This is a genomic window from Variovorax sp. GW458-11-26-14-LB1 (assembly GCF_059423965.1).
This window is the reverse complement of the sequence record NZ_JBWKYW010000058.1, coordinates 1-43,083: the sequence shown is the minus strand read 5'-3', so window position 1 is coordinate 43,083 and position 43,083 is coordinate 1. Positions and strand designations below refer to the sequence as shown.

The window sequence follows — 43,083 nt, the reverse complement described above, 5'->3', positions numbered from 1 at the left end:
GGAGGGGTGGGTACCCTTCACGGACAATTGTTGCAGCGCGGCGCACTCCAACGCCGCAGGAGTTTTCAGTGTGATCAATCGTCTGGCTGCGCCCTTGCTTGCTTTGCCGCGCCCCATGAAGCGCATGCTGGCTCTAGGGGTGGATGCAATGCTCTGCGTCCTGTGTGTCTGGTTGGCATTCAGCTTTCGTTTCGAGCAGTGGATGACGCCGCGGGGCGTTCAGTGGTCGGCTGTCGCGGTCGCTGTCGCCCTTGCGCTTCCCCTCTTTGTGGTGTTCGGGCTCTACCGAGCCATCTTTCGCTATGCAGGCACGGCTGCAGTCATGGCCATCGTGCGCGCGTGCGTGTTGTTTGGCCTCGGCTATGCGTTGATCTTTTCGGTGGTCGGTGTGCGAGGGGTACCGCGCACGGTCGGATTGCTGGTGCCGTTGCTCTTGTTCCTGGCCATCGCCGGCTCGCGCATGTTTGCGCGCTACTGGCTGGGCGGCCTCTACATGAGTGCGCTGCAGCGCAAGCAGCTGCCCCAGGTGGTGATCTACGGTGCGGGTAGCGCGGGTTTGCAACTGGCTGCGGCATTGGCCCAAAGTCGCGATATGGTCGTCCGCGCTTTCGTTGACGATGACTCGCACCTCCAAGGCAACACGATCAACGGTCTGCGCATTCAGTCCTCGGATTGGCTCAGCAACAACGCCGCCAGTTTGGGGATCACGGACGTGCTCTTGGCGATGCCCTCGGCCAGCCGCGGGCGTCGTGTTGAAATTCTGAACCAGTTGTTGCCATTGCATCTGCATGTACGGATGCTCCCGGGGTTGCTTGATCTGGCCAACGGCAAGGTGCAGGTCAATGATCTGGTTGAAGTCGACATCGAAGACTTGCTGGGGCGGGATCCGGTCGAGCCGGTGGCCGACTTGTTGCACAAGCACATCCGCGGCCAGGTGGTATTGGTTACCGGGGCCGGTGGCTCCATTGGCAGTGAGCTGTGTCGGCAGATCATTCAACTGGCGCCTTCAACGCTGCTGCTTGTGGAGCTGAGCGAGTACGCGCTCTATGGCGTCCACCAAGAACTGGAACAGTTGGCGCCGAACGTACGTGTCATCCCACTGCTCGCTTCGGTCTGTGATGCGGCGCGGCTGCGCGAAGTGATGCGCGCTTGGCGCCCTGACACGGTCTATCACGCGGCGGCATACAAGCATGTGCCTCTGGTCGAGCATAACCCGGCAGAGGGTGTGCGAAACAACGCGATGGGCACGCTCACGACGGCGCGGATTGCCATGGAGTGCAAGGTCCCCAACTTTGTCCTCATCAGTACCGACAAAGCGGTGCGGCCGACGAACATCATGGGGGCCAGCAAGCGCGTCGCCGAAATGGCGTTGCAGGGGCTGGCACAGCAGAGTTCGGACACCTGCTTCTCGATGGTCCGTTTCGGCAACGTGCTCGGCTCCAGTGGCTCAGTGGTTCCGTTGTTTCGCAAGCAGATCGAGGCAGGTGGCCCGATCACGCTGACGCATGCGGACATCACGCGCTATTTCATGACCATTCCCGAGGCCGCCCAGCTGGTGATTCAGGCGGGTGCGATGGCGCAGGGTGGCGATGTCTTTGTGCTCGATATGGGCGAGCCGGTACGGATCATTGATCTCGCTCGTCGGCTGGTGGAGCTTTCGGGGCGCACGGTCCGTGACGAACATTCGCCGGATGGCGATATTGAGCTACAGGTGACTGGGCTGCGGCCCGGCGAGAAGCTCTATGAAGAGCTCCTGATTGGTGACAGCGCGATGCCTACGACGCATCCTCGTGTGATGAAGGCACACGATCCCTGTCTGCCTTGGAACGAACTCTGGCGCCAGTTCGAGACGCTGAATGCGGCACTCGAAAGCAGCGATGTGCCGATGCTGAAGCAGACGCTGACGCAGATGCTACCCGGCTATCGGCCTCATGCGGAGGTGGTGGATTGGGTGCATATGGAGCGTCACCGTGTGCGTGACCGTGCTCTGCCCATCGCAGCGGCAGTCGGCGCTGCGCAGGTGGGCGAGGCCAACCAGCCATCCGCGCCGAATCAGATTGTCGTGGCAATCTGATTCGATAGAACTGCTTCGTTCTTTTCTCGCCCTGGTTCGCTGGGGCGATGCTGTAACCAAGAGCCCCGGAGCGGGGCTCTTTTGTTTCCAGCCGGCGGGTGCCTATTGCGCCCGCTTGAAGTCGAGGATGTTGTCCCCTGCCTTCGGTGCCTTGTCGTCGGGTGGCGAGAAGCTGAAAGCCTTCGGATCCCGTATCGACGTCATCTCGAACAGCGGGTTGATCCGCCCGAGCTTGGCGCCGCCATCCCGTACCAGCGGCGCCCAGGCAAAGTTCGCAGTGAACTTGCTCGAGCGCGGCAGCAATGCATCGAAGGGAATGGAAACGTAGATGCCCTTGTCGAAGCTGCCTTCGCCGAACTGTGCGGCGGACACGTTGGTCTTGGTGGCCCACGCGCCGATCGTCACGCCGTTGTCGAAGCGGCGGCTGATGTCGAGGGTGACGCCACGATCGCCCGCCAAGTACTGGCCCGCGCTGATTCTGGCCTGCACCCCGTTCCAGCCGGTGTCCCAATAGAGCGTAGCGTGGCCGGTGTTGACCTTGTAGTCGCGCAGGCCGAGATCCTGCGCGAAGTCGCGCTGGCGTACGTGGTTGACGTCGATGCCGAACGCGAACCTGCTGCGCCACGGGCGGTAGAGCCATTCGGCGCCCACGCCGGCGAACATCGATTCGAGCGCACCGCCGTAGACGCTGTAGTACTGGTCTTCGTTCAGTCGGCCCACGTGGGTCAGCTGAAACACCGGCATCGTCAACCGCTTGGTCGTTGCGTACTCGCGTTGGTAGGTTCGCACGCGGGGAAGGTTGCTGGGCGCCGTGTAGGTGAACTTGTCGAAGTTGTCGAGCAAGCGCCAGTTCAGCGCGGCGTTCACCCAGGTGCTGGGTGTGAAGCGGTACTCCGCAGTGGCCGAGACGCCGAGTTGGTAGAGCAGGAAGGCATCGGGGCCGCCGAGGATCTGCGAGAAGCTCGGGGTCAGGCCGAACGTGAGTCTTTCCGTGCGCCGTTCCCACGGCGCCATGGCCGGCGTCTCGCCGGGCGATGCGATGGCGGCGGTTGTTGCCTCGGTGGGTGTGCGCTGTGGCGAGGCCGGCACGTAGAGCCCGTCTTCGGTTCGGCCGCGCGGCGGGGCATAGTCGCGCTGGTCCGTGGCGCGCAGTTCTGCGGGCGTCTGTGCCTGGTAGTGCGCCGTCACCCACTCGCTGCGATCGACGACCTGCGTGTGCAGTGCCAGTCCGCGCTCGTTGTAATGAAGGATGAAGTGCTTGATCGACGCAGGTGCATCCCGATGCATGACGGCAATGACCTGCTGCACACGAGCCTCGCGGTACACCGTGTGGCTCTCGGTGATCCAGACGTGCGCGCTGTCGCCTTGCGGCGCGATGCGCTGCACGGTCCATTCGGTGCGTGCCTGGATCTCTGCTGCGGTGGTGGCCCATCCTGGCGGATTGGCCGGCGCTTCCGGTGTGAAGCGAGGCGGCGGCGGGTCTGCGGGCTTGCTGGCTCGCATGCTCGCCATGTTGGTGGACAGGGTCAGGCCCACCATCACTTTGTTGCCGCGCTCCAGGCCGGCGGTGAACGCGACCCCGGGTGAGTAGCGATATTCCAGGCCGATGTTGAAAGGTGAGCGCTGAACCTGGTTGTTCTGCTGAGGCTCGTTCTTGTAGTTGTTGCCTTCGTATTCGAGCTTGACCGTCAGGGGATCCCAGGGGGTGCGCCATTCGACGCCGCCGAACAAGGAGGCTGGACCTCGGAAGAAGGCCTTGAAGTTCGCCTCGCCGCCCGTTGCGGAACTCACCGTGCGCGTTCTGAAACGATTGCTCAGGGCCAGCAAGGGGTTGCGGATGTTTCCGCTGTTGCCCAGATACCCCCAGCCGATGCCGAGGCTGAAGTCGAGATCGCCGTAGCGTTTGTTGGCGACCAGGTATTCGGCCGAAAAGAGGCCGGTACCGCCAAGGTCGCGAAAGCCCAGCGCAACCTGAGGCACATACGCGGATTCGCGCAGCAGCCGCAGCTTCACGTCGATGCTCTTGTCCTTGTTGCTTTGACCCGTGGTGCTGGCGGCGTATGCGCGGTTGCTGATGGAGGTGTAGCGAAAGCCGGCCTCCATCCAGTCCAGCGGCTGGAACATCACGTTCAGTCGCGTATAGGGCGACACGTGGCTGATCGACGTACGGAAATCACCGGCCTCGCCCATGCGTGCTGTCGGCGTCTGAAGCAGGCCGGTTTCGCCCCAGTCGTTGCTGCTTGTGCGAGGCGCCTTGTATTGCGGGGCCGAGGCGTCGGGGCGCACCGAGATGACGCTTTCCGGCGGAACTGACGGCGGAATGGCCGTATTGAGTGTTGCGGCCGGCTTGGCAGCCGCAAGCGCGGCAGTGGTGGTGCCCAGCGCTGCTGTCTGAGGCGAAGGGCCCTGTGTCGCCAGGAACTTGATGATGCCTTCCGATGCGTCGACCAGTTCGGCCATGCCGCGCGGCGCTGCCCAGATCCATGCACCGGGTGCCGGCTCATCGGAGGGGTGGCCGTTCCAGGGGGCGATGCCCACGCGGGACGTTCGGCCGTCGGGCTGCGCCACCCATGCCCAATCGTGAGTCGTGTTGGGGGCGCAGGCGATGACGTAGTCCCAAGCGGTCCGGCCGGCCTCGTGCGCCACGTGGCACAACTCGCCATTGGGGCGGACAACCGCGATGGTTTTCAATTGCGGGGAGGGCGCAATGAGCTGCTGGCCGGCCGACAGCACGGGGTCTTGATCCGGGTGCGCCTGCAGCCAGCGGGGGTCCACGATGCCCAGCGCCACGCGGCCGGTGATCGGCAGGTTCTGCAGCCATGTGATGAGTTTCAGCCGATCGAGTTGCTCGGGGCGCGGTGCGCGCCTGCTGGCCGCCTCGAGGCGCACGAGCAGGGTGTTCTTCAGGAACTGCTGGGCCAGTCGTTCCTGCGGTACGCGCCATGCGAGCCCGGGCGCGGCCGAGCCCTCGGGTTGGCGCAGCAGCCAAGTGCTCAGTCGTTCGCCGGGTCGCACTTCGGCATCGCTTGCAGGTTCAACGGTCGCCGCGTTCTGCGACGGCTCCGCTGCGGCGCCAAGACTTGCCATCAACGCGCAGGCAAGGGCCGTTCGACGGGGCCAATGCGGGGGGCTGATGGCTCGCAGGAAGAGGGGGCTCATGTACCAGCGCGCGCCGCGGTGCCGGCTGCTGGTGCGGGGGGTGTCCACTGTTCGAAGCTCATGCAGAGGTCGCGGGAAATACATTGCTCCGAATACACGACCTGAGGGGCGCCAGAAGCAAATGAAACGCCGAAGCGGGCGGGAGGAACGGAGGCCGTCGCAGGGCGGGACACGCTGCGTTCTTCATACCAGCGCAGGCCGCTTGCGGGCATGCCGGCGAGAGCGCTGTCGGTGGGCGGCGCGATCGACGCGCGCGCGATATCGTCGCGAATGCCGAAGCGATAGCCGGGCATCAGGTCGCGTTCGCGCGCGTAGGTCTGCGTGGTGTTGGCAGTGTGAGCTTGCCAGGCGGGTGGGTTGGCAAGTCGAACGTCGCGCCAGTCGATGGACAGCCCGGTCGTGCCGACCAGTTGACCATTCAGAAGTCGGACGACTTCGCCCGTGCCGCTGTACCAAACCTCGACGGGCCCTTCGGCGCGCTGATCGATATAGCCGAGCACCATGTACAGGACGCGCCCATCGACGGTGGCCCGCAGGTACCGATAGCTGGGATTGAAATTGGGCTGGGTTGCTGCAGACTCGCCGCGATACAGCAGTCGAGCTGAATCCAGCATGGCTGAAGTTCCGGAGGAGCAACCGCCAACGCCCAAGAAAAACGTTGCCAAAAGGCAACGTTCTAAGAGTCGCGTGGCGGAAGCAACGCGCGGACTTTTCAGCGAATGCCCTCCTTTCAGGAGGGCAACCAGCATTAACGCGTGCCGGTGGTGCCCGTGCCGGTGGTGCCCGTGCCAGGGACGAAGAAGCCGCCGCCGCCGTTGCCGTTGTTGCTGCTGCCGAGGGTCAGCATCAGTGCGCCGGTGCCTGCAACAGCGCCCCATTGAACGGGGGTCAGGCCGCCAAGGCCAGCAGCGGTTGCACTCGGAGCGCCAGCGGGGCCCGGCGTAAATGCGCGATTGTTGCTTGCGGGCGCAGGGGTAACCTGCGTTTGGGCAAAAGCCGACGAGATTGCCAGGGTGGCAAGGGCGACGGTAGCAACCAGTTTGTTCGTCTTCACAGTGATCCTCTCAAAGGGTTTTTATGCTCTTGACTTGAGGTTAGCAGCATCAGAAGTGTGCCGCAACTAATTTGGCCTGGAGGATGAGGCGTTTGCCACGGCCTCCTTGTAACCGCGTATTGCCTCGATTGTTGTGGATGAGTGTGACGGGTGCATGTGTATCTCAATGCTACGTAACGTTCCGCCCAGGATGACCGTAACGACGGCGACTGGCGCGCAGCTCCATCGGCGGGGTCCCGGGCGTTACCGTCGCATTTCTTCAATGAAATCAACGCACTCATCGAGCCATCGTTGCAATGGGCCGCATGGCCGACTCCCAGGCATTGTTCCTGCAGTACCCCGAAACGAAAGTTGACATTCAAGGTAGGCCGCGGGGCACAACAAGGGGATATGCGTGGTTCGATTGTCTGAAGGTGGGGTGGCGAAGGGTGTGCGAGTGTGCGGGCGCGCGGCCGATGGCGTGATCGGAGGCGTCTGCTCATGATGAATCACCTGTCCGCCAGCAGCGCACAGTCGGCGCCGGCACTCGCTGGCCGGTACGCCGCCTTGGGTTGCGCCTTCTTCGGTGCGCTGATCGTCGAGGGCGACCTGGCCCTGGCCGATCGCATGCGACGCCTTCTTTGCGATCTGGCCCCGGGCCGCCGCGTCGTGATCGCCTCCACGCACGCGGAAGCGATCCGTCTGCTGGCCGCGTTGCCCTACGACCTGGTGCTGGTCGACATGCACTTGACTGATGACGGCGGCGTCGTGCTCCTGTCGCACCTGCGGCGTGCCTACCCGCAGATCGACGCCATCGCCATGTCGAAGGATGACGACCGCCTGCTGGTCGAGGCCGCGATCTCGTCAGGAGCCTCCGGCTATCTGCTGACGAGCACCGACGATGCTGAACTCTCTTTCTTGCTGCGTTCGATCGAGCGCGGTGGTTCGCCGATGGACGCACGCGTCGCGCGTCGCGTCCTCGGCCTGATTGCGGCGTCCGCGAAACCGGAGGGTGTTGAGTCCGCGCTGCGCGACGGCGACACGGTTTCGCCCCCGATGCCTGCTCCCGGGCTGCTGTCACCTCGGGAGCTCAATGTGCTGCGCCTGATCGCGCAAGGCTGGAGCAATCGGCAGATTGCCGAAGCGATCTGCCTCTCGATCAACACGGTCGAGTTCCACGCCAAGCGGATCTACCGCAAGCTGGCCGTCAAGTCGCGCACCCAAGCCGTTCGGCAGGCGACCCAGTACGGGCTGCTGAGCTGAGCGCCGAGGGCCGTCGCGTGCTGTCGCGCACGTGCTGCGGCGCCGTGCGCACGCGCGGCAATCATTGAAAAACCCTTTTGCGCCCCGCTACAATCTCGGGTTGACCTTGCTGTGGCAAAGGTCAGCCCCTGCTCCAGCGAAGAAGACTTAGAGGATCCCCATGAGTGACATGACCTCCGGCTCGCCCCGGATCGACACAAGCAAGCGGACGTGGTTGATCGCATCCAGCTGTGCCGGCGTAGCGGGCGGCGTGGCCACCGCAATCCCTTTTGTGAGCACATTCCAGCCGTCTGAAAAGGCCAAGGCCGCGGGCGCCGCGGTCGAAGTGGACATCTCGGCCCTGAAGGTCGGCGAAAAGATCACCGTCGAATGGCGCGGCAAGCCGGTCTGGATCCTCAAGCGCAGCCCCGACCAGGTCGCCGAACTCGCCAAGCTCGATGGCCAGCTCGCCGATCCGCTCTCCAAGCGTCACCCCGACGAATTCACGCCCAAGTACGCGCAGAACGGCCACCGTTCGATCAAGCCCGATGTGCTGGTCGTGGTCGGCATCTGCACCCACCTCGGCTGCTCGCCGGTCGACCGCCTGCAGGCCGGCCCGCAACCCTCGCTGCCGAACGACTGGGAAGGCGGCTTCCTCTGCCCTTGCCACGGTTCCACGTTCGACCTCGCCGGCCGCGTCTTCAAGAACAAGCCCGCTCCTGACAACCTCCCTGTGCCTCCGCACATGTACCTGTCCGACACGCGCCTGCTCATCGGCGACGACAGCAAGAAGGCCTGAGGGAGACCACGAACATGGCTGAATTTCACGAAGTTTCCCCCAACGCTCCCGCCGGCGAGAAGCTGCTCAACTGGGTCGACAACCGCTTCCCGCTGACCAAGCTCTGGAACGACCAGTGGGGCAAGTACTACGCACCGAAGAATTTCAACTTCTGGTACATCTTCGGCTCGCTCGCGATGCTGGTCCTCGTGATCCAGATCGTGACCGGCATCTTCCTCGTCATGCACTACAAGCCCGACGCGAACCAGGCGTTCGCATCGGTCGAGTACATCATGCGCGACGTGCCCTGGGGCTGGCTGATCCGCTACATCCACTCGACGGGCGCCTCGGCGTTCTTCATCGTGGTGTACCTGCACATGTTCCGCGGCCTCATGTACGGCAGCTACCGCAAGCCGCGCGAGCTGATCTGGGTGTTCGGCTGCGCGATCTTCCTGTGCCTGATGGCCGAAGCCTTCATGGGCTACCTGCTGCCTTGGGGCCAGATGTCCTACTGGGGCGCCCAGGTGATCGTGAACCTGTTCGCCGCCATCCCGTTCATCGGTCCTGACCTGGCCCTGCTGATCCGAGGTGACTACGTCGTGAGCGACGCCACGCTGAACCGCTTCTTCAGCTTCCACGTCATCGCCGTGCCGCTGGTGCTGCTCGGCCTCGTGGTGGCCCACCTGATCGCGCTGCACGAAGTGGGGTCGAACAACCCCGACGGCATCGAGATCAAGGCCAAGCGCGGTCCCGACGGCCATCCGCTCGACGGCATCCCGTCGCACCCGTACTACACGGTGCACGACATCTTCGGCGTGGTGGTGTTCCTCACGATCTTCTCGGCAGTGATCTTCTTCGCGCCCGAAGCCGGTGGGTACTTTCTGGAGTACAACAACTTCATCCCGGCCGACTCGCTGAAGACGCCGAACCACATCGCTCCGGTCTGGTACTTCACGCCGTTCTATTCGATGCTGCGCGCGACCACCGACGACATGGTCAACGTGTTCGCGCTGATCATCGCGGCCGCCGCCGTCTGGAACTTCATCAAGGGCAAGTCGGGCATGGGTCTGAAGGTTGCCGCGGTGGTCGTGGCCGCCGTCGTGATCTTCCTGCTCAAGACCTTCGACGCCAAGTTCTGGGGCGTGGTCATCATGGGCGGCTCGGTCATCATCCTGTTCTTCCTGCCGTGGCTCGACCACAGCGAAGTCAAGTCGATCCGCTACCGTCCGAGCTGGCACAAGTATGTCTACGGCGTGTTCGTGTTCCTGTTCCTGATCCTGGGTTACCTGGGCATCCAGGCACCCGGCGTCTGGGGCAACCTGGTCATCGGCTCGTTCGCCCTGGACATCGCCCAGACCATCTCGCAGATCGGCACGCTCTTCTACTTCGGCTTCTTCCTGCTGATGCCGTGGTGGAGCCGCAAGGGCGAATTCAAGACCGTGCCCGAGCGCGTGGTCTTCGCCGCCCATTGATGCGCGCGCAAGTGCAAGAGAGCTTGAGAGAAACACGATGAAGAAAAGAATTTCCGGCTGGCTCGCTGTCATGGGTCTGGCACTGGGCCTGACCTTCTCCGCGGCCGCATCCGCCGAATCGGGCGGTCTGGCGTGGGACAAGTCGCCCAACAAGACCACCGACGTGGCGGCCCTGCAGAACGGCGCCAAGCTGTTCGTCAACTACTGCCTGAACTGCCACTCGGCCGCCTTCATGCGCTACAACCGCCTGCAGGACATCGGCATCAGCGAGCAGCAGATCAAGGACAACCTTCTGTTCACGACCGACAAGGTCGGCGAAACCATGAAGGCCAACATCGACGCGCGCCAGGCCAAGGAATGGTTCGGCACCACGCCGCCCGACCTGACGCTGGTCGCACGTTCGCGCGCCGGCCACGGCGGCACGGGCCCCGACTACCTGTACACCTTCCTGCGCAGCTTCTACCGCGACGACACCAAGGCCACCGGCTGGAACAACCTGCTGTTCCCGAGCGTCGCCATGCCGAACCCGCTGTGGGAACTGCAGGGCGAGCGCCTGCCGGTGCACGCCAAGGTCGAGCAGCATGGTCATGCCACCGACGTGTTCACGGGCAAGTGGGAGCAAGTGACCCCCGGCACGCTGACCCCGGTGCAGTTCGACAGCGCAGTGGGCGACCTCGTCGGCTACCTGCAGTGGATGGCCGAGCCGGCACAGAACACCCGCGTGCGCATCGGCGTCTGGGTGCTGCTGTTCCTGGCCATGTCGGTGGTTTTCGTATGGCGACTGAACGCCTCGTACTGGAAAGACGTCAAGTAATTCCGTTCACGCCGACCGGGCGCCTCGTGCGTCCGGTCCCACAGAGTGGGTTGCCCAGGCGACCCACTCTTTTTGATTTTTAGGAGTCTCTCGCCATGATGGTCTTGTATTCAGGAACGACCTGCCCCTTCTCCCACCGCTGCCGCTTCGTGTTGTTCGAAAAGGGCATGGACTTCGAGATCCGCGACGTCGATCTCTACAACAAGCCCGAAGACATCAGCGTGATGAATCCGTACGGCCAGGTGCCGATCCTGGTCGAGCGCGACCTGATCCTGTACGAGTCGAACATCATCAACGAGTACATCGACGAGCGCTTTCCGCATCCGCAGCTGATGCCCGGCGACCCGGTCGACCGCGCCCGCGTGCGCCTGTTCCTGCTCAACTTCGAGAAGGAACTGTTCGTGCACGTCGCCACGCTCGAGAACCGCACCGCCAAGGGCAACGAGAAGGCGCTCGAAAAGGCCCGCTCGCACATCCGCGACCGCCTCACGCAGCTCGCACCCGTGTTCCTCAAGAACAAGTACATGCTGGGCGACAACTTCTCGATGCTCGACGTGGCCATCGCGCCGCTGCTCTGGCGTCTCGACTACTACGGCATCGACCTCAGCAAGAACGCGGCGCCGCTGCTGAAGTACGCCGAGCGCATCTTCTCGCGCCCGGCCTACATCGAAGCACTGACGCCGTCCGAAAAGGTCATGCGAAAGTAAGTAAGCTGCGTGCTTGCTTCCTTCGTTTTTCGCCGCCTTTCATGATCAACGCGCTCGAGTCCTCTTCCACCCGCCCGTACCTCATCCGGGCGCTGTACGAGTGGTGCACCGACAACGGGTTCACGCCCTATGTCGCGGTGCTGGTCGACGACACCGTCCAGGTGCCGCGCGAGTACGTGAAGAACGGCGAGATCGTGCTGAACATCAGCTTCGACGCGACCAGCTCGCTGAAGCTGGGCAACGACTTCATCGAGTTCAAGGCCCGCTTCGCCGGCACGGCGCGCGAGATCAGCGTGCCGGTCGGCCGCGTGATCGCGATCTACGCCCGTGAGAACGGCCAAGGCATGGCGTTCCCGGCACCCGTGCCGGCCGCCACCACGTCCGACGATGGCGATGACGCCGCCTTGGCTGCGGCTTCGCCGAACAGCGCGCCGCGCATGCCGCTGCGCGATGCCTCGCGTGGCACCGAAGGCGACGCCAGCAAGGTGTTCCATCTGGTGACGGGCGAAGAGGGCGACGAGACGGTCGACGCCGGCTCGGCGCCTTCCGACCCGACCGACGAGCCGCCGCGCCCACCGGCCGGTGGCGGCACCCGGCCGTCGCTCAAGCGCGTCAAGTGACGACGCGGTCGGCCCCAAAGCCGGCCGCTTAGAATCGTCGCCAGCACTGCTTTCTTTCAGCCGCTTTAGCTCAATTGGTAGAGCACCCGCCTTGTAAGCGGAAGGTCGTCAGTTCGATTCCGACAAGCGGCACCAATCAAAAAAGCCCGACAACGTCCTGCGTTGCCGGGCTTTTTCTTTGTCTCCCTCGACCTGTCCGGCGGTCCGGACCGGCCGCAGAAGCCGACGGAACGCCGCGGATCAGCCCACGTCCACCGTCACCCGCAGGAACGTCGCGGCGATCAGGCAGGTGTTGGGGTACTGGCTCTGGTTCTGGCTCTGGAACAGCGTCACCAGTTCCGCACGCAGGTCGTCGGTGCGCCCCGCCTGGGCTGCCGCGTCGAATGCGTTCATGGTCGGCCCGTAGAACTGCCGGAAGGTGTCGACGAATTCCGCCGCCGAGCCTTTGAAGTCGAAGATGTAGCTGTCGCGTTCCCAGCTGATGGCCTCCGAGGCAACGCCCGCCGCGCCGAAGCGCTCGATGATGTTCGGGGTCGAGCCCCAGCCCATCGGGCTCACGAAACCCTCGGGCGGCGGGGGCGCATACGACGAGCTGATCTTCAGGATCTGCGCCACCAGCGTCGGGTCGTTCGGGATCCAGTTGCCCATGAGGATGCGGCCGCCCGGGCGCGTGACACGCACCATCTCCCGTGCCACGTCGAAGGGCTTGGGCGCGAACATGGCGCCGAACATGCTGATGACGAGGTCGAAGGACTTGTTCTCCAGCCGCAGCTCGCTGGCGTCCCCTTCCTCGAACCGGCAGCTGGCCGACAGCCCGGCCTGGGCCGCCCGCCGGTTGCCCGCAGCGACCAGATTGGCCGCGATGTCCACGCCCAGCACCTGCGCGCCGAGCTTGGCGGCCGGGATGGCGGTGTTGCCGTCGCCGCAGCCGAGGTCCAGCACCTTCATGCCGGGCGTGATGTGCGCGTGCCGCACGACGTCTTCACCGCTCTCGCGCATGCTCTCGGCGATGCGGGTGAAGTCGCCTTTTTCCCAGAGGGCCTTGTTCGGGTTCATGACTTCACCTTCTCGATCATGTGGTCGATCACGTGCGTGTGCTCGTGTTGCGGGCTGAACATCACGATCTCCGCGTCGGCGTCGACCTTGACGTTGTGGCCGGGCGGCCAATAGAACAGGTCGTTGGTCTGAACGGTCTCCTGCTCCCCGGCGTCGTCGGTGGTGGTGATCTGGCCCTTGAGCACGAACCCCCAGTGCGGGCACTGGCAGGAGTTGTGGTTGTTCAGGCCCTGGAAGAGCGGCGTCGTGTCGACGCCCGCCGACAGCGTGAAGTACTCGCCGCTGATCTTGCTGTAGCCGGTCGCGTCGCCGAAATTCAGACGCTGCCGGATCAGGGTACCGGGAATTTCCATCTTCACGTCGACGGCGTCTTTTGCGATATGCATGAGGTACTCCTTGAGGGTCCGCGGGCGCGAGGGTGATGCGTCTATTCGTTGCACCCGCCAGATTCGATAGACGGCATACTGATGCTCCACGCTTGGCGTTCCTGAAACGTTCCCGGCCCGTGCCGGGGGAAAGGAATCGCGATGTCGCCCCCACCGACTCCGCCGTCCGAAGCCGTGTCCATCCGGCTGTTGGGCCCGTTCCACCTGAGCGTGGCCGGCGATGACCCGCAGATTCCACCAGTGCCGCTGACCCGGCGCGCCGCCGAGCTGCTGCAGCTGCTGGCATTGCAGCCCGGACGCAGCCTGGCGAACGAGCAGGTGGTGGAAGCCCTGTGGCCGCACCTGGACCCCGACGCGGGCAGCGCCAACCTGCGCAAGGCCGCACACCACGCGCGCCAGTTCATCGGCCAGCCCGACGCCCTGGTGCTGCGAGGCGGCCGCGTTTTCCTGCTGCCCGACCATGCGGTGGCGTGCGACGCCGAGCAGTTCGAGCGCGCAGCGGACGAGGCCCTGCGCAGCGGCGATCCGCAGGCCTGCAAGGCGGCCGCACAGCTCTACGGTGGCGACCTCCTGCCGGACGCCCGCTACGAAGCCTGGACCGAGGCGCCGCGCCAGCGGCTGCGCGACAAGTTCCTGCGGCTGCTGCGCCAGACCGGCGACCTGGAACGGCTGGTGCGCGAAGACCCCACCGACGAGGCGGCGCATGTGCAGCTGATGCGCGAGGAACTGGCGGCCGGGCGACGCTCTTCGGCGCTGCGCTGGTACGGCCACCTGCGCGACCATCTGCAGCAGACCCTGGACCTGCGCCCCGGTCCGCCGGCCGAGGCGCTGTACCGCGAATGCGTGGCGGGCCTGGAGGGCGCCGCGCCGCGTTTCGTCGGCCGTGCCATGGAGCTGGTGCGTGTCCTGGGGTGGCTGCGCGCCAGCCTCGCGGGCCGGCCGGGGGGCGCGGTGGTGCGCGCGCCGGCGGGAATGGGCAAGACCGCGTTCTGCCGCCGCGTCGCCGAAGAAGCGCGGGGCCTGGGCTGGCAGGTGCGCTCGTTGCAGGCCGGCGACTGGACCCGGCCCTACGGCATCGCGGCCGACCTGGTGGAGCCCTTGCTCGGCGAACTGCCCGACGCGGCACAGGCCATCGGTGCGCACGCCCAGGCCGTGCTGGCGCAGATGACCGCCTCGGGCGACGTGAAACCGCTGGCCCTGCCGCTCGGGCGTCACCAGATGGTGGGCGCCGTGCGCCGGCTGCTGCTGGCCACCGCTGCGCAAAAGCCGGTGCTGCTCATCGTCGACGATGCGCACGCGGCGGACGACGCGAGCGCCCAGGCGCTGACGCAACTGGCGGCAAGCGGCCCCCCGGTGTTCGTGCTGCTTGCTTGCCGGCACGCGCTGCCGCCCCTGCTGGACCGGAACACTTCCCGCCTGCAGCGCGCCGGCCAGCTGGAGGCCCTTGAACTGGGTCCGCTGTCCGAGGAAGAAGCGGCGCTGCTCGCGGCCCGCTCGGCCGATGCACCGATGACGGGCGAGGCCGCCACCGCCATCGCGCGTCGTGCCGAAGGCCTGCCGTTTGCCGTGGTCGAGCTCGCGCGCGGTACCGCCACGTTGGACGGCGCCACGGCGGTGATGTCCCGCAGCCTGTCGTCGGCCCTGGCCGAACGCCTGTGCGACCTGGACCCCGGCACGACGGAGGCCCTGCGCCGGTTGGCCTTGTCGGCCGAAGATTTCGACGTGGCCACGGCCGTGGCGCTGGCCGCCGACGAAGGCCACGACGCATTGGCGCGCCTCGACCAGGCGCTGGCCGCGGGCGTGCTGGTGGTCGCCGATGGCCGCTACCGCTTCCGCCACGCCCTCGTGCGGGACGCGCTGGCCGAAGGCATCCCACCGCACCGGCGTGTGCTGTTGCATCGCGACGTGGCGGAGCGGCTCGCGCAGGGCGGTGCGGCACCGGGCCTGGTGGGCCATCACTGGCTCGCCGCGGGCGATGCCGAGCAGGCCATGCCGTGTGCGCTGGCGGCTGCGCGCCAGGCCTTTCGCCTCGGCGCCTACGAGGACGTGTTGCGCCATGTCGAGCCGCTGCTCGCGCACCGGGCGACGCAGCCGGAAGCCCTGGCGCTGCGTGCCGAGTCCCTGGACGCCCTGGGCCGGCCAGGCACGTTGGCCGCCTACGATGCGGCCGCCGCCGTCGCGCCAGACGCGCTGTCCCACGAACTGCGCGCCAAGCGGGCCTTGGCCCAAGTGAAGATGAGCGACCCGCCCGGTGCCCTGCAGTACCTGAAGGACGTGCATCCCACGACGGTGGCGGGGCGTCTCGCCGAAGCGCTGGCGTACAGCGGCGCGGCGGCCCTGGGCTTCGGGGACCCCGCCGAAGGCACGCGCCGGTCGGCCGAAGTGCGCCGGATCGCCCTGGAGACCGGCGACGAAGGCACGCTCGTGATCGCCTCCTGGTCGCAGGCCGCGGCGGCGCACGCACGCGGCGACCTGCACGGCAGCGTGTGGGCCGACCTCAAGGAGACGAGCCACCTGCCGCAGCTGGCGGTGCGCGTGTTCGACGGCCATCTGTGCATCACGCAGCGCTTCCTGTACGGCTCGCGGCCGTACGCCGAGGTCATCGCATTCGCCGATGCGCTGGCCACGGAAGCGCAGCGGCTGGGCGCGGCGCGCGGGCATGCGTTCGCGGTCACGCTGCGCGGCGAGGCCTGGCTGCTCAGCGGCCAGCTCGACGCCGCCGAGCAGGACCTGGTGGCCGGCGGGCGCATGCACCGCGCGATCGGCGGTGCGACGGGCGAGGCGCTGTCGCTGCAGCGCCGCTCCGAGCTGGCGATCTACCGCGGGCAGATGGACCGGGCGCGCGGCCTGCTCGACGAAGCGCTCGACGTCGCGCGCCAGTCCGACGTCGGCTTCCACCTGCTGGACCGCATCTACGGCACCCGCATCGCGATGGCCACGCAGCCCGACGCCGCGCTGGGCGTGCTGGAGGAGGCCGAGGCCAACGTGCGCGGCCCGCTGGAAAGCTGCCCCGGCTGCCGCATCACCTTCGCCATCCCGGCCACCATCGCGGCCGCGAGGGCGCACGAACTGGACCTGGCGGCCAGCCACCAGCAGCAGTCCGAATACCTGGCCAACGTGGTGATGAAGCTGCCGGCCTGGTACGCGTCGCTGCACGAGGCGCAGGCCCACATCGAACGGGCCACTGGCCGTGTCGCTGCCGCGCGCGAAGGCTTCGCCGCGGCGGCGCGGGAGTTCCATGCCTGCGGCCATGCGCTGGACGCCGCGCGCTGCCGGGAGTTGGCCAGCTAGGAAGTCCGCGCGGCACCGGCGTGACGAACGGACAGCGAGACGCTGCGCCGCATGAGCCAGGCCGGTCTCACGCCTTGCGCACGAATTCCGACTTCAGCTTCATCGCGCCAATGCCGTCGATCTTGCAATCGATGTCGTGATCGCCGTCGATCAGGCGGATGTTCTTCGCCTTGGTGCCGACCTTCACGACCAGCGACGAGCCCTTGACCTTGAGGTCCTTGATGACGGTGACGGTGTCGCCGTCGTTCAGCACGTTGCCGACCGAATCCTTGATGACCCGCGCCTCATCGACCGCGCTTTCGGCGGCAGCGCCCGAGGCGGACCATTCGTGAGCGCATTCGGGGCAGACAAGGTTGAGGCCGTCTTCGTAGGTGAATTCCGAATGGCATTGGGGGCAAGGGGGCAGGGTGCTCACGGCGGTAGGTGGGGTCCGTATCGGTTGAAGGACGTGGATACTAGCCTGCCCTCATGGACGCAGGTCCTGTTCCTGTTGGCCGCAGCGGCTCAATCCAAGGTGTCGAAGAGCCGGAAGATCCACGACAGCTGGTACGCCAGCGTGCCCGCGACGAAGGCCGTGTGAAAGCGCGGGTTGGCCGATCGGGCCGCCGCGATGCACAGGCCCACGAGGATGGGCGTGCGGATGAGGTACTCCATCGCAAAGCGGGCGAAATGCGCCTCGCCCTTGATCAGCGTGTCGACCACGTCGAGCAGGTAGGTCGCGGCCAGCAGGCCGAAGAACCACGCGCGGCGGGCGTAGAAGTAGTCGCGGTAGCTCGCGTAGTCCTGCATGCTGTCCGGAAAGAGCAGCGCGCACAGCAAGAAGAGCAGGATCGCGTAGCTGACGATGAAGGCGTAGGTGCCGAAGGTCCAGCTGTCGATCTGGTACAGGCCGAACTCCCACCACCAGAAATGCACCAGCGCCAGCAACACCGAGGCGACCCAGGCCAGGTGCACGGCATAGAGTCGGTACTGCGTCGGGTGCTGCACGATGCGTGCGACGCCCGACAGCAACCGGGTCACGCCCAGGCCGATGACCATGCCCATCACGACGCGGATGTGCGGAAAGATGTCGTGGGCCGAGATGGCTTCTTGCTGCATGCGAGAGTGCCCGGTCGAATGGATGGGCCTCCAGTCTAGGCCGCCCGCGTCACACCTCCGCGCCTTCGACCAGAAAGCGCAACCGGCGCACCCCTTGCCACTCGTCCGCATCGAGCCTGAAGGCCAGCTTCACGCGCGGCGGCAGCGGCTCGGTGTGGCTGAACCAGATCGCGTCGATGGGCTGGCCCTGGTGCTTGAGCTTGAGCGCCAGGTGCTTCTCGCCCACCAGCCGCTGCGACACCACCTCGACCTCTTCGCTGAAGGTGGGCGGCGCAAAGCCCTGGCCCCAGACCTCGCGGTGCAGCGTGTCGACGAGGTCGATGCGCATGTACTCGCGCGCGATGGGCCCATCGGTCTCGATCTGGCGCGTCAGCGCGGCCTCGGCCAGCCATTCGCCGGCCACCTGGGCCAGCGCGCGCTCGAAGACAGGAAAGTGCTCGCGCGCCACGGTGCAGCCCGCGGCCATCGCGTGGCCGCCGAAGCGCAGCAGCACGCCGGGGTGGCGCTTGGCCACGAGGTCGAGCGCATCGCGCAGGTGAAAGCCCGGAATCGAGCGGCCCGAGCCCTTCAGCTCCTGCTCCTTGCCCGGCGCCGCGCTGGCCGCGAACACGAAGGTCGGGCGATGGAAGCGGTCCTTGATGCGCGAGGCCACGATGCCCACCACGCCTTCGTGAAAGTCCGCGCCGAACACGCTGATGGCCGGCGGCGGCGCTTCCACGCCTTCGCCATCGGCCGCGAACAGCGACTCGGCCAGCAGCAGCGCCTGGTCGCGCATGCCGCCCTCGATGTCGCGCCGCTCGCGGTTGATGCCGTCGAGCATGCGCGCGAGTTCGTCGGCACGACCCGCGTCGTCGGTCAGCAGGCACTCGATGCCCAGCGTCATGTCGGCCAGCCGGCCGGCCGCGTTGATGCGCGGGCCGAGCGCAAAGCCGAAATCGAAGGTGGTCGCGGCCGAGGCGGTGCGCCCCGCGGCCTTGAACAGCGCCGCCACGCCGGCCGGCATCGCGCCCGCGCGGATGCGGCGCAGGCCCTGGGCCACGAGGCGGCGGTTGTTGGCATCGAGCTTCACCACGTCGGCCACGGTGCCCAGCGCCACCAGCGGCAGCAGCGCATCGAGCTTGGGCTGCGTGGCGGTGTCGAACACGCCGCGTGAGCGCAGCTCGGAGCGCAGCGCGAGCAGCACATAGAACATCACGCCGACGCCGGCGATGCTCTTGCTTTCGAATTCGCAGCCGGGCTGGTTGGGGTTGACCATCACGTCGGCCAGGGGCAGCTCGGGGCCGGGCAGGTGGTGGTCGGTCACCAGCACCTGCAGGCCGCGCGCCTTGGCGGCGGCCACGCCCTCGACGCTGGCGATGCCGTTGTCGACGGTGATCAGCATGTCGGCGCCGGCCGCAGCCACGCGCTCGGCGATGGGCGGCGTCAGGCCGTAGCCGTCCACCACGCGGTCGGGCACGAGGTAGCTCACGTTCTTGCCGCCCAGCAGGCGCAGGCCGCGCACGCCGACCGCGCAGGCGGTGGCGCCGTCGCAGTCGTAGTCGGCCACGATGCACAGGCGCTTGTCCTGTGCGATGGCGTCGGCCAGCAGCACGGCGGCTTCGCGCGTGCCGCGCAGCGTGTCGGGCGGCAGCAGGCGCGCGAGCCCGTCGTCGAGCTCGTCCTTGCCGCGCACGCCGCGTGCCGCAAAGAGGCGCGCCAGCAGCGGGTGCACGCCGGCCTGCTCCAGCGCCCAGACGGTGCGCGGCGGGATGTCCCGGGCAATGATCTTCATAGGGACTCCAGCACCTGCGTGGCGCGGTTGCGGTCGAACAGGCCCTTGGCCCAGCGGGCGAGGCCGCGCGGCTGCACGGTGAAAAGCTGTGCGCCGCGGTCGCCGCACAGCGAGAGCGCCACGTCGGCGCCGCGCGTCAGCTCCGCGAGCAGGCCGGCGACGGCGTCGGCATCCAAGGCCTGCCAGGCGGTGGCCCAGGCCAGGCCGTCGTCGTGCAGTGCGGCGTCGCGCAGCGCGAGGTCGACGACCGGCGTGCGCGTGGCGGGTGGCGAGGGCAGGTCGCCGTCCTTCAGGACGCCGGTGCCGCTGAGCCAGAACGAATTGATCGGCGGCACGCCGCGCGCGGTGCGCTCGTCGTTCACGCGCTGCGTGTACAGCAGCATCTGCATCTCGTTCTGCAGCCGGCGCAGCGGCCGCGAGGCATCGCCCAGCGGCGACCACTGCGAAATGGGGTACCCCACTGCGCGGTCGATGGAGGCCGTGGCCAGCCCGTCGAAGATGGGCGCACGGGCGAGCCATCGGCCCGGTGTATCAGAGGGGTATAGCGCGATGCCGTCTTCCTCGAAGAACGGCTGCGCCACGGTCAGCAGGGCCATCGACTCGGCGGCGTCGATCTCGATGGCGCTCGGGTCGCCCAGCGCCACGTCGTCGATGCCGACCTGCCAGTTGCACAGCGTCACCAGGCCCCAGGCCTCGGGGTCGCCGGGCGCGGCCAGGCCGGTCTTGCGGGCTTCGAGCGCGGCCCAGGGAATGCAGCCGTCGTCGGCGGGGGGCAGGCCGAGCGCGCGGGCCAGCGCGCGTTCGTGCGGCGGGGAGCGGGTGCTGTCGTCCTGCGTGTCGGTGTCGGCGAGCGTCAGGCGCAGCAGCAGGGTTTCGAGGTTCGGCAGCCGCAGGGTCGCGAGCGCCGCGCGGCAAGCCGGGGAACCGCGGCCGGCAAAGGGAATCAACAGATGACGTGGGAGAGGTTCGGCCATTTCCCTATTGTCCGGGATGCCACAATTCCACCGTATGACCTACCCCCTTGCTCCTCACCCCGAGTATTTGCCGCCCCCCGCGGGTGCGCCCATGCCCCTTGAGGCCACGGGGCGAGGCCGCTGATGCGATTCCCCTACGAACTGCAGCTCGGCTGGCGCTACACGCGCGCGGGCCGGGCCACGCGACGCAACGGCTTCATTTCCTTCATCTCCGGCGTGTCGATGCTCGGCATTGCCCTGGGCGTGGCGGCGCTGATCATCGTGCTCAGCGTGATGAACGGCTTCCAGAAGGAAGTGCGCGACCGCATGCTCAGCGTGGTGTCGCACATCGAGATCTTCTCGCGCGACGGCCAGGCCCTGCAGGACATCGACGCCATCATGGCCGACGCCCGCAAGAACCCCGAGGTGATCGGCGCGGCGCCGTTCATCAACACGCAGGCGCTGATCGCGCGCGGCGAAGACATGAAGGGCGCCATCGTGCGCGGCATCGACCCCGCGCTCGAGCCCGAGGTCACCGACACCGGCGGCATCGCCAAGGGCGGCACCTTCGACAAGCTGGTGCCGGGCGAGTTCGGCATCGTGCTGGGCATCGAACTGGCGCGCTCCATGTTCGTGCAGCCCGGCGACCAGGTCACGCTGGTGGCGCCGGGCGGACAGGTCACGCCGGCCGGCGTGGTGCCGCGCCTGAAGCAGTTCACCGTGGTCGGCGTGTTCGACTCGGGCCACTACGAGTACGACTCGGCGCTGGCGATGGTGCACGAGAAAGACGCGGCCAAGGTGTTCCGCCTCGAAGGCCCGACCGGCATCCGCCTCAAGCTGAAAGACCTGCACGAAGCGCGCGAAGTGGCCGACCAGCTCGCCGTCACGCTGCCGGGCCAGTTCCTGATCCGCGACTGGACGCGCCAGAACAAGACCTGGTTCGCGGCCGTGCAGGTCGAGAAACGCATGATGTTCATCATCCTCACGCTGATCGTCGCCGTGGCGGCCTTCAACCTCGTCTCGACGCTGGTGATGACCGTGACCGACAAGCGCGCCGACATCGCCATCCTGCGCACGCTGGGCAGCTCGCCGCGCAGCATCATGGCCATCTTCGTGGTGCAGGGCGCCATGGTGGGCGTGATCGGCACCGTCGGCGGCCTGCTACTGGGCCTGGGCATCGCCTACAACATCGACGTGATCGTGCCCTTCCTGGAGCAGCTCTTCCACGCCAGCTTCCTGCCCAAGGACATCTACCTGATCAGCAAGATGCCGAGCGATCCGCAGCAAAGCGACATCATGCCGATCGCGATCATTTCCCTCATCCTGGCCTTCCTGGCCACGCTGTATCCGAGCTGGCGCGCCAGCCGCGTCAATCCTGCCGAGGCCCTGCGCTATGAGTGATGTCGTCCTGAAGGCCCGCGGCCTCACCAAGCGTTTTCACGAAGGCCGTATCGACCTCACCGTGCTGCACGGTGTCGACCTCGACGTGCATGCCGGCGAAACGCTGGCCATCGTCGGCGCGTCCGGTTCCGGCAAGAGCACGCTGCTGCACCTCATGGGCGGGCTCGACGCACCCACCGCGGGCAAGGTCGAACTGCTCGGCAAGGACATCGCGCATGCCGACGCTGCCGAGCAGGGCCGGCTGCGCAACCAGCACCTGGGCTTCGTCTACCAGTTCCATCACCTGCTGCCCGAGTTCAGTGCGCTCGACAACGTCGCGATGCCGCTGAAGATCCGCCGCGTCGAGGCCGGCGAAGCGTCGCAGGCCGCGGCCAAGATCCTCGCCAGCGTGGGCCTGGGCGAACGCCTGCACCACCGGCCGGCCGAGCTGTCGGGCGGCGAGCGCCAGCGCGTGGCCATTGCGCGTGCGCTGGTCACGCAGCCGGCCTGCGTGCTGGCCGACGAGCCCACCGGCAACCTCGACCGCAGCACGGCCGACGCCGTGTTCGCACTGATGCTCGACCTCGCGCACCGGCACCGCACGGCCTTCGTGATGGTCACGCACGACCAGGACCTGGCCAAGCGCTGCGACCGTGTGCTGCAGCTGGTGGCGGGGCGGCTGGCGGGCTGAGCGCCGGTCAACCGCTCGAGGGGCGTCCTCGGGCTTCCCGCGGCACACGGGATGCGCGCCACGCGCCGGGGCGCAGGAAGGTCTGACGTTGCAACGAGACCGTCACACGCCGGTGACAGCATGCAAGTTTCCCGACTGGCGTGCGCTCCTTGCCGACTCGACTTTTTTCCCTGCCATGGCTTTCGCATCCTCACGGCGGGCGTGACGATGCGCGCGGCATCGTTGCGCCGCGAGGGTGAGCGAGGTGCACCCTGGGTTCGCGGGCTCGGCAGGCCGCAGCGTCGCACTCTGCGCGCTCGCGCTGTCGTCGCTGGCCGGCACGGCCTGGGCGAGCGACGGATCTGCATCACCGCTGCGTGAGGGCGAGGCCCCGGCCGGCGCGGTTCCAGGCACGGGTGACGCCGCACTGGCGTTCGACATTCCCTCGCTTCCCTTGGCCGATGCGCTCAAGCGCTATGCCGCCGTCACGCGGCAGCCTGCACTCTTTCGTAGCGAAATCCTGGCCGGGCTGACGTCCTCCGCGGTGCGCGGGCTTTACGCCCCCGACACCGCGCTTGAACTGTTGCTGGAAGGCACGGGCCTGGTGGCCGAAAAGGTCCGCACGGGTTCGGCCGTCACGCTCGCGCTGAGGCCGGCGCAGGCCCGGGCGGAGGCCCCGCGCGCGGCCAGCCTTGGAAGCCTGGCGGGCTACCCCAGCCTGCTGCAGGCGCGGGTCTGGGAAGCGTTGTGCGGCAATGTGCGCACGCGGCCGGGAACATACCGGTCCTTGCTGCGCTTCGAGGTGGACGAGGGGGGCCAGCTTCGCCGGCCGCGCCTGCTCGGCCTGACCGGCGACGCGGCCCGCGACGCCGAGATGCTGGAGGTTCTGCGGGGCGTGCGCCTCGCGCATGCGCCGCCGCCGGACCTGCCGCAGCCTTTGACGCTGCTCATCCTGCCCACCGATGCGCGCGGCGGAACGCGCTGCCGCGAGGCGGCCGGCCGCTCGCCGTCCTGACCTGTCCATGGCCGAAGACGTCCGCCCCGTGCTCATGGACTACCTGTCCAGGCACTACGACGCCCTCAAGCGCCAGCTGGGCCGCGCGTTGCGCAATGCAGACCTGGCCGAGGACGCGCTGCACGACACCTGGCTGCGCGTGAACGACCAGGGCGGAAGCGAAGCAGGGCCGATCCAGCGGCCGGGCGGCTATCTCGTGCGCATGGCGTTCAACATTGCGCTGGACATCCAGCGTCGCCAGAGCCGCAACCTGCCTTTCGAAGAAATCGATGCGCTGATGGAACTGGCCGATACGGCGCCGGGACCCGCGCGGATCGCCGAGGCGCGTTCGCAGCTGGACGCCGTGATCAAGTTGCTGGACCGCATGCCGGCGCGGCGGCGCGAGGTCGTCGTGCTCGTGCACATGGAGGGACTGACGCAGCCCGAAGTGGCCCGGCGCCTGGACATTTCCCTGCGCACCGTCGAATACGAACTCAAGCATGCGCACGACTACCTGAGTGCCCGGATGGCCCATGACAAAAAATAGTTGCGGGATCGGCGCGGCCCGTTCGTCGTACGGAGTGAAGAATCGAATCACCCTGGCGCTCGCAACGGGCCGAGGCCCAGAAGAAGGGTCGCGGCCGTGATGCACGACCCCCTGACGGCACCGGTCGACGATCCCGCCCTCGCGGTCGACACGACGCGGCACGAGGCCTGGGAGTGGCTGCGGCTGCTTCATTCGGGTGCCGTCAAGCCGCAGGACGCCCAGCGCTTCAAGCACTGGCTGGCGCGCAGCCCGGCGCACGCGGCGGTCTTCAAGGAGGCCAGGGCGCAATGGGCCGTGCTCGGTCAGGCCTCTGCCGGCGTGCTTCGCACCAATGCCGATGCGGCGGCGTTTCATGCGCGCCACCAGCCCCGGCCGGTGCTCGCGCGCCGCGCCTTCCTCGGTGCGGCAGCGGGCGCGGCGGCCATGGCCGGTGTCGCGGGCGTGGCGGTGTTCCATCCGTCCGCGGGCTTGTGGCCCGCGCCGGCGGGATCGGGTGCCGACTACCGCACTGCCACCGGCGAGCAGCTGGAGGTGGGCCTCACCGAGCGGGTGCAGGTCACCCTGAACACCCAGACCCGCATCCGGCGCCGCACGGTGGACGGCCGGACGACCGGCGTCGACCTGCTCGAGGGCGAGGCCGCGTTCGATCTGTCGTCGGCCAGTGGCGCGCGGCCCTTCGGCGTCGTGGCCGGGGCGGGCCGCAGCCTGGCCGAGTCGGGGCGTTTCGAGGTCCGCTACCTGGACGCCAAGGTGTGCGTGACCTGCATCGAAGGCGCGGTGCGCGTGGAGCATCCCGCGGGCGCGCGTGAGCTGCGCGCGCGCCAGCAGACGGTGTACGACGGCACGTCGGTGAGCAGCGTGGCGCTGGTCGGCGCCGCCAACCTGTCGGCCTGGCGCAAGGGCGAGCTGGTGTTCACGCAGGCCCGGTTGTCCGACGTGCTCGACGAGATCAACCGCTACCGGCGCGGTCGTGTGGTGCTGATGAACACGGCCGCGCGCAGCCGCCTGGTCACCGGGAGCTTCTACATCGCATCGCTCGACCTGGCGCTGGTGCAGCTGCAGCATGCCTTCGATCTCGACGCCCGTTCGTTGCCGGGCGGATTGACGGTTCTCAGCTGAATCGGACGGCCGTGGTGCGCGGCCTGAAAAATAAGTTGCGGGGTCGTGGGGCGCCCGTTCGTCGTAGTGCATCGACTCAACTTTCCGGCGGAAACGACTCATGAGCACACGCGGGCCCCTCACACCGATCCACGCAACGAAGGCGCACAACCGGCGGCAGGCGCGGCGCTTTCGCATGGCGCCGATCGCGCGCGCCATTGCCATGACGCTGGCGGCCAACGGCGCTCTGGTGCTCGATGCCCAGGCCCAGCAGGCCTTCAGCGGCGCCTGGTTCGCCAACAAGAGCGCGGTGCAGAACACCGCCTCGGCGACGGGCCGCCTGCCCAACGGCATGCCGGCATCGATGCTGACCAACCCGCTGGAGCAACGCAAGGCCGGCGAACAGTTGCAGCGCTCCATGGGCAACCTGAACATGGCGGCGCGTTCCATTGCCGCGCAACAGGCGGCGCAGGCGGCCGCACGCGAGGCCGCATCGAACGGGGGCTCGGACATCCCCGACGGCCTGGCCGACGGCGGGCTCAAGGTCGATACGAACAGCCTCACCGCAGGCTGGCTCAATGCCAGGGCGCCGGTGCAGACCGCCGCGGGCGGCCGCACCGTGGTCGGCATCGAGCAGACCGACGACAAGGCGATCCTGAACTGGGAGAGCTTCAACGTCGGGAAGCACACCACGGTGCAGTTCGACCAGAAGGGCGGCGCCAAGCCCGACGGCACCAACGCATGGATCGCGCTGAACCGCATCAACGATCCGAGCGGCCGCCCCAGCCAGATCGCGGGGCAGATCAAGGCCGACGGCTCGGTGTACCTGGTCAACCGCAACGGCATCGTCTTCACCGGCTCCAGCCAGGTGGACACGCGCTCGCTGGTCGCGTCCAGCCTTGCGCTGTCGGACAAGCAGTTCAAGCTGGGCATCAACAACCCGCAGGTGCTCACCAACCAGGGCAACGATTTCCCGATTCCCCAGTTCGGCGAGTTCACCTCCGAGCGTCCCCTGATCTACGGCGACGCGGGTTTCAAGCCCGGCGTCGGCGGCGCGCCCGACAAGATGGGCGACGTGGACCGCTTCGTTCCCGGCGCGGCGCCCGGCGAAGTGCGTGTCGACGCAGGCGCGCAGCTGGCGGCGAACAGCGGCGGCAAGGTCATGCTGTTCGCGCCCAAGGTGCGCAACGCGGGCCGCATCTCGGCGCCCGACGGCCAGGTCATCCTCGCGGCCGGCGAGAACATCTACCTGAAGACGCCATCGACGCAGGACCCGAACGCGCCCCGCGGCCTCGACGTGGCCGCTTCGGCAGTGCCCGGTTGGGCTTTCACCGGCGGGCAGGTGTGGGGCGCGCTCAAGCTCTCGCCGGTCTATGCCGACGCCAACTTCGTCGCCGGCCTGCGCGATGTCGTCATGCCCGAGATGGCGGCGCGCGCCAAGGCGGTTGGCTACGAGGTGGTCAACACCGGCACCGTGCAGGCCGACCGCGGCAACATCACCCTGCAGGCGCAGGACGTGCGGCAGTCGGGCGTGCTCAGCGCAACCACCGCGTTGAACAACCGCAACGGCTCGATCCTGCTGCGCGCCTGGGGCCTGGGCTCGCACATGTACGCCGATGGCGTGAACGACCTGATCAACTGGTCGGCCGGCACGCTCACGCTGGGCGAAGGCAGCATTTCGCAGGTATTGCCCGACACCTCGGACACGAGCGAGATCGAGGCGTCGGCGCTTGCCACGCGCTACCAGCCGGGCCGCGTGAGCCTGTACGGGCAACTGATCGACATCCGCTCGAAGGCCGGCGTGCTGGTGCCGGCGGGAACCATCAAGCTCGAATCGGCCGTCAACCCGATGTTCACGCTGTTCCCGTACTTCAAGCCGGGCAGCCTGCGCGATGCGAGCCGCATCTACGTGGACAACGATGCCTTCCTCAGCGTGGCCGGCCTGCAGGGCATGCAGGTGGCCATGTCGCGTAACTTCATCGAGGCCGAACTGCGCATCAACGAACTGCGCGACTCGCCCATGCAGCTCGACGCGTGGGTGCGCGGCAAGAAGGTAGTCGTCGACCGGCGCGTGAGCGGCGTGTTCAAGGACGGCCCGATGGCGGGCGTGCAATGGGTGCTGGGCCCTGATGGCGCCACCTACATTCCCGGTGCCTGGGTGGGCACGCCGCTGGGCGACGTGAGCGGCTGGGTGGGCGTGGGCAAGACCGACCTGGGCGAGCTTTCGGCCAACGCGGGCAGCATCGAGATGCGCTCGGGCGGCTCGGTGATCACGCGCACGGGATCCATGCTGGACGTGTCCGGTGGCTCGGTGCGCTACACCGACGGCATGAACACCGCGACCAAGCTCATGGGCGCGGACGGCCGCGTGCACACCATGGACCGGGCCATGTCCGACACCGACTACACCGGCATCGCGGGCGAGTTCACCAACCAGCATGCGCGCTGGGGCGTGAAGACCACCTGGCGCACGCCGCTCATCGGCGCCGACTACAAGGAAGCCGGCTACACCGAAGGGCGCAAGGCCGGCGCCGTGCAGATCTACGCGGGCGACACCATGGTGCTCGAGGGCGACATGCTGGGCGGCGTGGTGGTGGGCGAGCGCCAGTCGAAGAACCCGGGCGGCAACAAGGGCGGCCGGCTGCAGCTGGGCGAGAACTCGCCGGACGGCCGGCCCTGGTCGCCGGGCACCATCATCGTCAGCCACGACCCGAAGCGGCTCGCGCAGGACTTCGATGCGAACACGAAGCTCGGCGACGACTTCTATGTGCAGTTGAAGCCGGGCGAGCAGAAGTCGCGCAAGCTCACCTTCCTGTCGGACGACATGCTCAGCAATTCGGGCATGGGCACCATCGTGCTGAACCACATCAACGGCGACTTCGAACTTTCGAGCGGCGCGGCGCTGAACCTGTCGCCGGGCGCGTCGCTCTCGGTGGCCGGCACCGAAGGCTCGACCAACGACATCCGCATCAACGGACTGATCCGCGTGCCGGGCGGGCAGATCGGGCTGTCGTCGGCCTACGGAAAAGTGGAGTTCGGCGAGCAGGGCCGGCTGGACGCCAGCGGCCAGTGGATCAACACCTGGCGCGACGGCGCACTGCGCGGCGCCTGGGCGCTGGACGGCGGCGCGATCACGGTGATTGCCGGGAAGATCGTGGCCCACAAGGATGCCGTGCTCGATGTGTCGGGCGGTGGCCGCGTGGACCCCGGCAAGCAGGGCCTGCCGACGCTGCGCGTGGGCAATGCGGGGTCCATCTCGCTGGCCGGCGTGACGCCCGACCTCGACCTGGACGCACTGAACATGCGCGCCCATGCGGCGGGCTCGGCGGGCAGCCTGTCGATCCAGACCGCCTCGGCGGTGCAGATCGGTGGCGTGCCGCCCGTTTCGCCGCCGGACGAAGCCGGGGCCACTTCGGCCTCCTCGGTGGTGATGCTGCCGCCCACGCTCTTCGGCGAGCGCGGATTCGGCAACGTCACGGTCTCGGTGCGCGGCGAAGGCAAGGGCATCGTGGTGCCCGAAGGCGTGGTGGTGTCGCAGCAGGCCACGAGCATCGACCTGAACAACTTCGCTTGGCGCGACCTGCCGAGCGGCCGCAACCTGGCCGAGGCGGCGCCCCTGGGCGTGCTGCGGCCCGACGAGCGCGCGGCGCGAAACCCCGCGGCGCTGTCGCTCGGCACCGAGAACGGTCCGGTCCGCATTGCGCGGGGCGCCAGTGTGCGCACCGACACCGGCGGCAGCCTGTCGCTGAACGCCGGCAGCGAACTGGGCGTGCTGACGGTCGGCGGGCGCCTTGACGCACCGGCGGGCCGCATTGCACTGAGCGGCGGCACGGTCGTCCTCGAAGCCGGCGCTGAACTGCTGGCGCGCGGCGTGCCGCTGATCCGCATCGACAGCAGCAGCGGCCGCCGCGTGGGCGAGGTGCGAGACGGCGGCACGGTGAGCATCCAGGCCGGCGACATGCGGCTGGAGAAAGATGCGCTCATCGACGTGTCCGGCGCCACCGGCACGATCGACGGCGTGCCCGATGCCGGCCCCTCGGGCACGCGCGTGCCCCGGCCCGCACCGGAGATCCGGCTGGACAGCAACGGCGGCCTGATCGAAATCACGGGCAAGGGCCTGATCGAAAGCACGATGGTGGGCAAGGCGGGCGGGCCCAACGGCATCGGCGGGCGCATCCGCCTGAACATGACCGCGACATCGGGCCCGACAGGCTCGCCGCTGGAGCAACTGCAACGCGTGCTGCAAGACCCGGACTGCGTGGGCCTGGCGGTGGACGGCGTGTGCAGCGACTGGCGGCAGGGCGTGGACTACGACTGGGCGCCCGGCCTGCGCAGCTACGGCTACGAGATCGACGGGCCGATGATCCTGTCGTCGGCCCTGCTCGCGAAGCTGGCGGACGTGAAGGAGCTGGTGGTGTCCGACCGGCTGGGCCTGCCCGGCGCAAACGGTGCGCTCGATGCGGCGCAGTTCGGCCTGACGCCGCAGGCGCTGGACCTGTTCCGCGACGCGCTCTTTTCGAGCGACCTGCTGCGCGACCTGCTGAACAAGCCCGGCCAGGTGTCCACGCTGACGGTGCGTCCGCAGGCCTTCAAGGACGGCGGCTTTGCCGACCTCTCGCTGGTGAATGCGACGCAGGGTGCGATTCGCCTGGACAACGCGAACCTCGCGCTGGGCCGCTCGATCTGGCTGCAGGGGCCGATCGTCGGGCACGCGGGCTCGTCGTCGTCGCTGCGCGCGCCACGCATCGTGCTGTCGGCCGTGCCCGGCGCCTCGCCTGAAGCGCCGGCATCGTCGGCCGCGTCGGCAGGGGCGGGGCAGCTCACCGTGGCCGGCTCGCTGATCGACATCTCGGCATCGGAAGACCCGACCCAGTTCCAGGCCGGCGCCGTGCGCATCGGCGGCTTCGGCCGCACGGTGCTCGAAGCCACAGAGATCCGCATGGGCGGCGCGCTGCCTTCGCCGATCAACGAAGAAACCCGGTTGCAAGTCAACCTCGACGTGGACGGGCAGCTGGTGCTGAACGCCGGCCAGGTGTATCCGACCACCGCGATGACCGGCGTGATCCGCGCCGGCGATTCCATCACCGTCGAGCGCCTGGGCGATGCCGGCAGCGCACCGCTGTCGGCCGGCGGCAGCCTGCGCCTGGAAGCACCGGTGATCGCGCAGAACGGTGTGCTGCGCGCGCCCTTCGGCCAGATCGAGCTGAACGCCGGCGAGCGCCTGTCGCTGGGCGCGGGCAGCCTCACCTCGGTGTCGGGCGCCGGAATGACCGTGCCCTTTGGCACGCTGTCCAACAACGAGCACTGGCACGACCCGTCGAAGGCGGTCGATCCCACCAATCCGTCGACTGGCTCGCTGGTCGCGCCGCCTGAAAAACGCATCACCATGAAGTCGCCCGACGTGGCGCTGGCGCGTGGCGCGGTGGTGGACATCGCGGGCGGCGGCGACCTGCATGCCTCCGAATTCGTGCCGGGCCCGGGCGGCTCGCACGACATGCTGAACATGCCCGGCATGTACGCGATCCTGCCGGGGCAGGCCGGCGCGGCGCCCGCTGGCGGTGCCGCGGCGGGCCAGCGCGTCTGGCTCGCCGGCGGCCCCGGTCTGGCGGCCGGCTGGTACACGCTGCTGCCCGCGCGCTATGCGCTGCTGCCCGGTGCCTTCGCGGTGCAGGCAACGGGCAAGGCCTGGGGCGGCGCACTCGCGCCCGCCACCCGCGCACCGGACGGCAGCCTCGTCATGCAGGGCAAGGCCGGCAATGCCTATGGCGGCAACCAGGACGCGCAGGCGTCGGCCTGGCGCGTGATGTCCGGCGCCGTGCTGCGGCGCTACTCCGAATACAACGAGGCCACGGCCAACGACTTCTTCTCGTCCGAGGCCTTCAAGCTCACGCAGTACCGCCTGACCGGCCAGAACGTCGTCACGCCGCGCCTGCCGCGCGACGGCGGCGCGGTGGTGTTCGACGCCGGCCGCCGGCTGGTGCTGGACGGCACGCTGCGCTCGGCACCCGACGAGGGCGGGCGCGGCGGGCTGGTGGACATTGCCGGCAAGAAGATCGCCATCGTCGGCAGCGGGCAGGACAGCGCCAGCCTGCAGGCCGACGGCTACCTCGTCATCGATGCGGCGAGCCTGTCGAACTTCGGCGCGGGCAGCCTGCTGGTGGGCGGCAAGCGCAAAGGCAACGCGCTCGGCCTGGAACTGGACGTGACCGCGACCGACATCGTGGTGCGCAACAACGAGGGCTCCGAGCTGTCCGGCCCCGAGATCATCCTGGCGGCCAGCGACAAGGTGGCCATCGAAGGCGGAAGCCGCGTCAGCGCGAAGGGCGCGGGCGGGCGCGGCGCGGGCAACCTGGTCATGAAGCCGCGGGTGGCGGCGGTCTACGCCGACCCGGACGGGCAACTGGACGACAACTTCGACGGCGTGATCGACGCCAAGGACGCGGTGGACGACGTGCTCGTCTCGGCCGCCAGGGACTGGGGCGCGCTGGTGCGCGTGGCCACCGGCGATGCGGTCAAGGTCATCCGCCAGGGCGTGGACACCTCGCGCGGCGGGCTGGTTTCCATCGGTGCGGGCGCCATCGTCAACGGCGACGCGGCCTTGCTGATCGACGCCACGCGCACGACGGAACTGGCGGCCTCGGCACAGATCGCGGGCACCGACCTGTCGGTGGCGGCCGGCCGCATCGGCTTCGGCGGCGGCACCGAAGGCATGGTACTGGACAGCGGCGCGCTTGCGCAGCTGGGCCGTTCGACGCGCCTGACGCTGCGCAGCTACACCGACTTCGACTTCTACAGCTCGCTCGACCTGGGCGCGGCCGGCCTGAAGTCGCTGACCTTCGACGGCGGCGCATTCGTCGGCCGCGGCGCGGGCGACGTGACGATCAAGGGCGACAGCATCGCGCTCATCAACAGCGGCGGGGGCGGCACCGGCGTGCCCGCCGCCGGCGGTGCGGGCGGCTTCACGCTGGACGCGGCCACGCTGGTGCTGGGCGCGGGCCAGAAGACGTTCTCGGGCTTCGGCGCGGTGACGCTGGCGGGCCGCAACGCGATCATCGGCGAGGGCGCGGGCGGCATCGACACGGGCGCGTCGCCGCTCACGCTGAACACGCCGCTGCTGACCGGCCGTGGCGGCGCGGCGCAGTCGATTGCCACGGGCGGCGCCTTGCAGGTCGTCGCGTCGGCACAAGGCGAGCCCTCGTCGTTCGACCCTCAGGAAAGCCTGGGCCTGCGCCTGGCCCTCAGCGGGCGCAGCATTGCCTTCGACGGCCGGGCGGTGGCGCGGGGCGGCAGCATCGACATGACGGCGACCGGCGGCAGCCTGGTCGTGGCGCGCGGCGCCACCATCGACGTGAGCGGCTCCGCCAAGCAGTTCTTCGACGTGGCCGAATACGCGGACGCGGGCCGCATCGGCCTGTCGGCGGTGGGCGGCGACGTGCGGCTGGAGGCCGGCAGCCGGCTCGACCTGGCCGCCCACCCGAGGGGCGGCGACGCCGGCACGCTGAGCCTGGCGGCATCGCAGGGCGGCACGGTGGTGCTCGACGGCCTGATCGCGGCGCAGGCGGGAGGCAATGGCGGCAAGGCCGGCAGCTTCGCGCTCGACATCGAGGCGCTGCCCGATTTCGCCGGCGTGAGCCAGCGGCTGAACGACGCCGGCTTCAACCGCTCGCGCCAGTTCCGCATCCGCCAGGGCAACGTGGCACTGGGCGGCTTCACGCAGGTGGAAGACTTCGGCCTCACGGCGGACCGGGGCAGCATCGACATCTCGGGCACGGTGGATGCGCGCTCGGCCTACGGCGGCGCCATTCGCATCACCGCCGGCAACGGCGTGGCAATGCAGGCCGGCGCGCAGTTGCTCGCCGGTGCCACCGGCAGCCTGGGCAACGGCCGCGTCACGCTCGAAGCGGCGGGCGGGCAGCTCAACCTGCAAGGCGGCCTGATCGACGTGGCCGGCAACGAAGGCGGCAAGGTGCGCCTGCGCGCGCAGCAGAACGCCACGCACGACGACATTGCGGTCAGCGCGCTGAACGTTGCCGTGAACGGCGCGCGCTCGGCGGTGCTCGAAGGCGTGAGCGTCTACGACGTGAAGGACTACGACGGCGCCACGGTCGATTCGGTCAAGCCCGACGCCATTGCCGATGCCGCGCGTTTCAGGGCCGCATCGGGCGGGGTGGCGGCACGGCTGGGCACCGGGCTGGCCGTGATGCCCGGCATCGAGGTCCGCAGCGCGGGCGACCTCGCGTTGAACAGCGACTGGAATCTTTTCAGCGATTTCTCCGGCGCGCGCGAAGGCACGCTGACCTTGCGCGCGGGCGGCAACCTCGCCATCAACGGCCACCTGAGCGATGGCTTCGACGCGGCCGACCGCAGCGGCCGGCTGCAGGCGGGCCCGTCGTGGAACCTGCGGCTGGTGGCCGGCGGCGAACTGGCCTCGGCCGATGCGATGGCGCTCAAGCCGCTCGCGGCGCAAGCCGCGGGCAAGGGGTCGATCACCGTGGGCACGGCCAACACCGCCGTGCCCACCGACATCGACCCGAAGCCTGACAACGGCGCGGGCAAGCTCGTGCGCACCGGCACCGGCGACCTCGAAGTGCGCGCGGGCCGCGACCTCACGCTGGCGCACAAGGAATCGGTGATCTACACCGCCGGGCGCAAGGACACGACGGTGTGGAGCGACTTCTCCACCGCCAACCCGAACGCCAGCTACGGCGTGGAAGGCGGCAACCTTGCCATCGGCGCGCAGGGCAGCATCGAGGCCGCGCCGTCGGGCCAGCACTTCACCGAATGGCTCAACCGGCAGGGCACGCTCAATGCCAAGCGCTTCTTCGGCGAATACACCAACGGCGAAAACGGCTGGAACCCCGACGGCGTCTACGGCCCCGTCATTCACGCGCCCGAGCAGTCGAGCTGGTGGATCGACTACGGGCGCTTCCAGCAGGGCGTGGGCGCGCTGGGCGGTGGCAACGTCAGCGTGGAAGCCGGCGGCGACCTGCGCAACCTGCTGGTCGCCTTGCCGACCCACATGCGCATGCGCGGCGGCCGCTCCGCCAGCGAGGCCATGGCCATGGAAATGCGCAACGGCGGCGCCATGTCGGTGCAGGCCGGCGGTGCGATCCGCGGCGGCCAGTACTACGTGGCGCGCGGCGCGGGCGACATCCGCGCCGGCGAAACGGCGGTCGGCCACACGGTGACGATAACCCGCGACGACAGCGGCGGCGGCTTGACGAAGAGCAGCTACACCGTGGCGCCGATCCTCGCGCTGGGCGACGCCACGCTGAGCCTGCGCACGGCCGGTGACCTGCGCCTGCAGACGGTGGTCGATCCGCTGCTGGTGACCTACGGCGAGGGCCTGCGAGGCGACGGCCAGGTGCTGAACTACGGCGCCTACATGAGCGGCTACACCGACCGCAGCGCGCTGCGGCTGGTGTCGACCGGCGGCAACATCACCTTCGTGAACCGGACCGAGTTCATCTTCCGCGACCTGCTGCTGCGCTGGGTCGAGAAGGACACGCTGGTGGGCTTCGGCGGCAACCGGTATCCGGCGCGCTTTTCAGCGGCCGCCCTGAACGGCGGCATTGCCATCGACGGGCCGCTGTACGTGCTGCCGGGAACCACCAACGACGTGCGAGTGGTCGCGAAGAACGACATCCGCTTCGACGCGCCGCTCGTCATGGCCTACGCCACGCCCGCGATGATGCCCACGGGCTACATGCCGGCCGGCGCGGGCTCGCCGTTCAGCCAGATGAACATGGAGGACATGCTCGACAACCTGATCGAGCGGGCACTGGCCTCGCCGGTCAACAACACGTACCTGCGCACCGTGAACAACCCCGAGGTGCTGCCGCTGGCCAACGACTTCGAGCCCAGTCGCATCTATGCATCGCAGGGCTCCATCGTGGGGCTCGACGTGAAGGCCAACGAGCAGACCTGGGTGCGCGCGGGCACCGACATCCGCGGCCTGCGGCTGGCGGGCCGCAACCTGCGTGGGTCCGACGTCACGCTGCTGGAGGCGGGCAACGACATCCTGGCGATGCAGAGCACGGCGCGGCTGGACACGAACAACGATCTCTCGGTGGGCCTGACCGGCAACATCGAGATCCAGGGCCCCGGCACGCTGGTGCTGGCCGCCGGCCGCGACCTGTACGCCGACAACCTGCAGGTGCAGACGCTGGGCAACCAGCGCTACGACAGGAACAACCGCGCGCTGCCCGAGACGCAGGTCAAGGGCCTGCCGGAACACGGCGCCGCCATCACCGCCATGGCCGGGCTGAACCACGCCGTGGGCTACGACGCGTTCACGGCCGCCTACCTCGATCCGTCGAAGGTCGCGTCCATGCCCGACTACCTGAAGACCCGGGGCGCGGACGGCAGCGTGCTGCCCATCTACCTGGTGGACCAGGTCGAAACGCGCGCAGGCGGGCAGGAAAAAACCGTGCGCCGCGGCCTCGTCTCGTTCATGTCGGACATGACCGGCGAAAAGCTGGAGCCGCTCGAAGCCTGGGCGCGCTTCCAGAAATTGCCCCAGCTTGCGCAGCAGCAGTTCCTGCGGCAGGTGTACCTGCTCGAACTGCGCGAAGCCGGGCGCGACCAGAACGAGCCGGGCACCGGCGGCCTGCCGCGCAACGGCGGCTACAACCGCGGCTACACGGCCATCGAGACGCTGTTCCCGGGCGACACATGGAAGGGCGACGTGGCGGCCAACAAGCTGATGCTGCGCACCATGGCCGGCGGCGACATCGACGTGCTCACGCCCGGCGGCGGCCTGCAGGTGGCGGCGCTGGGCGCCGCAGTGCCGGCCGGCTACGGTCTGGTGACGCTGGCGTCGGGGCACATCGGCATTGCGGCCAGGAACGACGTCACCGTGAACCAGTCGCGCATCCTGTCGTTCGTGCCCGAGGTCACGAAGCAGGGCAGCGACCAGATCATCTGGTCCACCGTCGGCGACATCGACGCCGGGCGCGGCGCCAAGACCTTGCGCGTGCCCTCGGCGCCCGAGGTGTCCACCGACCTGGACGGCGTGACGGTGATCCGCGAGAAGTCGGACATGAGCGGCAGCGGCATCGGCACCGTGGGCGACGGCGACGTCGACCTGGTCGCGCCGCGCGGCACCGTCAACGCCGGCGATGCGGGCTTGCGCGTGGCGGGCAACCTGAACATCGCGGCGCTGCAGGTGCTCAACGCGGACAACATCCAGGTCAAGGGCGAGACCAAGGGCCTGCCGGTGATCGCGTCGGTGAACATCGGCGCGCTCACCAATGCGAGCGCTGCCGCTGCGCAGGCGACGGCCGCGGCGCAGGACGCGGTGCAGCGCGAGCGCGCGGCCGCGCGGCAGGCGCTGGCGTCGGTCTTCACGGTGCGCGTGCTCGGCTTCGGCAACGAGCCCGCACCAGAGGGGCGCGACGCGCCGGCGCCGCGGTCGGGACTGCAATCCGGGGCGCAGGTCGACTACGACCCGCAGAACCCCGTGCAGGTGGTGGGCATGGGCCGCAAGATCGACCCCAGGCACTGGGCCGCCCTGAGCAGCGACGAGCGTCGTCGCCTGCAGCAGGACCGCTAGGCGGGCAGGAGCGGCATGTCATGGCACCCAGTGTCCTTTGCGAACAGGAAGCACCGGCGCGCGACGAGGCGGCCGATGCGCTGCGGGACGAAGCGCAGCGTCGCCTGGCGCTGCAGGTTTTTCTCTGCGCCAACTACGAAGGGTTGCGGCGCAAGCTGACCCGCCATCTCGGGTGCGCCGAGATGGCCAGCGAATGCCTGCACGACGCCTGGCTGCGGCTGGGCCACCTGCGGGTGGGCGCACCCGTGGAGAACCCCAGCGCCTACGTCTATCGCGTGGCCTGCAACCTGGCCATGGACCGGTTGCGCAGCGAGGGGGCATGGCGCTATGTGGACGACCCGCACACCGCCGTCGAGTCGGCCATCGACCACGCGCCCGGGCCCGAGGACATGGCCGAAGTGCGCGCCGAAGTCGGTTCGGTCGACCGCGCGATGCAGGGCCTGCCGCGGCGTCACCGGGCGGTGCTCGAGGCCTTGCGCATCGAGGAGAAGACGCGCCAGGAGGTGGCCTCCCATTACGGGCTGTCGCTGCGCAACGTGGATACCGTCCTGCGCCAGGCGCTCGACCATTGCGGCGCGATGACGGGCCGGCCGGTGCTGGCCGGCGTCGGTACACCCCGAAGGGCCGTGGTGTCGCCCCGGATGGCCGCCTGAGCGGCACGTGGCACCGTGGCACCACGGTGCTGCTTGCCACAGCAGGCGCAATGTCACGAAACTGTGGGCTTGTTCGTCAAGACAGTTCAACCACAGGAGCTTTCTTCATGCAGCCCATGTTTTCAACACTGGAAACCGACGACGACACCCCACCCGCGGCCACGGCCGAGCCGCGCAATTCCTACCTCGAGGAAAAAGCCTTCAAGTCGCGCACGCTGCTGATCTTCGGCAGCATCACCGACAGCGTGGCCGCCGACGTCACGCGCCGGCTCATCGCGCTCGATGCCGACAGCGGCGACAAACCCATCGACATCCTCGTGAGCTCGCCCGGCGGGCACCTGGAGTCGGGCGACGCGATCCACGACGTGGTGCGCTTCATCAGCGCACCGGTGCACATGATCGGCACCGGCTGGGTGGGCAGCGCGGCCACGCACCTGTTCCTGGCGGCGCCGCGCGAGCGCCGCGTGTGCCTGCCCAACACGCGCTTTCTGATCCACCAGCCCAGCGGTGGCGCGGGCGGGCAGGCGACCGACATCGCGATCCAGGCGCAGGAGATCATCAAGGCCCGCCAGCGCATCGCGCACGAGATCGCGCGCGAAACCGGCAAGCCCATCGACGTGGTGCTGGCCGACATCGAGCGCGACCGCTGGCTGTCGGCCACGGAGGCCGTCGAGTACGGGCTGGTCTCGCGCATCGTGCAGCGCAAGACCGAACTGCGACCCGCCTGATCAGGCCTTGGGCTTGTAGGCGACGACGTCGATCTCGACCTTCGCATCGACCATGAGGCGCGCCTCGGTGGTCGAGCGCGCCGGCTTGTTTTCACCGAAGTAGCTCATGTAGACGCGGTTGAAGGCACCAAAGTCGCGCGCGTCGTGCAGCCAGACGGTGCTCTTGCACACGTCGTCGAGCGTGGCGCCGGCCAGCGCGAGCACGGTCTTCAGGTTCTCCATCACCTGGCGCGTCTGCACCTCGATGCCGCCGGCCACGATCTCGCCCTGCGCGTTGGCGGGCACCTGGCCCGACACGTAGACGAAATCGCCCGCGCGCACGGCGGGCGAGAAGGGGCGGGCCTGGCGGTCGGAAGCGATGGGCGGGGCGCCGAGGTATTCGAGGGGCATGGGAACTCCTGTGAGTGAGAGAGGTTGAGTGGGGCGGATGAGGGCCGCAGTATCCGTCTGATTTGAAAGACTTTTTCAGAATAACCCCTCAACAAGGGTTAACACGGATGATTTGGCATGAAGTCTGCTTCAGAGTTCGGCCTAGAAAGAAAATTTCTTTCATAAATCAGTCCGCCCCATGAAGGAGTTCTCCATGTCTCACGCCGGTCTTGTCCAGCGCCTGCCTCGTCTGTCGAAGCGCAGCCTGCTGGGAGCTTCCCTGCTCGCGATGCTGTGTGCCGCACTGCCTCACCCCAGCGCCCACGCGCAGGGCCCGCGCAACTTCGCCACGCTGGCGATGGTGGCCGAGCCGCAGACGCTCGACCCGATGGCCTCCACGGCCGACCTGGTCGGAACCATCATGCAGCACGTGTACGAGACGCTCTACACCTTCGATGCCAAGTGGAACGTGGTGCCGATGCTGGCCGAGGGCATGCCCAAGATCTCGGCCGACGGCAAGACCTACGCCATCACGCTGCGCAAGGGCGTGGCGTTGCACAACGGGCGCGATCTCACGGCCGACGACGTGGTCGCCAGCCTGCAGCGCTGGATGGACCAGTCGCCGCGCGGCAAGGCCGTGGGCAAGGAAATCGAGAGCCTCAAGGCCAAGGGCCCGCTCGGCGTGGAGATCGTTCTGAAGGCGCCGTACGCGCCGCTGCTGTCGCAGCTGGCGCTGCCCAGCGGCATGGCGGCCATCATGGCCAAGGATTCCATCGCTTCGCCGCTGAAAGACTTCGTCGGCACCGGCCCCTACAAGTTCAAGGAACGCCGCCCCGACCAGTTCGTGCTGCTCACGCGCTTCGACAAATACGCCGCGCGCAAGGAGCCCGCGAGCGGCTACGGCGGCAAGCGCGAAGCGGCCATCGAAGAGCTGCGTTTCGTGCCCGTGCCCAACGCCAGCACCCGCGTCGAAGGTGCGCTGGCCGGCCAGTACGACTTCGCCGACCTGCTGCCGGTGGAAGCCCTGCCGCGCCTGGAGAAGGCTGGCGGCAAGACGCTGCCGATCATGACGCCGTCGTTCGGCTTCCCCTACCTCGTGCTCAACACCAAGGAAGGCGTGGCCGCCAACCCGGCGGTGCGCCAGGCCGTGCAGACCGCGCTGGGCCAGGGCGAGATGCTCGCGGCCGGCTTCGGCGACACGCGCTTCTTCGTGGCCGAGGCCAACCACTTCCCCAAGGGCTCGCCGTTCTACTCGGCGGCCGGCGCCGACCACTACAACCAGCGCAACGCCACCAAGGCGAAAGACGCCGCGGCCAAGGCCGGCTACAAGGGCGAGCCGATCCGCGTGCTCACCAGCCGCCAGTACGACTTCCACTACAACATGTCGCTGCTGATGGCCGAGCAGCTCAAGCGCGCCGGCTTCAAGGTCGATCTCAACGTGGTCGACTGGGCCACGCTGGTGCAACGCCGCAACGACCCGAAGCTGTGGGACATCTACGTGACCCACTCGGGCCAGTTCCCAGAGCCCATGCTCTCGCCGCCGCAACTGGGCGACGGCGCGCCCGGCTGGTGGGATTCGCCCGCCAAGAAGGCCGCACTGAGCGCCTTCAACACCGAGAGCGACCCGGCCAAGCGCGGCGCGCTGTGGGGCAAGGTGCAGCAGGTGGTGTACGACGAGGTGCCCTACATCAACGTCGGCAAGTTCAACGGCCTCTCGGCCAAGAGCCCGGCGCTGGACAACTACCAGCCCGCGACCTGGCCGTTCTTCTGGAACGCGAAGATCAAGTAAGGCCGCAAGCACCGCCATGCCGTCGCGTCGTCAACTTCTGCAAGTCAGCGCACTGGCCTCCGGCCTCGGCGCCCTCGGACTCAAACCATCCATGGCCACTACCGCTCAAGCCACCACTTCGGGCCCCGTGTACGCCTACGTCGGCACCTACAGCGACGGCGGCAAGCCGTGGCGCGGCGGGCGCGGCCTGGGCGTGCACCAGTTCGTGGTGGACGGCGCGACCGGCGCGCTCAAGCCCATCCCCGGTGCACCGCCCGCCGTGGCGAGCGCGGGCAGCGATGCCAAGCTGCGCAACCCCGCCTCGCTCGCGCGGCACCCGAGCCTGCCGATGCTCTACGCCGCCAACGAGTTCGAGGCCGGCTCCGTCTCGGCCTTTCGCATCGGCGCGAACGGCGCTCTGTCGTTCGTGGCCGAGATGCCCTGCGGCGGCAAGGACCCGGCGCACCTGAGCGTGCATCCCGACGGCCGCTACGTGTTCACCGCCAACTACGCCAGTGGCGACGTCAGCGTGATCGCACTGCGCGCCGACGGAACCTTCGACACCGACCGCGCCGCCGTCGTCTACAAGGACGTCGCGGCCTGCGGCGCCGCCACGCCCTGCAAGCCCGGCGCCGACGTGGTGCCGCTGGCCGCGCGTTCGCACGAAGGCTTTGCCACCAGCGACCACGACGGCCCGCACGCCCACATGGTGCAGGCCGACCCGGCCGGCAACTTCGTGCTCGTGGCCGACCTGGGGCTCGACCGCGTCATCTCGTACCGCTTCGACCGCGCCACCGGCGTGCTGAGTCAGCCGAGCACGGTGGCCGTGTCCGAGAGCTCGGGCGCGCGCCACTTCGCCTTCCATCCGAACGGCAAGTGGGTCTACCTCGTCAATGAAGAGGCCTCGACCATCGCCTTCCTGCGCTACGACGGCGCCACCGGCGTGCTCACGCTGGTGAGCGAAACCTCGGCGCTGCCCGCCGGTTTCAAGGGCACCAGCTACGCCTCGGGCATCCGCATGCTGCCGGGCGGCACGCACTTCGTGTCGCTCAACCGGCTGCACGACTCCATCTCGATCTTCAAGGTCGATGCGCGCACCGGCGCGCCCACGCTGGTGCGCGAAGAGTGGACGCGCGGCAACTACCCGCGCAGCTGCACGCTCGACCCGAGCGGGCGCTTTCTCTACGTGTGCCACAACAAGCAGGGTGACAACGTGACCATCTTCCGCGTGAAGAAGAACGGCGACGTGCAGTTCACCGGCCAGTACGTGGCCGTCGGCAGCGCCGCCGCCATCGAGTTCTCGTCATGATCAAGAGCGCATCGCTTCGCTACATCGCCTCGCGCGCGGGCGGCATGCTCATCGTGCTGGCGCTGGTGGCCGTGCTGGTCTTCGTGCTCACGCGCGCCGCCTCGGGCGACCCCATCTCCGTGCTGCTGGGCGACCAGGCCACCGCCGCCGACATCGCCCGCGTGCAGAAGGACTACGGGCTGGATAAACCCCTGCCCGTGCAGTTCGGCTACTGGTTGCGCGAAGTGCTGCAGGGCAACCTGGGCACCTCGATCTTTTTGCAGCGCCCGGTCACGCAGGCGCTGTGGGAGCGCGCCGAGCCCACCACCTTGCTCGCGCTGCTGGCCGTGGCCATCGCGGCGCTCATCGGCGTGCCCTGCGGCATCGTCTCGGCCGTGTTCCGCGGCCGCGCGGTCGACCAGTTCTTCACCGGCATCGCGATGCTGGGTGCCAGCATCCCCAGCTTCTGGCTGGGCATCGTGCTGATCCAGATCTTCGCGGTGTCCTTCGGGTGGTTCCCGGTGTCGGGCTACGGCGCGCCCGATGCGCCCTTCGCCGAACGGCTGCATGCACTGGTGCTGCCGGCCACCGTGCTGGGCCTGCTGAACTCCGCGCTCATCATCCGCTTCACGCGCGCCTCGATGCTCGACGTGCTCGGCGAAGACTACGTGCGCACCGCACGTTCTAAAGGCCTGAGCGAGAGCACCGTCGTCTTGAAGCACGCGCTGCGCAACGCATTGGTGCCCATCGTCACGGTGATCGGCCTCACGGTCGCACTCATGATCGGCGGCGCCGTCATCACCGAGACCGTGTTCGGCCTGCCGGGCGTGGGCAACCTCGTGGTCAACGCCGTGCTGCGGCGCGACTACCCCGTCATCCAGGGCGCGCTGCTCGTGATCGCCGCGATCTATGTGCTCATCAATTTCTCGATCGACCTGCTGTATGCCGTCGTCGATCCGCGCGTGAAGGTCTGAACGATGCGCATGCCTCGAATGCTCCGCCAGCTGATGCACCGCCGCATCGTGATGGTGTCCGCCCTGGTGCTTCTGGTGATTGCCATCATGGCCATCGGCGCGCCGCTGGTTGCCTCGGCCGACCCCAACGACACAGCGGTGCTGCAGCGCCTGAAGGCGCCCAGTGCCGAACACCTGCTCGGAACCGACGAACTCGGGCGCGACATGTATTCGCGCATCGTGCACGGTGCCCGTTACTCGCTGGCCATTGCGGCGCTCACGGCGCTGGGCGCGGTCATCGCCGGCACGGTGCTGGGCCTCATGGCCGGGTTCTTCCGTCGCCTTGACGCCCCCCTGATGCGCGTGGTCGACGCCATGATGTCCTTCCCCGACATCCTCTTGGCCATCGCGCTGGTGGCCATCCTCGGGCCTTCTTTGATGAACACCGTGCTCGCGCTGGTGCTGGTGTACACGCCGCGTGTCGCACGCGTGGTGCGGGCCTCGACGCTGGTGGTGCGCGAACTGCTGTTCGTCGAGGCCGTGCGCGCTTTGGGCGTGCGCACCTCGCGCATCCTGTGGCGTCACATCCTGCCGAACCTGATGTCGCCGATCCTCGTGCAGGTGTCG

General features: G+C 68.3%; 29 protein-coding genes and 1 tRNA gene. 21 read left to right on the top strand and 9 right to left on the bottom strand.

What is annotated here, in order from left to right; translation table 11 throughout:
* Window positions 1–70 precede the first annotated feature (70 nt).
* Window positions 71–2,074, top strand: coding sequence for a polysaccharide biosynthesis protein (locus AC07YS_RS27585; protein WP_495269558.1), 2,004 nt, complete (start codon window positions 71–73; stop codon window positions 2,072–2,074).
* Between the two features lie 102 nt (window positions 2,075–2,176).
* On the opposite strand, the gene AC07YS_RS27580 is transcribed toward AC07YS_RS27585, so the two are convergent.
* Window positions 2,177–5,233 carry a YjbH domain-containing protein gene (locus AC07YS_RS27580; protein ID WP_495269556.1) on the bottom strand — a complete coding sequence of 1,019 codons (3,057 nt, stop codon included), beginning with the start codon at window positions 5,231–5,233 and terminating at the stop codon, window positions 2,177–2,179.
* Window positions 5,230–5,847, bottom strand: coding sequence for a YjbF family lipoprotein (locus AC07YS_RS27575; protein WP_495269555.1), 618 nt, complete (start codon window positions 5,845–5,847; stop codon window positions 5,230–5,232). The genes AC07YS_RS27580 and AC07YS_RS27575 overlap by 4 nt, the downstream gene beginning before the upstream one ends.
* A gap of 920 nt (window positions 5,848–6,767) precedes the next feature.
* Here AC07YS_RS27575 and AC07YS_RS27570 point away from each other — a divergent pair.
* The 7 genes from AC07YS_RS27570 (at window position 6,768) to AC07YS_RS27540 (ending at window position 12,034) form a co-directional block, all read left to right on the top strand.
* A complete protein-coding gene (locus AC07YS_RS27570) occupies window positions 6,768–7,529 on the top strand; it encodes a response regulator transcription factor (RefSeq protein ID WP_495269554.1) in 762 nt (253 codons plus the stop codon).
* Between the two features lie 160 nt (window positions 7,530–7,689).
* Window positions 7,690–8,307 carry a ubiquinol-cytochrome c reductase iron-sulfur subunit gene (gene petA / locus AC07YS_RS27565; RefSeq protein ID WP_062473677.1) on the top strand — a complete coding sequence of 206 codons (618 nt, stop codon included), beginning with the start codon at window positions 7,690–7,692 and terminating at the stop codon, window positions 8,305–8,307.
* Window positions 8,308–8,321: 14 nt separating this feature from the next.
* Window positions 8,322–9,758 (top strand): cytochrome b, encoded by a 1,437-nt coding sequence (locus AC07YS_RS27560; RefSeq protein WP_070059900.1) that lies wholly within the window; start codon window positions 8,322–8,324, stop codon window positions 9,756–9,758.
* Between the two features lie 37 nt (window positions 9,759–9,795).
* Entirely contained in the window at window positions 9,796–10,572 is a 777-nt protein-coding gene (locus AC07YS_RS27555) for a cytochrome c1 (protein WP_062473681.1), read from the top strand.
* A 95-nt stretch (window positions 10,573–10,667) separates the two neighbouring features.
* Window positions 10,668–11,279: a glutathione S-transferase N-terminal domain-containing protein gene (locus AC07YS_RS27550; protein ID WP_062473683.1), complete on the top strand. Its 612-nt coding sequence runs from the start codon at window positions 10,668–10,670 to the stop codon at window positions 11,277–11,279.
* A gap of 41 nt (window positions 11,280–11,320) precedes the next feature.
* A complete protein-coding gene (locus tag AC07YS_RS27545) occupies window positions 11,321–11,899 on the top strand; it encodes a ClpXP protease specificity-enhancing factor (protein ID WP_495269553.1) in 579 nt (192 codons plus the stop codon).
* 59 nt (window positions 11,900–11,958) lie between these two features.
* Window positions 11,959–12,034 (top strand) — tRNA-Thr (locus tag AC07YS_RS27540).
* 105 nt (window positions 12,035–12,139) lie between these two features.
* Here the strand turns inward: AC07YS_RS27540 and AC07YS_RS27535 are convergent.
* Window positions 12,140–12,955 (bottom strand): class I SAM-dependent methyltransferase, encoded by an 816-nt coding sequence (locus tag AC07YS_RS27535; RefSeq protein ID WP_495269552.1) that lies wholly within the window; start codon window positions 12,953–12,955, stop codon window positions 12,140–12,142.
* Window positions 12,952–13,341 carry a cupin domain-containing protein gene (locus AC07YS_RS27530; protein WP_495269551.1) on the bottom strand — a complete coding sequence of 130 codons (390 nt, stop codon included), beginning with the start codon at window positions 13,339–13,341 and terminating at the stop codon, window positions 12,952–12,954. The genes AC07YS_RS27535 and AC07YS_RS27530 overlap by 4 nt, the downstream gene beginning before the upstream one ends.
* A gap of 141 nt (window positions 13,342–13,482) precedes the next feature.
* On the opposite strand from AC07YS_RS27530, the gene AC07YS_RS27525 reads away from it, so the two are divergent.
* A complete protein-coding gene (locus AC07YS_RS27525) occupies window positions 13,483–16,632 on the top strand; it encodes an ATP-binding protein (protein WP_495269550.1) in 3,150 nt (1,049 codons plus the stop codon).
* Between the two features lie 67 nt (window positions 16,633–16,699).
* Here AC07YS_RS27525 and AC07YS_RS27520 read toward each other — a convergent pair whose 3' ends face one another.
* From AC07YS_RS27520 to AC07YS_RS27505, 4 genes are all read right to left on the bottom strand, one after another.
* A complete protein-coding gene (locus tag AC07YS_RS27520; protein ID WP_495269549.1) occupies window positions 16,700–17,047 on the bottom strand; it encodes a zinc ribbon domain-containing protein YjdM in 348 nt (115 codons plus the stop codon).
* A gap of 89 nt (window positions 17,048–17,136) precedes the next feature.
* Entirely contained in the window at window positions 17,137–17,730 is a 594-nt protein-coding gene (locus AC07YS_RS27515) for a hypothetical protein (RefSeq protein WP_062473695.1), read from the bottom strand.
* 49 nt (window positions 17,731–17,779) lie between these two features.
* Window positions 17,780–19,501: a single-stranded-DNA-specific exonuclease RecJ gene (recJ, locus tag AC07YS_RS27510; RefSeq protein WP_495269548.1), complete on the bottom strand. Its 1,722-nt coding sequence runs from the start codon at window positions 19,499–19,501 to the stop codon at window positions 17,780–17,782.
* Window positions 19,498–20,475, bottom strand: a complete 978-nt coding sequence (locus AC07YS_RS27505; RefSeq protein WP_495269547.1) for a hypothetical protein — start codon at window positions 20,473–20,475, stop codon at window positions 19,498–19,500. Before AC07YS_RS27505 ends, recJ begins: the two co-directional genes overlap by 4 nt.
* Window positions 20,476–20,598: 123 nt before the next feature.
* Between AC07YS_RS27505 and AC07YS_RS27500 the strand changes: the two genes are divergently transcribed.
* From AC07YS_RS27500 to AC07YS_RS27465, 8 genes are all read left to right on the top strand, one after another.
* A complete protein-coding gene (locus AC07YS_RS27500) occupies window positions 20,599–21,855 on the top strand; it encodes a lipoprotein-releasing ABC transporter permease subunit (protein ID WP_062473701.1) in 1,257 nt (418 codons plus the stop codon).
* Entirely contained in the window at window positions 21,848–22,525 is a 678-nt protein-coding gene (gene lolD / locus AC07YS_RS27495; protein WP_495269546.1) for a lipoprotein-releasing ABC transporter ATP-binding protein LolD, read from the top strand. The genes AC07YS_RS27500 and lolD overlap by 8 nt, the downstream gene beginning before the upstream one ends.
* Before the next feature lie 235 nt (window positions 22,526–22,760).
* The gene (locus tag AC07YS_RS27490; protein ID WP_495269545.1) at window positions 22,761–23,519 is read left to right on the top strand and encodes a TonB-dependent outer membrane receptor; all 759 of its coding nucleotides are present in this window, start codon (window positions 22,761–22,763) and stop codon (window positions 23,517–23,519) included.
* Between the two features lie 7 nt (window positions 23,520–23,526).
* Window positions 23,527–24,045: an RNA polymerase sigma factor gene (locus tag AC07YS_RS27485; RefSeq protein ID WP_495269544.1), complete on the top strand. Its 519-nt coding sequence runs from the start codon at window positions 23,527–23,529 to the stop codon at window positions 24,043–24,045.
* A 99-nt stretch (window positions 24,046–24,144) separates the two neighbouring features.
* The gene (locus AC07YS_RS27480) at window positions 24,145–25,164 is read left to right on the top strand and encodes a FecR family protein (RefSeq protein WP_492729812.1); all 1,020 of its coding nucleotides are present in this window, start codon (window positions 24,145–24,147) and stop codon (window positions 25,162–25,164) included.
* 100 nt (window positions 25,165–25,264) lie between these two features.
* Entirely contained in the window at window positions 25,265–36,697 is an 11,433-nt protein-coding gene (locus tag AC07YS_RS27475) for a filamentous hemagglutinin family protein (protein ID WP_495269543.1), read from the top strand.
* 20 nt (window positions 36,698–36,717) lie between these two features.
* Window positions 36,718–37,350, top strand: a complete 633-nt coding sequence (locus tag AC07YS_RS27470; protein ID WP_492679750.1) for a sigma-70 family RNA polymerase sigma factor — start codon at window positions 36,718–36,720, stop codon at window positions 37,348–37,350.
* A 107-nt stretch (window positions 37,351–37,457) separates the two neighbouring features.
* Window positions 37,458–38,078, top strand: a complete 621-nt coding sequence (locus AC07YS_RS27465) for an ATP-dependent Clp protease proteolytic subunit (protein WP_070059889.1) — start codon at window positions 37,458–37,460, stop codon at window positions 38,076–38,078.
* On the opposite strand, the gene AC07YS_RS27460 is transcribed toward AC07YS_RS27465, so the two are convergent.
* A complete protein-coding gene (locus AC07YS_RS27460; protein WP_062473709.1) occupies window positions 38,079–38,468 on the bottom strand; it encodes a RidA family protein in 390 nt (129 codons plus the stop codon). It lies immediately after the preceding gene.
* Between the two features lie 193 nt (window positions 38,469–38,661).
* On the opposite strand from AC07YS_RS27460, the gene AC07YS_RS27455 reads away from it, so the two are divergent.
* The 4 genes from AC07YS_RS27455 to AC07YS_RS27440 all read left to right on the top strand — a co-directional run.
* Window positions 38,662–40,236, top strand: coding sequence for an ABC transporter substrate-binding protein (locus AC07YS_RS27455; RefSeq protein ID WP_095950960.1), 1,575 nt, complete (start codon window positions 38,662–38,664; stop codon window positions 40,234–40,236).
* Between the two features lie 91 nt (window positions 40,237–40,327).
* Complete coding sequence (locus AC07YS_RS27450; RefSeq protein ID WP_492686133.1) at window positions 40,328–41,524, top strand: lactonase family protein; 1,197 nt, start codon at window positions 40,328–40,330, stop codon at window positions 41,522–41,524.
* Complete coding sequence (locus AC07YS_RS27445) at window positions 41,521–42,477, top strand: ABC transporter permease (RefSeq protein WP_491513705.1); 957 nt, start codon at window positions 41,521–41,523, stop codon at window positions 42,475–42,477. Before AC07YS_RS27450 ends, AC07YS_RS27445 begins: the two co-directional genes overlap by 4 nt.
* A 3-nt stretch (window positions 42,478–42,480) precedes the next feature.
* A partial coding sequence (locus AC07YS_RS27440; RefSeq protein WP_495273771.1) for an ABC transporter permease occupies window positions 42,481–43,083 on the top strand: 603 nt, incomplete at its 3' end.

Coding starts and splice junctions, on each gene's coding strand:
- AC07YS_RS27580 (WP_495269556.1), bottom strand. CDS start 5,233: ATGAGCCCCCTCTTCCTGCGAGCCATCAGCCCCCCGCATTGGCCCCGT.
- AC07YS_RS27575 (WP_495269555.1), bottom strand. CDS start 5,847: ATGCTGGATTCAGCTCGACTGCTGTATCGCGGCGAGTCTGCAGCAACC.
- AC07YS_RS27570 (WP_495269554.1), top strand. CDS start 6,768: ATGATGAATCACCTGTCCGCCAGCAGCGCACAGTCGGCGCCGGCACTC.
- petA (WP_062473677.1), top strand. CDS start 7,690: ATGAGTGACATGACCTCCGGCTCGCCCCGGATCGACACAAGCAAGCGG.
- AC07YS_RS27560 (WP_070059900.1), top strand. CDS start 8,322: ATGGCTGAATTTCACGAAGTTTCCCCCAACGCTCCCGCCGGCGAGAAG.
- AC07YS_RS27555 (WP_062473681.1), top strand. CDS start 9,796: ATGAAGAAAAGAATTTCCGGCTGGCTCGCTGTCATGGGTCTGGCACTG.
- AC07YS_RS27550 (WP_062473683.1), top strand. CDS start 10,668: ATGATGGTCTTGTATTCAGGAACGACCTGCCCCTTCTCCCACCGCTGC.
- AC07YS_RS27545 (WP_495269553.1), top strand. CDS start 11,321: ATGATCAACGCGCTCGAGTCCTCTTCCACCCGCCCGTACCTCATCCGG.
- AC07YS_RS27535 (WP_495269552.1), bottom strand. CDS start 12,955: ATGAACCCGAACAAGGCCCTCTGGGAAAAAGGCGACTTCACCCGCATC.
- AC07YS_RS27530 (WP_495269551.1), bottom strand. CDS start 13,341: ATGCATATCGCAAAAGACGCCGTCGACGTGAAGATGGAAATTCCCGGT.
- AC07YS_RS27525 (WP_495269550.1), top strand. CDS start 13,483: ATGTCGCCCCCACCGACTCCGCCGTCCGAAGCCGTGTCCATCCGGCTG.
- AC07YS_RS27515 (WP_062473695.1), bottom strand. CDS start 17,730: ATGCAGCAAGAAGCCATCTCGGCCCACGACATCTTTCCGCACATCCGC.
- recJ (WP_495269548.1), bottom strand. CDS start 19,501: ATGAAGATCATTGCCCGGGACATCCCGCCGCGCACCGTCTGGGCGCTG.
- AC07YS_RS27505 (WP_495269547.1), bottom strand. CDS start 20,475: ATGGCCGAACCTCTCCCACGTCATCTGTTGATTCCCTTTGCCGGCCGC.
- AC07YS_RS27500 (WP_062473701.1), top strand. CDS start 20,599: ATGCGATTCCCCTACGAACTGCAGCTCGGCTGGCGCTACACGCGCGCG.
- lolD (WP_495269546.1), top strand. CDS start 21,848: ATGAGTGATGTCGTCCTGAAGGCCCGCGGCCTCACCAAGCGTTTTCAC.
- AC07YS_RS27485 (WP_495269544.1), top strand. CDS start 23,527: ATGGCCGAAGACGTCCGCCCCGTGCTCATGGACTACCTGTCCAGGCAC.
- AC07YS_RS27480 (WP_492729812.1), top strand. CDS start 24,145: ATGCACGACCCCCTGACGGCACCGGTCGACGATCCCGCCCTCGCGGTC.
- AC07YS_RS27475 (WP_495269543.1), top strand. CDS start 25,265: ATGAGCACACGCGGGCCCCTCACACCGATCCACGCAACGAAGGCGCAC.
- AC07YS_RS27470 (WP_492679750.1), top strand. CDS start 36,718: ATGGCACCCAGTGTCCTTTGCGAACAGGAAGCACCGGCGCGCGACGAG.
- AC07YS_RS27465 (WP_070059889.1), top strand. CDS start 37,458: ATGCAGCCCATGTTTTCAACACTGGAAACCGACGACGACACCCCACCC.
- AC07YS_RS27460 (WP_062473709.1), bottom strand. CDS start 38,468: ATGCCCCTCGAATACCTCGGCGCCCCGCCCATCGCTTCCGACCGCCAG.
- AC07YS_RS27455 (WP_095950960.1), top strand. CDS start 38,662: ATGTCTCACGCCGGTCTTGTCCAGCGCCTGCCTCGTCTGTCGAAGCGC.
- AC07YS_RS27450 (WP_492686133.1), top strand. CDS start 40,328: ATGGCCACTACCGCTCAAGCCACCACTTCGGGCCCCGTGTACGCCTAC.
- AC07YS_RS27445 (WP_491513705.1), top strand. CDS start 41,521: ATGATCAAGAGCGCATCGCTTCGCTACATCGCCTCGCGCGCGGGCGGC.